Origin of the sequence: Solitalea agri, from assembly GCF_023914155.1 — a bacterium.
Classification (GTDB): Bacteria; Bacteroidota; Bacteroidia; order Sphingobacteriales; family Sphingobacteriaceae; genus Solitalea; species Solitalea agri.
Genome location: NZ_JAMWYS010000035.1, coordinates 1 through 57,671 on the forward strand (window position 1 = coordinate 1; position 57,671 = coordinate 57,671).

Sequence of the window (57,671 nt, forward strand, 5' to 3'; positions counted from 1 at the left end):
ACGCGAACTGAATGATGGCTGTCAATCATTTCCTCTAGTGAAGGAGGAAAAAGCAGGGTCTGGTTGGGAGTGTACTCCTTAAATGTTACTTTTGATGTGGACACACTACAAGATACTATATCTTGTGATTTAGAGGGCTTTCTGGCCCTCTTTTTCTTTCAACAAATCCTGCTTTAACTTGTTGATAACCCCTGAAAATAGAAAGAGGCCGTCCTTTTGAGACAGCCTCTTTTTTTATTACCCTGCTCTGTAATTTCTATAATATGTCCCCCTTTATAAATGGTCGTCCAAATTTTTGATGGGTTTTGGCAAGTATTGCTGAGGATCTACTTGTTTTCAAATTTAATTCCAATATAATATTCTGTTTTTTATACAATTATTGACCTCTTTTCAGGCCAATCTAGGGCCAAAAAAATGTAACGAAACTGTTTCAATTGATTTTTTTGTGTAACAAAAATCGAGACAAATGACCTTTCTCATGTTTTTTATGAGCTCAAATTTTATTCGGTAAATAGATCTTTTATAGCCATTTGCGGTTGTTTTTGTCTTGGTATCGCCATGTTCCGAAATTATATTCTGAATGAATTTGATTTAATAAATGTAACAAATCTGTTATATGGCGTTTGATATCCTTTAATGTAATGCATAGTTTAGGGGCCATAAAATTTAGTTATATGAAGAAAAGGTTACTCTATTTCATTGCTGTATTTCTCTTTGTTGCGGGTACGGTAGTGGCTCAGAATCGAACCATTACAGGTACGGTTACTGACAAATCAGACGGGGGCCCCATCCCCGGAGTAAGCATCCTTGTAAAAGGAAGCTCAATTGGTGCACAAACAAGCGTTGATGGTAAGTACTCAATTGCTGCGCCGGCAAATGCAACTTTAGTTTTCAAATTTGTAGGTTACACTACAAAAGAGGTTACTGTAGGTTCTGCATCAACGATTAACATTGCAATGGATCAAGATTCAAAGCAATTAGGTGAGGTAGTAGTTACCGCATTGGGTATTTCTCGTGAGAAAAAAGCCTTAGGTTATTCAACCACAGCTATCAGCAAAGAGGAACTTACAAAAGCTTCTCCGGTAAGTATGATGGATGGATTACAAGGTAAAGTTGCTGGTGCAGAGATTTCATCTCAATCTGGTGCTCCAGGTGCTTCATCAAAAGTTGTACTTCGTGGTTATGCTTCTGTAAGTGGTAACAACCAACCTTTGTATGTTGTTGATGGTGTTCCAATTAACAACACTGCATCTTCTAGTGCATTAGGCGTTGCTGCTGGTGGTTCTACCAGTACTTCTGTGTCTCGTACTACAGATTTTGGTAACGGTGCAAACGATATCAACCCTAATGATATTGAGTCAATGTCAATTTTGAAAGGTGCTGCTGCAACTTCATTGTACGGTTCTCGTGCAGCGTCTGGTGTTATCATCATTACTACCAAAAGTGGTAAAGCTGGTAAAACTAAAGTTGATTTTAACTCTTCTTCAACTTTTTCGAGTGTTTTATTTACTCCTACCTTACAGTCTCTTTACGGACAAGGTTGGGACGGATCTTATGATAGCCAGGAAAATGGTTCATGGGGTCCTAAATTAGATGGTGTTAATCGTGTTTGGGGTAATACTGTAGGAGGCCAACGCTTATCTAAACCTTATGTTGCTAACACAAATCGTTTCAATGACTTCTACACTACAGGTAATGAGTTTAATAACTCTATTGCTATTAGCGGTGGTACAGAGAAAAACACTTTCTACTTGTCATACGGAAACGTTTCTAGTGATGGTATTATTCCTACAGATGTTGACTCTTACAATCGTAATACTTTTGCGTTAAGAGGTTCAACAACGCTAGGTGGCTTAAAAGCTAGCGCTTCATTAAACTACGTAACCCGTGGTGCCAAGGCTGTAAGTACTGGTCAAGGAACTAACACTGGTGCTACTTTATTCCAAGAGTTAATTCAAACTCCTGTTGATATTAATATCAACACCATTAAAGATTATAATAACGTTTATAACAACGTTGATAATTACTTTACTCCATATGCTCAGAACCCATACTTTACTATTAATGAGAATGGTAATGATTTCTCTTCTGAGCGTTTATTTGGTAATACTGGCTTAGATTACAAATTTGCTAACTGGATTTCAGCTAAATGGACAGTTGGTTTTGATGTTACCGATTCAAAGTTAAAAGACTGGCAAGCTGTTGCAGCTCCAAAAGTAGGTACACCAAATGCTAGTAAAAAACCTTTTGTTGGCGGTGTTCAAGAGAACAGTGATTTCCGTAAAGAGTTCAACAGTGACTTTATGGTAAATCTTGATCAAAAAATAAATAGCGATTTCGCTATTAACGGATTAGTTGGCTTTAACGTTAACCAACGTGAAGCACGAATCGTTAATACCCGTGTTGAAGGTTTAATTCTTGATGGATTTTATGATCTTTCAAACTCGGCAAACGCTCCAGCTTCATCTGCGTCATATTCAAAACGCCGTTTAGTTGGTCTTTTAGCTCAGGCTAACTTGTCATTTAAAGATTATTTATATTTAACTGTAAATGCTCGTAACGACTGGTCTTCTACCTTACCTAAAGATAAAAACTCATTCTTTTATCCAGGAGCCAACTTAGGCTTTGTTGTAACTGATGCATTCAAGAGCCTTCAAGGATCTACTTTGTCATTCGCAAAACTTCGTGCAAGTATTGGTAAAACTGGTAATGATGCTAGCCCATACTCAATTGCTAACTACTTAACTGCAGGTAGTGCTGCATTAGGCTTTGGTCAGTTGAACTTCCCTCTAAATGGTGTTGGCTCGTTTGAGGTTAGCAACCAAATTGGTAACCCTACTTTACGTCCAGAGTTAACAACAGAATATGAGTTAGGTACTGACTTGCGCTTTTTCAATAACCGTGTAGGAATTGACTTAGCGTACTATAACAAAACTACTAAAGATCAAATCTTAGCAGTTCCTGTTTCTGCAGGTAGCGGTTACACATCTAGAATTACCAACTTTGGTAAAATTGAAAACAAAGGTGTTGAGTTAGCATTAAACTTAACTCCAATTAAAGGTGACCATTTCACTTGGGACGCAACTTATACCTATTCTAAATTAAATAACAAAGTATTAGAATTACCGAATGGTTTGAAAGAGGTAGTATTGAATACTGCTTATGGCGTTGACATGGTTGCAACTGTGGGCCAGCCTCTAGGTGTGATCAAAGGTCATGCTGCTAAAACCAATGCTAAAGGTCAAGTAATTGTAAATCCAAGCAATGGTCTTCCAATTGTTGCTCAAGATAAAGTTGCATACGGTAATATCAATCGTAAGTTCTCAATGGGCTTAGTGAATAGATTCACTTATGATAACTGGGCACTTGGATGTTCATTTGACTTCCGTAAAGGTGGTTTAATGTATTCATACACTTCACGTTTGAATGACTTTGTTGGTAATTCAGTTCGTAGTACTTTAAATGATCGTCGTCCATTCTTAGTACCAAACTCAGTTAATGAAGTTATTGGTACAGATGGTAAAGTTACTGGCTATGTTGAGAACACAACAGCTATTAACATGGCAAACATTGGTGACTATTTTAACCAAACCAATAATAACAGTGCATCAAGATCACAAGTAATCGATAAATCATTTATCAAAATGCGTGATCTTACTTTGAGCTACCAATTCCCTAAATCATTAGTTGGTGCTCTGAAAGCTGATAATGCTTCAATTTCATTGTATGGCCGCAACTTATTTGTTTGGGTACCTAAAGAGAATTCATTTATTGATCCGGAGGTTTCAACCTTTAGCAATGATTTGGCTGGTGAGTTTGGTGAATTTGGTGGTGGACCAAGCGTTCGTTCGTACGGTGTATCATTAAAAGTTGGTTTTTAATTAGGATAAACATGAAGAAGAAATTTTTATATAAATCAACCTTAGTATTGTCAGTAGCAGCTTTGCTTACTACAACAGCTTGTCAGGATTTTTTGGATGTAAATAAAGATCCAAGTAATCCGGAAGTTGGACAAGGTCAGCCTGTATCAGTGTTCCCCGCTGCTGTTGCTTCAACTGCAGGTACTGCAGGTGCACAGTATGCAATTTTAGGTGGTATTTGGAGCCAATACTGGACCCAAAGTGCTACTGCAAACCAGTTTAAAGACATTGATGCTTATAACTTAACTGCGTCAAGCTTGAATAACACTTTTGATGAAGTTTATTCAGGTGCTTTGAATGACTATCAGTTTGTGATTAAAAAATCAGAAGCTAGTGGTGACTGGTTTTATTTTCTAGCTGGAACAGTAATGAAAGCCTATACTTTACAAATAATGGCCGATCTTTATGACAAGGTTCCATATTCTGAGGCTTTCCAAGGTTTAGATAATTTAACACCTAAGTATGATGATGGGGATAAAGTATATGCGGGTTTAATTGCTGAGCTTGATAATGCTTTGTCAAAAGACTTCACTGCTGCAACCAATTCAACTCCAGGTACACGTGATATCGTATTTGGCGGTAAAGTGGATAGCTGGAAACGTTTTGCAAATACATTAAAACTTAAAATGTATTTACGCATGATCAATGCTAAGCCAACTGAAGCTTTAGCGGGTATCCAAAAATTATATACTGATAATGTTGGATTCTTAACTACTGATGCGGCAATGGGTGCAGGTAATTTCCAGGATGCTCCTGATAAATCTAACCCATTGTACGAGTACAATAACCGTCGCTTAAATACCACAACTAATTTACGTGCTAGTACCACGTTTATGTCATGGTTGAAAGCTAATAACGACCCACGTATTGCATCTGTTTATAAATTCGGAACTGGTGCGACAACTTACAGTTCATTAGATCAGGGTGACTTTAACAACTTGCAAAGCACAGCTGTTAGAAATGCAATTTCAATTGCAAACACTACCCCATTAGCACCGGTTCATTTTATTTCAACTGCTGAATCTTACTTCTTACAAGCTGAAGCAATTGAGCGTTTAACTCCAGGTGCAGCAACTGCTAAAGCTGCTTATGACGCAGGTGTTAAAGCTGCATTCGCACAATACTCATTGGATGGATCAAGCTTTATTGCCGCAGGCGGTAAATATGAATATCCGGTTGCTGGAAGCTTTGAACAAAAATTAGAAGCAATCATTACTCAAAAATGGGCTTCAATGGCTGGCTCACATGCTTTAGAAGCATACTTTGAGAAAAACCGTACTGGCTATCCAAAAACAAGTACTGTTTATTCAAATAACGTAGCTTACATTCCAGGACAATTCGTATATCCAAAAGAAGGGGTTACACAAGGTTTATTTGCTAAACGTTTGATCTTCTCTGACCGTGATCGTCAGCGTAATCCTAACGTTCCGGCAATGGTTTCACTTACGACCAAAGTGTGGTGGGATGTTAAATAATTTATAAGGAGAAAAGACATGTTGAAGAAATTTAAATCAATGATAACAATGGCATTGCTGCTTACTGCAGCAGTTGCCATCACTTCTTGTGAGAAAGTTGAATCAGACGATATTACGTACGTAGCTCCATCTGGTAAATTTGCTGGAGAATGGTTTGTAACTTTAAAGGATGGTGGTGTAAATGCCCTTACTGGAGTTAAACCTTACGCAAAACTTATAACTTTTAACGATGTAAATAAAGGTGATTCATTATGGGTACAAACTATTAACCTTAGTTATGTAAATCCTGCTGATAAAGCCACCTATACTACTAGCTTTGCTTCAAAAGCATTAAAAGTTAAATCACTTACTCAGCCAACAGCAATGAACTTCAGTGTTGAGGCAGGTAAGAACATTGTAAATGGTGCTACCAACAAAATTACTATTGTTAACGCTAAAGTTTTACCTGGTCAAGGTAAAGCATTTACCGGAACTGTAGTTGATAGTATCTATATGGAAGTTCAGTATTCTGATGTTCCAGGTAAAACGTTTATTCTTTCAGGTCATCAACGCAGTGGTTTCCCTGCTGATGAACCTAAGTACTAAGACTAACGAGAATAAATCATATTCTACAGAGAGAGCTGACCAAAAGGTCAGCTCTCTTGTTTTTAGAAGGATTTATTTAAAGAGTTAACACAGTTAGTCATCCAAATAATATGAATCTAACTTTAATGATAACCCATTTCTTAAATAGAGTTTATATTATCACTTTGATATCGGAAGTGCGGTTCAATTATTTTCAAAGTCAGGTTTTAGTTTAACTGTGTTTGTGAAAAGGAGGATGTATTCCATAAAAAAACCTTTCGACGATCTGTCGAAAGGTTTTTATTTTAAGACCTTTTTTAAGAGGTTTAATGAGCTTACATCATTCCGCCCATGCCACCCATGCCTGGAGCGCCTCCGTGAGCGTGTCCAGCATCTTCTGAAGGCTCATCTGCTAATACACATTCGGTGGTTAACAACATAGAAGCGATCGAAGCTGCATTTTCCAAAGCAACACGAGCAACTTTAGTAGGATCGATTACGCCTGCAGCGATTAAGTTCTCGTAACGGTTTTCACGAGCGTTATAACCGAAATCAGCACTTCCTTCTTTTACTTTCTGAACTACGATAGAACCTTCAATACCTGCGTTTTCACAGATTTGACGTAAAGGCTCTTCGATAGCACGTTTAATGATAGCGATACCGGTAGTTTCATCGTCGTTATGACCTTTTAACTCCTCTAATGCTGAGATAGCGCGGATGAAAGCAACACCACCACCTGCAACGATACCTTCTTCCACAGCAGCACGTGTAGCGTGTAATGCATCGTCAACGCGGTCTTTTTTCTCTTTCATTTCAACCTCAGTAGCTGCACCTACGTAAAGAACTGCAACACCACCAGCTAATTTAGCTAAGCGTTCTTGTAATTTTTCTTTATCGTAATCAGATGTGGTTGACTCGATTTGAGCTTTAATTTGATTAACGCGAGCTAAGATGTCTTCTTTTTTACCAGCACCATTAATTACAGTGGTATTGTCTTTGTCGATAACTACTTTCTCAGCCTGACCTAAGTAAGTTAAATCAGCGTTCTCTAATTTGTAACCACGCTCTTCAGAAATAACAGTACCCCCAGTTAAGATAGCGATGTCTTCTAACATTGCTTTACGACGATCGCCAAAGCCTGGAGCTTTCACCGCAGCCACTTTTAAACGGCCTTGGATTTTGTTTACAACTAATGTAGCTAATGCTTCACCTTCTAAGTCTTCAGCAATAATTAACAAAGGACGACCTGTTTGCACTTGTTTTTCTAAAACAGGAAGTAATTCTTTCATTGAAGAGATCTTCTTGTCGTAGATTAAAATGTAAGGGTTTTCTAATTCCGCTTCCATTTTATCGGCATTGGTAACAAAGTATGGTGAAAGGTAACCACGGTCGAACTGCATACCTTCAACTACTTCAACAGTAGTATCAGTACCTTTAGCTTCTTCAACAGTGATAACACCTTCTTTTTTCACTTTATCCATTGCTTCAGCGATCAATGAACCGATAACTTCGTCATTGTTTGCTGAAATAGCAGCTACTTGTTTGATCTTATTGTTATCATCGCCAACTGACTGGGATTGTTGTTTTAAGTTAGCAACAACAGCAGTAACAGCTTTGTCAATACCACGTTTTAAATCCATTGGATTTGCACCTGCTGCAACGTTTTTAACACCCGCAGTAACGATAGCCTGAGCTAAAACAGTAGCAGTAGTAGTTCCGTCACCGGCAATATCAGCAGTTTTAGAAGCAACTTCTTTTACCATTTGAGCGCCCATGTTTTCCAAAGAATCTTTTAATTCGATTTCTTTAGCAACAGAAACACCGTCTTTAGTGATTGATGGAGCACCAAATTTCTTATCGATAATTACATTACGACCCTTAGGACCTAAAGTTACTTTAACTGCATTTGCTAAAATGTCAACACCGCGCTTTAGAGCGTCGCGTGCTTCAACGTTGTATTTTACTTGTTTTGCCATTTTTTAATTTTTAAAATGTAATGATTAGAGAATGATTTAATTGATTTGAGTATTGAGAGGAGGGACATGAGATAAAAATCTCTTGTCGCAAATCTCATATCTCAGATCTCAATTTAGATAACCGCGTAAATATCAGATTCGCGCATAATTAAATACTCTTTACCTTCAACAGTAATTTCAGTACCAGCGTATTTACCATACAGAACGGTATCGCCAACTTTAACAGTCATTGGCTCATCTTTTTTACCAGCACCAACTGCTACAATTGTACCTTGTTGAGGTTTTTCTTTAGCAGTATCAGGGATAATGATACCACCAGCGGTAGTCGTTTCTGCAGGAGCAGCTTCTACTACTACTCTGTCTGCGATAGGTTTAATATTTAATGCCATAGTTCTATGATAATTTTTTTAATTGAAATACGTCCACAATACACAGAGATTGTGCCAAATAAGAAAGGGTGTACAATGAACGGATATTTGACAGTTTACCTGTCAACTAGTGTTGGTTTATAATTAAATGGAGTGAAATTTTGGCAGACTCCTAAGGTTTTACAAAAAGGAGTAGTGCTTTAGCTGGTTCTTTTTTCTTTAATAGCGTGCTAAAGTTATAACTCTTTACCGTTAACCTTATTATCACCGTTGATCTTCATTTTAATGGTTTGCCCCATAGCGCTCATGGTGCCGCCAATATCAGTTTTAACAGTGTAGTCCAATGCAACACCGGTTTTTATGTCGATAACCATGTTTCCATTATTTTGCCCTGCCAGATTGGTTTGAAGTGTTAACCCCATAATTTCAGCCGGCCCTTTAGCGGTAATTGCGCTGGTAATTGAAACATAGGCTTTATTGTCTTTTACCTCATTAAGCGTATAGGTTGATTTAATACTCATTGGCAATATGCTTTTAACAGCACTTTCTATCAGCCATGATTCCCCAACTTTAACCGGCTTATCCGGATAAATCTTTAAGGAAGCTTCCATTGTCGATTTTAAGGCCTCATTTCCAAACTGCTTACTTAACGCTTCTTTAACTTTAACAATTGCTGACGAATCAGAAGAAGTCTTTCTAGCCATCTGGTCAATCATTTTTTCGGCCCCAGTTACTGACTTTACTTCTCCTTTTGGTGAAACTACCATACTAAATCCGCTTCCTTTCAATGTACTTAGCGGATTGTTTCCGGTTCCGTCATCCTTTGCCGAATCAAATTCGGTTGATGCTCCCATTGCCTCGGTTAAAGAGTAGACTTTGTCATAAACAACGTTGATATTTTTATCCGGCACAATTCCTTTGGTAACCTCAAAGCTGTAAGTAATATTCAGCAGTTGTTTCATATCTATTTGCTGACCCATTATTTCTTGATTAATGTTTTGGTCAACATTCATTTCATAGCTGTACTTTTTGCCAGCTGTAAAGTTCTGTTTCAAGGTAATGGCTTTCTGGGCGAATGAATTTGTAACTGCAATTGCACCAATAAGTAATAAGGCGCATCTTCTTTTCATCATGATCTATGTTGTTGTTTTTTGTGAGAAATGTTCGTTTGAACAAGCTATTAGTTAAAAATCTGTTGTGCCTTTTATTTTAATTCAGAGTTTTCAATAGTTGTTAATCCGAGTGTAGTCGAAGGCTTTTGCTAACGCTTCGACTTCGCTCTGCTAGACAATTTGGAAATTAAATCGCGTGAGACGTTAGTTGTTAATAGCTGATATATAATAATTACCATTTGATTCAATGAACCAAATAGCTCCACTGCCCATCATAGCACCTTGTTGATTTCGGAATATCTGATCGAGATGCTGATCGGCAATAGCCTTCTTTAATAAGCCGTCAAAAAGCGTTGAATAATTTTTTTTGAAATCGTCGACATTTTTTATTCTTCCAAGCGGATATTTAACATGGGCTGAAATACTATCAACCTGATCATTCTTTACCCATTCTTTAAATGAAATAATAAAACGCTTGAATTTTACTGGATCAGAAAATCCTGCAGCGCCCCATGAAGTAGGAATACTGCCATCTTCAAACAGTGTATCCTGGGCTGCAATTTCCTTGGCGTAGGGTGTTTCTGATACAGCAGTATCAACTTCTTTTAATGTGTTAAGTGAATCCGTTTCTGCTTGCTTGTTTTTAGGACCCGATTGGCATGCAGCTATTATAAGCAATAATAAAAGGCCGTATTTTTTCATGATATATCAGTTTGCTGAGCGTGTTGCAATTTACAGTTAAAACCTATTCCAGTTAAAATAAAATGCTCATTAGCATATCAGCTAATGAGCATTTTATAAATCAAATTCTTGAAGAGATTATGGTTTTGTCTTCTCGATTTTCTCACTAAAAGGTAAATACATAGGCAGGGCGGCGGACCCATACCACTGGAATAATTCATAATCAAGAACGCCCGATGAAACAGCAGGGTCAGTATTTAGCAGTGGTTTAGCTTCTTCAATCGTCTTAATATTCAATATAAAAATGCCTCGGTAAGTTTTATCATTCTTCTTTAAAGGACCTGCAACAACGAGGTCGCCTTTCTTTGCTAATCGGCCAATATTATTAAAGTGACCACGGAAAATACTATCAAGTTTCTTCTTGTCCTCAATTTTTGTAGGTCCGGTTTTCAATATCACCAACACATAAGGTTTCATTCCGTAATCATCGGCGCCTAATGAATCGGCTAAAGCTTTGTTGTAGCTTGGGTTTACATTTTGGGCTCTGGATATGGTTGCAATGCTTATTATAGCAAATAGTATTAACGCTTTTTTCATGATACAATATACTTAACTACATCGAGGTCACTAATTTTTTGGAGGTTCCTTTAATCCCTGTCCCTCAAGCGACATACCTGTAAATGTGCCTTGCCAATGAATAAACTGCCATCTACTGTCCCGATAAATCCAACCCTGAGTGTACAATGCTTCCGCCACTTGCTGGCCATTAAAGTAAAATTTAGCTTTTCCGGTTCTTAAGGCTATTTCGCCAAAAATACGTTGGCTCTGTTCCGATAATTCTACCGATGATCCTTTAAAACGGGGAACAAATTGTATAGCATCTTCCAGATTCATTGCTACACCATTTGCGTTTATGGTGAAATAATCAGCGCCACAGATCTTTCGAAATGCAGATGAATCGCCGTTTGCTGTTGCCGCAAACATGGCCTTTTCCGCTCCGTCTAAGCTTTTAATTATAGATGATGAAAGTTTTTGGGCATTTGCCTGCATGGTTACTAATGCAAGCAAAAAGAAAATAAGCTTTTTCATAGTCTGATGAGATAGTTTTTTAATTTGGAATAATTTACAATTAAATAGCTATAAATCAGATGTATGTAAATAAAAAATCCTGCCATTGGTTGAGGTGGCAGGATCAGGTTTCAAAAATAAATTAGTAAAAAAATCTATGCTATTACTACAGATTCGGCAATATAATTGGCAACTATATCACCCACGGCTGTAGTACTTAATGGTTTTTCTGAATTAATATCGACGGTTGATAAACCTTTGTCAATACTGCTTTGAACAGCTTCTCTGATCAGATTGGCTTCATCAAATAGTTTGAAGTAATCTAACATCATAGCGGCAGATAAGATTGTTGCGGCAGGGTTGGCAATATTTTTACCAGCGGCTTGTGGATAAGAGCCATGACAAGGTTCAAACATGGCTGTTTTAGCACCAATAGAAGCCGACGCCAATAAACCTAAAGAGCCAGTAATTACACTTGCTTCGTCAGATATGATATCACCAAACATATTTTCAGTTAAAATAACATCAAACTGTGTTGGGTTAACAATCATTTGCATGGCGGCGTTATCAACAAATAAGAAGTCAACTTCTACATCCGGATATTTCGGCGCCATTTTCTTAACAACATCTCTCCATAAACGCGATGTTTCCAATACGTTAGCCTTGTCAACCAAGGTTAACTTTTTACGACGCGGTTGAGCTGCTTCGAAGGCTAATTTTGAAATGCGTTCGATTTCTTCTACTGAATATTCACAGTTGTCGTAGGCAATTGAACCATCACCTTTACGACCTTTTTCACCAAAGTAGATTCCGCCGGTAAGTTCTCTGTAAACAACTAAATCAGCGCCTCTAACGCGGTCTTCTTTTAATGGTGATTTTGCAATCAATGATTCGTAGGTGGTAACCGGGCGGATGTTACAGAATAAGCCCATTTCTTTACGAATCTTTAACAAGCCCTGCTCCGGACGAACTTTTGCGTTAGGGTCGTTATCATATTTCGGATCTCCGATAGCACCGAATAGAATTGCGTCCGACTCAAGACAAACTTGTAAGGTTTCGTCGGGCATTGGGTTGCCGGTTTTATCAATAGCAATGGCTCCGGCCAATGCGTTTGTATATTCAAATTGATGATTAAACTTTTGAGCTACTGCATCAAGCACTTTTATTGCCTGAGAAATTACTTCCGGACCAATTCCATCGCCTGAAAGAACGGCTATTTTCTGTTTCATAAACCCCTTAGATCCTCTAGAGAGGACATTGTATTGTTGTGAGATAATATTTAAGTAGTTAAAATCATACCCCCTTTTGCGGGGTAGGAGGTTAAACCCCGAAGGGCGGCCAGGGCTTCCCCCCAGCCTTATCAATTAACCTTATGATGATACTTGTTAAAATTTAACGGCTTGTTGCTCGTAGGATTCAATTTTATCCTTCAAGCTCAACAGAAAATCAATATCGTCGAAGCCGTTAATTAGGCACATTTTTTTGTACCCATCAATTGCGAAACTTTCTGACTTACCTGTTTCAACTAACGTTATTGTTTGTGATGGTAAATCAATTTTTAGTTCGGTAGCTGGGTTAGCTATTACAGCAGCTAAAATCTCCTGCAAAAACTCTTCAGAAACCTGAACTGGCAATAAAAAGTTGTTTAGAGCATTGCCTTTAAAAATATCGGCAAAGAAGCTTGACACAACTACTTTGAAGCCGAAGTCATGGATCGACCAGGCAGCGTGCTCGCGACTTGATCCGCATCCGAAGTTCCTTCCGGCTACTAATATTTTTCCACTATAACGATTGTCATTTAATATGAAATCAGCTTTAGGATTTCCTTGCGCATCAAATCGCCAATCGCGGAATAAGTTATCTCCAAACCCTTCACGGCTGGTTGCTTTAAGGAAACGTGCCGGGATAATTTGGTCGGTATCTATATTTTCAATCGGCAATGGAACCGCCGTTGCTGTTAATTCTTTAAATTCCTTTTTCATCTCTCCTCCAATTAATTCAAGTAAGGTTTAACGTCTGCAATTTTGCCTTCTAATGCAGCCACTGCTGCTACAAGTGGACTCGCCAAGAATGTACGTGCGCCAGGTCCTTGTCGACCTTCGAAATTGCGGTTTGAAGTAGAAACGCAGTATTCACCAGCAGGAATTTTATCATCATTCATAGCTAAGCAAGCTGAACAGCCAGGCTCGCGTAATTGAAAACCTGCCTCCTCGAAAATCCGATCTAATCCTTCGGCTTTAGCCTGAGCCTCTACTTGTTTAGAACCAGGAACAATAAACGCGTGAACATTGTCGGCTTTTTTGTGGCCTTTAACCACCTGAGCAGCCAAGCGTAAATCTTCGATGCGTGAGTTGGTACAGCTACCAATAAATACATAATTGATCTGTTTGCCAATCATGCTTTCTCCGGCTTCTAATCCCATATAGGCAAGCGCTTTGTTAAAGCTTTCCTGACCCGAAAAGGCATCTTCAGAAGGTACCGCATCCGTAACCTTAATACCCATTCCCGGATTTGTTCCGTAGGTGATCATCGGTTCAATATCTTCAGCGCTATATGAATACTCGGCATCAAAAACAGCGTCAGCATCTGTTGCTAATGATTTCCAATAAGCTGCAGCTTTTTTAAATGCTTCGCCCTTAGGAGCAAATTCACGACCGCGAACGTACTCAACGGTAATGTCGTCAGGAGCGATCATGCCTCCGCGAGCACCCATTTCAATACTCATGTTGCAAACCGTCATACGACCTTCCATACTCATCTCACGGAATACATTACCTGCAAATTCAACAAAATAGCCGGTGCCTCCGTTTGCACTCAGCTTAGCAATAATATAAAGCACTACGTCTTTTGGCAACACTCCTGCTTTTAGTTGGCCATTTACGTTAATGCGCATTTTCTTTGGCTTTTGCTGCAATAAACACTGGCTCGCCATTACCATTGCAACCTGGCTGGTTCCAATACCAAAGGCTATAGAACCAAAAGCACCATGTGTTGAGGTGTGACTATCACCACAAACGATGGTCATGCCTGGTTGGGTTATACCTAATTCAGGGCCGATCACGTGAACGATACCTTGATATTGATGGCCTAAACCATAAAGCTCAACCCCGAATTTTGCACAGTTCTCGGTAAGTTTATTTACCTGAAAACGCGATAAATCATCTTTAATTGGCAGGTGCTGATCAATTGTTGGAACGTTATGATCGGCGGTTGCTACGATTTTATTAGCACGAAACAACTTAATTCCGCGTTCTTCTAACTCCGCAAAAGCTTGCGGGCTTGTTACTTCGTGTATTAAATGCTTGTCGATATAAAGTATTTCGATGCCTCCTTCGGCGGTTGTTACCACGTGTGCATCCCATACTTTGTCAAATAAGGTCTTTCCCATTTTTACTTCCCCGCATCCCCCTAAAAGAGGGCTCCGAATTTAATCGGTTATTTTTATAATTTGTTGGTTATAATTAATTGACTGAATTAAGCTGAAAGTTCAATCTTAACGTCTTTCATCATTTCATGAATATCCTCGTCGTAAACTTCTTTTTTACGGTCAGCAACAGCTAAGAAACGTTCATAAACCTCATCAAGAGCATCTTTGGTTAATTGATAGCCAATTTTGTGAGCACGGTAGGCTAAAGCGGCCCGTCCACTACGAGCTGTTAGGACAATTAATGATTGATCAACCCCAACATCCGATGGATCCATGATCTCATAGGTTTCGCGGTTTTTGATCACACCATCCTGATGAATACCTGATGAATGTGCAAACGCATTTGAACCCACGATGGCTTTGTTTGGCTGAACAAACATTTGCATTTTCTCCGAAACCAATTGGCTAATTGGATAAAGCATTTTAGCTTCTACACCTGTAATCAGATTCAAATACGGATGCTGACGCATGATCATCACCACTTCTTCTAATGAAGTATTTCCGGCACGTTCACCGATACCGTTAATGGTACATTCAATTTGTCCGGCACCATGAATTACACCTTCAATAGAGTTGGCAGTTGCCAAACCCAAGTCGTTGTGACAATGAGTTGATAAGATAGCTTTGTCAATGCCTTTAACATTTTCCTTCAGGTACTTAATTTTTGCACCATATTCATGTGGAAGACAATATCCGGTAGTGTCAGGAATGTTTAATACGGTTGCTCCTGCTGCCACAACCGCTTCACAAACACGTGCTAAATATTCATTGTCCGTACGCCCAGCATCTTCAGCATAAAACTCCACATCCTCAACAAAACGCTTAGCATATTTAACGGCAGCGACTGCACGTTCAATAATTTCATCGCGGTTTGAATTAAACTTATGTAAGATGTGAGAATCTGAGGTACCTATACCGGTATGAATGCGAGGACGTTTGGCGTATTTGAGAGCTTCAGCTGCAGTTTCAATATCTTTAACAACGGCACGCGATAAACCACAGACAATAGGCTCGGTCACGGCTTTAGAGATCTCCATAACGGATTTAAAATCTCCAGGACTAGAGATAGGAAAACCGGCTTCGATCACATCCACACCAAGCTTTTCTAAATTACGTGCAATTTCAATTTTTTCGGGTGTATTTAATTTACAGCCCGGCACTTGTTCACCATCACGTAAGGTTGTGTCGAATATCTGAATCTTTCTTGTTGACATTATTAGATTTGTATTTGGAATTTCTAAAGTATTCACTAAGATTAGCTTTGGGAAACCATTAACGACTATGTTGTACTACTTTCAATTTTGGTCTAAATTTTATAACACACAGAATATCAGATAGTTAAAGGAGGTTTATATACAATGGCTAATGGAAAGAACGAGCCTGTATTTGAGTTAATAAAGTCCATGTCGAAATCAGAGAAGCGTAATTTTAAGTTATTCGCTACTCGTTTGCAAGGTAACCAGGATGCAAAGTTCATAGCTTTATTTGATGCAATTGACGGGATGGATGATTACGATGAGGAAAAGATTTTAAAAAAAGCGCCTGTAAAGAAGGTGCAGCTTTCTAATATGAAAGCGCATTTATACAAGCAGATTCTTATTAGTTTGCGTTTAATGAATGTGCAACATTACCCTGATTTGCAATTACGCGAACAGGTTGATTTTGCAAAGATTTTATACAACAAGGGGCTGTACCGCCAAAGTCTTAAAATTTTGGATAAAGCTAAACAGATGGCGGTGCAGCTTATGCAAAATACCATTGCCCTTGAAATTGTGGAATTTGAGAAAATGATCGAATCACAATACATTACCAGAAGTATCTCGAATAGGGCTGATATTTTAACTAATGAAGCAATCGGTCTGAATACCAGTATTCAAACGGCTAATGAGTTTTCGAATCTTGCCCTTCAGCTTTATGGCTTGTACTTAAAGGTTGGGTATGCCCGCAACAGTAAGGATGTGGCCTATGTTGAAACGTTTTTTGAACATAACCTGCCAAAATATGATGCAACTAAGCTGGGTTTCTCTGAAAAGATGTATTTGTACCAATCATATGTATGGTACTATTCAATTATTCAGGACTTTGTTTCATGTTATCGTTATGCTCAACGTTGGGCTGATTTATTTAACGAGCATCCGCAGATGAAACAAAGCATGATTAGCTTTTATATTAAAGCATATAATTATTTGCTCGAATCATTATTCTATCTGCGTTATTACTCTAAATTTTGGGAGGTGTTAACTACACTTCAAAAGGATATAGAGAATAATAAGGAGTTTTTTGATGACAATGCCGATATGTTGGCGCAATCATGCATTTTGGCACATAAGGTAAACCTGCACTTCATGGAAGGAAGCTTTACCAAAGGTTTGGCAATTATTCCAGAGCTTAAGTCATTCCTTGCTCATCATAATGATCGGATAGATGAGCATCATGTTTTGGTATTCTACTATAAGATCGCTTGTTTGTATTTTGGAAGTGGCGATAATAAGAATGCAATCGTATATCTGAATAAGATTATAAGTACGCGTGATTCTGATGTTCGCTCAGATATTCAATGTTTTGCCCGAATTCTTAACCTGATTGCTAATTACGAGGCTGGGAATGATGCAAATCTGGAGTATCAGATTAAGTCAGTTTATCGATTCCTGGTTAAAATGGATGATTTGCATAAGGTGCAGATAGAAATCATTAATTTCCTTAAGAACCTAGGAAACATTTACGCCAACGACATTAAACGAGAGTTTAAACGTTTACACGACCGATTGATCCAGTACGAAAATCACCCATATGAGAAGCGTCCTTTCTTGTATCTCGATATTATTTCGTGGCTAGAGAGCAAGATCAATAATAAACCTGTACAACAAATTATTCAGGATAAGTTTTTAACCTTGAACAGGTAAATGTTGTTGTTTTCTGCTTCAGTTTAAAAGCACAAAAAAAGAGTCCCGATTTTTCGGGACTCTTTTTTTAATTTAGGAAATTGACTAGTCGGATGTAATGTTAGCACCCATCATGTAGTTGTATTGTTCAACTCGTTCCCATTTATTAATTCCATAACGTCTCCATGAGCGGCTAACAGCTCCCGGAACATCTTCCAGTTTTTCGTATCCAATGGCCGGAGCAGCGTAGTGCATTACCGTTATTTTATTACCATCATACGTTGTTTCGGTACTGGTTACATCTGTTGAGTAATATTGTAAAGGAAGAATCTCAAGTACCACAAAAAAACCATCATAAGGAACCTCTACGTTATACTGTGAAATATCAACAGATAGCCATTCATTGTTTTTCTGCGCACGTGCAATAATTGCATCCTGAATCAACTCCGGTCCTGGAAAGTCGCGCATGTCAGCTTTTCCATATAAACGAACACGGAAAGGTGCATCAATTACACCGTTTTCACATTCACGAATGAAGAAGCGAACTGAACGGATAATACCTGTGGTGTTGTTGTTATTAGGAATATAAAAAGCGTGCTGAAGCTCTGGGAATGGGCAATATTTACCAAAGCTCGATTTCTTTTCGCTGCCCAGGTAAATTTTCTGTGCTTTTTTTGCGTTTACCACAATGTCGTCAAGCTGTAAGTAGGCCGATTTAAGCTTAACAGTGGTAAACGGAGTTTTAAGCATTTCTTTAATACTTATTGTTTTGGCTTTATAACCTAAGGAGGTTATCACCAAGCTGTCTACCTTGTTCTTCTCCGGAATACTGAGAGTAAACTCACCATTTTTATTTGCTGAATAAATCAGCTTTGTGTTAGAAATGGTTAAAGTTGCATTAGGTACTGGGTATGCCTCTGGTACATCTTCTACTACTTTACCTTTTAAAGTAATGTTTTGGGCATTAACAACTGTACAGGAAATCAATAGACATAAACAGATAATATGTAAACATCTCTTCATAATTAATTGGTTTTTTGGTTATATGAATAAATCGGTTGTATTCTTTTTCAGCAAAATTAGTTTTCCTGCAGCTTTTCCTCTTTACGTCTTTTACGACGCTCTTCGCGCTCTTGTTTCCTAATTTCTGCTTTACTTTTTTCTGGCACTATCGGTTCTTGCGTTACCGATTGACCAGGTTCATTTTTTATAGTGGAATTTTCCGGAATAACAGGTTCCGGATTATCTTCAATTATTTGTTGAGGGGTAAATTCATCGTTGCCAAATGTTGTATCAACGGAGGTTGTATCAGTGATTACATACTTGCTTGCCGGTCCTCTTAACACAACATTATACATCGATAGGCGGTCCTCTTCTGTAATCATTCCCCGTTTTAACATTAACCCACTGATCAAATTAAAATAATAGCCGCTAATACGTTGTTTCAATGCTCCGTTAGGGTAAAACTGATACCTGTAACGTTTGGGACTTGGAATGATACTGGCCAAAAACATCGATTCACCTAAATTTAATTCCGATGGATGTTTGGCAAAATAAAACCTTGATGCCTCTCCAATGCCGTAAACATTCGGCGCCCATTCAATGATGTTCAAATAAACTTCAAACATTCGCTCTTTGCTGGTTAAACGGTTGTTTTCTATCAGCCAAACGATCAACATCTCTTCAAACTTGCGGGCCATCGTTTTTTGACGACTTAAATAAACGTTTTTAACCAATTGCATTGAAATGGTGCTACCACCTCTCTTAAAGCTTTTTGCTTTATAATTTGTCGCAATTGACTTACGAATCGCCTCCTCAAAGAACCCCTTATGCGTAAAGAAAGCATAATCTTCGGCGGTCAATATAGCATTTTTTAGATAATTGCAAATCTGATTATATGGAGTAAAATTTGGATTAGTAGGACCAACGGTAATGTTACGCATCGGTTTGCCATACTCATAGGGGGTATAAACAAATGGACCATTGATTTTCTGAAGGTTTACCAGTCCGAATTTTAATATCTTAAAATCCCTTTTGTCCAGTCGCGAATCAAAGCGACAAGCATCCGGATTTTTATCTTCCAGATAGAAATCGAGCCCATATTTTAATTTGCCGGCAACCTGAATTCCCTCTAATGATTCAAACATACCTTGAGGGAAAGCGTCAAAAAAGTCCTGAGCCTCAATCCAGTCAGTGCCAACTTTAAGTTCATAAACTTTAGAGGGCTTTAGCGTGTATTTTATGAAAGGATGAACTTCTAACTTACGCAAATGAACGGTCGAAGCACTGTCGAGTTGGAGGAAGTTTTTGCCAACAATAACCGTTGCATCTATTGATCCATTATCAACAATAACATCCTTTGAGGCAATCTTTGGATGATTAACCAACAAGTTTCTAACCCCCCAGGCGCCTTTTATTTTTAGCTCATCACCGTGGTAGCTGGTGCCATCCATGCGTGTTGAAATTGTATCAAAACTAACCTTCAGGCCGTATTTGCGCTCCAAGAACGGGAACTCTACTTTCTTTCCTTCGGCATAAAACTTGACATTAAGTTCTTTATCACCACCATCAACCATACCCGAACAATGCCAGGTAGCTTCCCCTTTGTTTAAAATAAAGGTGGAACGAAGCTCTTGGTCATCAATTAAGATTTCTTTTGCCAACAGGCTGGTGGTCCTCAAGCTATCTGTTTCGGTATAAGAAGTTTCGAAATTTTTCAGTTCAAGATTATCCGGAATTTTATAGAGGGCTTTATTGATGAGCTTGTTAGCTAGTTTTGCCAGATCGAGCTCGGCTTTTTCGGTAGTATCTCGCTTACGGTCTTTAAGCAGAAAATCGAAATTTTTAACACCATGACGGTTAACAAAAGTAAGTTTGCCATCCAGCAATTGCATTTCTGCAATTTTCAAATCGCCAAAAATCAATGGTAAAATCTTAACCTGCACCTCAAAACTTCGGATGTTCAAAAGAGTATCTTTCTGTAAGGGAACCACGGTTATTTTATCAAAACGAACCGTGCTTAAACCCGTAAACCGCGCTTTTTCAATTTTAATATCGAGTTGGTTTTGATTACGCTGAGAGCTTATGATTTTAGCAAGTGTACTATTAAGAATCTGTTCTCTTTTAGAGAATAATACACCACCGGCAATGCCAACTATTACCAAAATAATGGTGAAGATCCACCAGTACTTTTTCAGAAATCGTTTCAAAATCTAAAAGAATTTTTTATTCCAACAATCAACCATCTCGTAGTCGTTCATCGGGCTGCTAAAATAGCTGTACTCTAACAATGCATTAATTGTTTTTTGGCCTAGTACCTGAATAAGCAATTCGGGACGCATACCAGCCCGCAAAGATAGTGCAGCATACGTATATCTGGCGGTGTCGGTTGTAATTAATTCGTATTTAGGTTTCTGCTTTTCAATGATCTTATCGCCTTTATGGATACTCACTTTAATGGGTGTATCAATATTAGCCATTTTGCCTAATGTTTTAAGATGCTTGTTGGCGTATACATTTTGTACCAAAGGGAAACAATATCCTTTTTCGGGCATATATTTCTTCAGAATAAACCGGGCGTAGTTATTCATCGGAATACGGGTTTTTATATAAGTATACTGATTGATGATTAGCAATTTTCCTTCTGCAACATCGTCGACTTTAAGTTTAATAATGTCAGAATACTTTAAACCGGTTACACAGCCAAACATGAAAATATCTCGAATAATAGCCAGCTCTTTATTTAAACTTAGGTTTAGGGTATATAATCGTTCTACTTCAGCATCAGTTAAAGAAAGTTTAGGCGTTTCAATGGTCTTTGTGCCAAATGATTCAAACTCCGCAGTATGCATCAGTTTTTTATCAGATGCGGTGTGCAAAAAAGCCTTGAGCGCCTTTATCTTTTTACTAACAGTATTATTGGTATTGTTCAGCGTTTTTTCTAAAAAATTGGTAAACTGAACATAAAATTCGGAGTTAAGGTTATGAAAACTGATCAGGTAATCATCCGCATCTTCAAATAGTTTAAGATCCTTTATCAAGGTTTCATAAACAAAGACAGTGCTTTCTTTTTTGGTTTTCTTCGATTCTTCAATGAAAAGAGCCAACTCGGCAAAAAACTCACTCCCGCATTTAAACAGATCCTTGTAAAAGGCATCCTTAATTTCCTGCACATCGGCCTCTTTCCGTTCCTTTAAAATTTGCTGTGTTGCATTTAAAAGCTGAATCCGCTGTTTGGCCAGCGTGTTATTCCATCGGTCGGTATTGCCATTAAGTTCAATCACCTCCTGCTTTTTTGCATCCCAATTTTCTTCATGAACTTTTAAGCCGGTAAAATGCTTAAAACGCTTTCCTCGGTGTTGAAAAATCATGTAAATGGGTAAAAGCCCATTACTGTCCTTCATGTCCGGCCTTATACAAAGATTGACGGTTGCCATTATTTTTCTTTATATTAATAGTGCTATATAACTAAACAAAAACCTAATTATCCTGTTTTTTTAATTAATTTTGATCAATAATTCTTAACATATTAACACTAAATGATAACTACGGAACAAGTTTTAGCAGCGTTGAGTAACGTTGAAGAGCCTGATCTTAAAAAAGATATAGTAACTCTGAAAATGGTTGAAGATGTGAAAGTGGATGGAAAAAAAATCAGCTTCTCCGTAATTCTTACTACTCCGGCTTGTCCATTAAAAGACCTGATCAGAAATGCATGTGTAAACGCAGTAAAGCATTTCGTAGATAAGGAGGCTGAAGTGGAGATAAATATGACTTCGAGAGTGACTTCAAAAAGCACGAATGCCTTTAGTAATATAAAAAATATCATTGCCGTAGCCTCGGGTAAAGGAGGAGTGGGTAAATCAACAGTGGCGGTGAACCTGGCTATTTCATTAGCTAAAAAAGGAGCAAAAGTTGGGTTGATCGATGGTGATATTTATGGTCCATCCATTCCGATTATGTTTCAATTGGAAGGAGCAAAACCATACATGGTCCAGGTAAACGGGCAGAGTAAGATACAACCAATTGAGAAATATGGTATTAAATTGCTTTCGATAGGATTTTTTACGGACCCTAACCAAGCAATTCCATGGAGAGGACCAATGGTTTCTTCAGCCATTAAACAATTATTTAACGATGCCGATTGGGGTGAATTAGATTATTTATTGGTAGATACTCCTCCGGGAACAGGCGATGTTCATATTACCTTGGCACAAGGATTTCCGCTGGCGGGTGTGGTAATTGTTACTACTCCACAAAATGTTGCATTGGCTGATGCCAAGAAAGGAGCGGGGATGTTTAGAATGGAAGGTGTAAAAGTACCTATTTTAGGGGTAGTAGAGAACATGTCATATTTTACTCCTGTCGAACTTCCAGAAAATAAATATTATATATTCGGAAAAGGTGGAGGAAATACACTAGCAACACAATTCGAAGTACCGCTTTTGGGCGAAATTCCATTGGTGATGGCAGTTAGTGAGGGTGGTGATAGTGGCGAACCAATATCTTTACAAAATGAGAATGTAGTTAGTTTGGCATTTGCCGATATCGCTGAAAAAGTAGCGCAGCAAGTGGCTATACAAAACGCGTTGGCTAACAAAGAGTTAGTTGTTTAATAATTTTCCTATCTTTGTAAACAGACTGAAAAATAGATTTTAGCATGAGTAACGCAGAATTACTGTCAAAAGTTGAAAGCGCATTAAACCAGATTCGTCCTTATTTGGAGGCTGATGGGGGCAATGTTGAAGTGTTAGAGGTTACCGACGAGAGTGTACTTAGGTTAAAGCTACTTGGCTCTTGTGGTTCTTGCCCTATGAGCATTATGACTTTAAAAGCAGGAATTGAGCAAGCAGTAAAACGTGAAGTTCCAGAGATTGCTGCTGTTGAGGCTGTAAACTTAACCGACATTGATGACCCTAACGCGGTAATGCCTGAGCGCTTACAGAGTTAATTAGACTTTATCATACTTAAAAGCCTCTTGCAGTTGTGTAAGAGGCTTTTGTGTTTATTGTTGATTTTTCTCCCCAGTTTAAATGGTTAAATTGATGATATTCAGTAGATTTGAATTGAATCAACGCTTTCACCATGAAAAAACAATACCTACTCGCGCTCTTTTCCTTAATTGCTAACCTTAGTTTTGCGCAAACAGAGTTAAGCAAAGGGGCTGCTGTTTTATTCGGTAAGATTAAATCAGTGCTTACTGTGGCAGAAAAAAATCAGGTGTATGAGCTTTGTAAGCTGACTTTAAGTAATGATGGTAAAGGATTTCTGATTGACACCTATCCGGTTGATGTGTCGGTTTATCCAACTGATTTAAATAAAGATAATAAAGAAGATGTATTTGTTATTTTTAGTAGTACTTCACTTTTTGGCAATACCGGACAAAGCTTCAACTTGTTTTTAAAATCATCATTGGCGGGTTATAAAGCCGATCCTAATATGTCTGGTGGAATACCAGTCCTGCTTCCTTCCTATAATCAGGGGTATCCCGATATTGTAATTGGTGGTCCTGGTTTTAAGTTTCCACTGTATCGTTGGAATGGTAAGCAGTATGATTTATTAAAAACCATCTCCGACGATGAATTGCAAAAGCTGAAAACCACTGATGTAGAATCGGCAAGTAAAACCTATCAGCAGGGCCTTCCATAGCATTGCGAATTATTCCACGTTCTTAAAAATACGATCCCACCGTACCCCATCAAGAAGACTTCCCCGGTCATTACTCGACCAATAAATAAAAAGCGGTTTGCCAACTATATGATTTTCGGGTACAAATCCCCAGCTTCTTGAGTCGAGTGAATTATGACGGTTATCTCCCATCATAAAATAGTAGTTCATCCTAAATGTGTAAGAATCTGCCTTTTTACCATTTATATAGATATTTCCATTTTCGACTTTCAACTGATTTTCTTCATAATCTGAAATAATGTTTTTATAAACCGGTAGGTTTGCTAAGGTAAGTTTTACAGTTGTTCCTATCGAAGGGATAGTTAAAGGGCCATAATTGTCAATATTCCACTTGGTGTTTAAAGGTTGAAAAATATCATCTTCTCTTTTGTTTTCCGGTTGAAGTTGTTCTGTAATTGATTTTACTATCGGATTTTGTTTAAGCTGTTTGACCTGTGCTTTTGATAGAAACATGTAATACTGATTTTCGGCCACTATCAGCATATCATTATTAGCATTAGGGTCGGAACTAAACTCTCGAACCCCCAGTTCCTTTAAGAAATCATTGTTAAACATAGATCCATCAGTAGTAACTAAATAGCTCGACTGATCGTGCTCATGGAAGGGAGCTTGCTTGCCATTGATATAAAGTGTTCCCTGTTTTACCTCCAAAACATCATTCGGTATTGCTACACATCGTTTTACGTAATGTTCCTTCATGTCCACAGGACGAATATTACCTTTCGAATCTTTATCTACAGGCCAGTTAAATACTACAATTTCGCCACGATCTAAAGTTTCGGTGCCGGGTAAACGGTAATACCCAAGCTTAATCAATTCGCTGTAGGCATTATTGTTGGTAAATGGAAGAGTGTTATGCACCAAAGGCATTGCAATGGGAGTCATTGGGAGCCGCGGGCCAAAATTTAGTTTACTCACATACAAATGATCTCCAATCATGATATTTTTCTCCATGGAACCCGTAGGAACTGCAAAAAGTTGCATGAAAAAGGTGTGGACAATTCCTGCCATGACCAATGCAAATACAAAGGCGCCTAGCCATTCTTTCAGAATTGATTTTTTGGTTTCACTGCTTTGTTGCGCTTGGTAAATAACCTTGCAAAAAGTTTCATAGACCTTGTGTTTTCATAAATAACTTTATTTCATTGAGTTTATTGTACATACAAATTGATGTGAGCAGGCCAACATCGTATTTTAGCTTCAGATGATTACCTTTGAATACCATGAGAGAAATCTTAGATACTAAGCGTAAAGCTCTTAAAATAAATTTGAATGAGGCCATTTATGGCACATTTGCTGAAATTGGTGCTGGCCAGGAGGTGGCCCGCAACTTTTTTACTGCCGGTGCCGCATCAGGAACCGTGGCTAAAAGTATGTCGGCCTATGATATGGCTTTTAGTGACGCTATTTATGGTGCAGAAGATTCTGGGAGATATGTTTCACAATCGCGATTAGAAAAAATGCTTGATCATGAATATGATCTATTGCAGGAACGTTTAACAACCGAAAAATACCGTAAGCGTACTTTCTTTGCATTTGCCAATACTGTTACCACTCTTAATTATGCAAAAACCAACGAGGCTCATGGCTGGATAGGGCTTCGTTTTCAATTAGCGCCCAAAGGAGAAGCTAATGAAATATTGTTCCATATAAGGCTGCTTGACAGCGACGCCAGCTTACAGCAACGTGTTTTGGGTATGATTGGAGTTAATCTGGTGTATGCTGCCTATTATTACAGTAACGATCCCAAGGCAATGATTGAATCATTGGCAGATAACTTATCTGTTGGTTCAGTTGAAATAGACATGATAAGTGTTAAGGGCCCCGACTTTAAGCATTTCAATAACATTTTGCTGAATATGTTCCTGATCGCAAAAGGGTATTCGGCAGCAGCTATTTTTAGTCAAGATGGAGAAGTTTATCAGGCTAAGGATCTGCTTTATAAAAAAGATGTGATTCTTTACAGAAGACGCTACAATCAGAAAGCCCCTATTGATAAAGAAAAGCTTACCTCGGCAATCGAATACATCAAGAAAAACGAAAATATTAAGGACGAGAACCTAGTGGTACTAACGGAAATCACATTAAATGATACCATTAATGATGTGGAAGGAACTGTTAATCTCGATGAATTTGTAAAACGTGCTGAAGAATTAATAGCTCGTAAAAGAACGGTAATCATTTCCAATTTTAGCCGTCATAATTTGCTAGCCCAATATATAGCACGTTGCAAAGCCCGTAAGGTTACCATGCTGTTAAATATCGCGAACCTGGTAAACATCTTTGATGCATCCAATTTTGGGGAAGGTTATAGTGGTCAGCTGTTGAGTTATATCGGTAATTTATTCCGAAAGAATATTCAGGTTTATGCGTTTCCGCATTATTTAGAAAAAGAGCAGAAAATGATCACAACGGTAAATATGCCGACTTCACCCGAAGCCAAACCGTTGTTCGATTTTCTTATAGCCAACAGGTATATTATTGATGTGGTTGTTTAAATTATAAACGAAAGAAGCCTGAAAATTTACTTTCAGGCTTCTTATTAGCTGTGCTTTTGTATTAGATATTCCTCACGCCGCTTTCTGCACCACTCTTGAAAATGTTGGCACGATAACCGATCTTTTCAAAGTAATACTTGTCTAACCCTTCGGCAAACTCATCATATTTGGAAGCTTTTACTATTGCAATAGCGCAACCTCCGAAACCCGCTCCTGTCATCCGTGCTCCTAAAACATTAGGGTTTTTCTTGCAGTAGTCCACAACTGTATCCAGTTCAACACCAGTAACTTCATAAAGGTTTTTCAGAGAATCGTGTGATGCAAACATCAGTTGCCCAAAAGTCGACAGATCATCGGCCGCAAGTGCCTTAATTGATTGCTGAACACGTTCATTTTCGCTTACCACATGCTTAGCCCTTTTGGCAATGGTAAAGTTCTTGATCAGATCGAGGTGCGCTTCTAGTTCGACCGAGTTAATATCGCACAGGTGTTGAATCTTAAGTTCCTTTTGCAATTCGGCTAAAGCTGTACGGCATTCCGTAAAACGCTCATTATATTTTGAGTCGGCTAGTTTTCTTGGTTTATTAGTATTAACAATGGCCAAAACATAATCACCGAGTTTAAAAGGTACTGCGGTATATTCAACTGTATCACAATCTAGCTCCAGGGCTTTGTCTTTTTCACCAAATGCCACAGCAAACTGATCCATAATGCCACAGTTTACACCAATGAACTCATTTTCGGCACGCTTGGCAACCTTAACTATATCAAGTTTATCAATTCCAAGACTAAAAATCTGGTCGATTGCGTAAGCCGTTAATACTTCAATTGATGCGGAAGAAGATAGTCCGGAGCCTGTTGGCAGGTTACCATAGAATAAAAAGTCTAAGCCTTGCAATTTATGCTTCTCCGAAAGGTAGTTGATCACCCCTAATGGGTAATTAAACCAGTCTTTTCCTGTTTTTGTGTAAGTATTTGCTAAAATAATATCAGCTTTTTCTTCAAAATTTAAACTACGAAATCTGAACAACCCTTCATTATTCTTAGAAACCAATAAATGTGTTCCTAATGAAATGGCGCAGGGCAACACTTTTCCTCCATTATAATCAATATGCTCTCCAATAAGATTTACTCGTCCGGGACAGAAAAAATGGTATTCAGGTGTGTTTCCGTAAACTTTTTCGAATTCAAGTGTGAGATTATTTTTCATTTCTGATTAATTAGTTAGTTTAGGTTGCGAATCTAAAGTAGAAAAATTTTTCAAAATAAGGTATCATGCAAATTATACGTGAGGACTGTGGAGTTACCGTGAAAGGGCAACAGCTGGAATGCATAACACTTAAGAATGACCACGAAACGACATTAAAAATAACCAACTACGGAGGCATTATAATGTCTCTGATTTTTTTTGATAACGATCAGCAACCTATCGACATTGTGTTGGGCTTTGAAAAGGTCAGTGATTATTTTGCTAAAGAATATTTAGAAAATGACTACCCGTATTTTGGGGCGGTAATCGGTCGTTATGCCAATCGAATTAAAAACGGAAGATTTACGCTCGAAGGAGTGGATTATCAATTGGCGCAAACCTTAGGCAATGACTGCCTTCATGGAGGGGTTGAAGGTTTTGATAAAAAAGTATGGGAGGTACTTAGCGTTACTGAACAACCGATTCCGTCGGTAACTTTGCGTTATGTTAGTCCTGATGGAGAGGAGAATTTCCCTGGGAATCTTACTGTTTTACAAACATTTTCATTGACCAATGAAAATGAGGTGATAATTGAATTTGAATCAACCACCGACAAAACTACGGTGGTAAATCTTACACATCACGAATATTTTAACCTGAACGGAGGCTCTGGAACAATAGGGGATTATTTACTTAGCCTAAATTCATCTGCCTATCTGGAGCAGGACGATAGTATGGTTACGAACGGAAATTTAGTGAATGTTGAAGGTACCGCACATGATTTTAGAGTTGCGAAAACAATAAATCATAACTGGGATGAGCAACTTGGCTATGATCAGACTTTTGTAATTGATAAAGAAGCCGGTGAATTGGGCTTGGCAGCTAAAGCGCAATCAAATAAAACAGGAATTGAACTTGAAATTTTGACCACTGAACCTATCGTTCATCTTTATACAGCCGCATTTGTTCCGCAAACGAGAGGTAAACAAGGTCAAATGTATGGTCCTTTTTCGGCATTTTGCCTCGAAACCCAGGTTCACCCAAATGCACTAAATATTCCTTCGTTTCCAAACACTGTTTTAAAGCCGGGGGAAAAACAATACAGTAAAACAATTTATAAATTGAGAATCGTGGAATAAGTGGGTTGGAGTTTTGGCATATTTGGTAGTTATTGTTTAAATACAACTTATTGATATTAGGGATGTCTTATTTTCCCTAACTAGTTCAATCATTTCTGCCTCACATCTTAACTCTTTTTTGCAAGAGCGCTATTTGTATTAAAAGGCTTACTTGTTAAAAGCTGATTATGTAATCGGTAGTTGATGAGAGAGTCGATGTTCATTAGCTTAATTTTTTTAATACCCGATTAATATGATCTTTCAAATGTTGATTGAGCGATTGCGGCGATACGACCGTAGCCCGATCGGCAAAGGTGGAAAACCAACGGGTAAATATCTCCAATTGCGAAGTCAGAAAACTCATTTCTATCGAATCGTCATGTTCAACCTCATTTAAAAAACCATAGTAATATTTTACATCGGTTAAGTACCTGGCGGTTTGTTTATCAACAGTAATGATTACTTTTTCCAGATTCTCTTCACGGGTAAACTGTTCAAAATAAGCTTTTAATGTAGGATGGGAGGCATTAAACAACTCATCGGTGATTGTTATTTTCAGCATTCTGTCGGCTCTAAAATCGCGGTAATCATTTCGTAAACGACAATAGGCAATGGTATGCCAGTAGCCACTTGAATAAAATATACCCACAGGTTCGATCTTCCGGCTGGTTTTTTCAGTGGTGGCAAATGCACGATATTCCAATTGAATTACTTTCTTATCCGCAATGCTTTTCAAAAGGGTTTGCAAAGTATTGCCAAGAGAAGAGGCATGAAAAGGAGAGTGTTTGCGAAGTACTTCAATATGCTCTTCCATGTTTTCGAGTAGATCTTTTTCAGTAGATTTTAATACTGAACGAATCTTGAACATGGCCGATTTATAAATAGTGTCGGTAGAACTATCTGTAAATTTTTCAATCAGCTTTTCTGCTGTTAAGAAAGCAGTGGCTTCTTCCTTGGTGAACATTACCGGAGGTAAACGGTAACCATCAACAATGCTATAACCCACACCAGCTTCACCAATTATTGGAACGCCGGCTTCTTCCAATGTTTTTATATCGCGATAAACGGTCCGCAAACTAATACCAAACCGGTCGGCAATTTCTTGGGCCTTTACAATTTTTCGTGACTGAAGTTGAATGAGTATGGCAGAAATACGGTCGATTCGGTTCATAAAGCTAATTTATAAAGAAGCTTTGCTTTCAGGTTGATAAATGATTTCCGATTCTGTTTTTTTGATGTATTCCGAAGGCGTTATTCCTTGCGACTTTTTAAATGCCATATTAAAAGTGGCTTTTGAATTAAAGCCACAATTCAGGGCAATTCCCAATATAGAGAACTGATTGTTGGCTTTCAATTCAATTTGTTTTTTGAATTCATCAATTCGATATTCATTTATTAACTCAAAAAAATTCTTTCCAAACTCGGCATTAATCGTTTGTGAAAGTTGGTGGCGTTTTACAAACAGCGTTTCACATAAATCATTAATTGTCAAGTTCGAATTCAGATAAGGCTGTTGCTCTTTCATATAATGGATTAACGTTTCAGCAAGCAGCTTCTGGTCTGATTCTTCAAACCCGCTTTTTTGGTATTTTACTGTAGTTTCTGAAGCCTGAGCGAACGGTATTTCAGGTGTTGTACTCACTGTTTCGAGTTCCCTGAGTTCTTCGGTAGTTAATAAGGTTGGGTCTTGCAATAATCTAAACCCGATCCAGTATATTAAAGCTACTGCCAATAAAAAATGATAGGGATAGATCTCTGGAACATGCTTAACCTCATATTTTTTCAGGTAAAAAGTTGAAATAGATATGAAAATGATGCTTAGCATCGCCACAAGGAACTGCTTCAGCCATTGTAAATTCACCCTTCCCGGATCAGAATAAAAACCAATAAGCGCTCGCTTGTTCCTGTAAAATATAACCAATGCAATTAGTAGAAAGCTTACATGCATTAAATTGGTAAACTGGTTGATGAACCCAAAATCATCTTGCAGAACGCCTGATACATTCGACAGGTAAGCCATCTTTTCTGCTGCTGATTTTAAGTAATAGGGCAGCAGTACACATAAGTAAATCAAAAATGGTAGTAACAGCAACAAGTGTTTTTTGCTAAACCTGAAGTTTATACTCACAATACTTTGCGTAATAACAATGATCATGGGCCCATATAAAACAGGCAGTAACCAGGTTAATTTGCTTAAATGGGGGGCTTTTAAAAAGTTATTATCGAGTTCAATAACAATTAAAGAAAGATGGACCACTACTAGCAGGATGAAAAACGCCAGCAAGCGGTTGGGTAAATGATTGGTTTCTTTTTTTAGTAGCAGAATAATAAGAATTAAGCCCTGGATGATACCGGCAATTAAAACACCTGCGGCTAGTACGTTCATAGATCCTAAAATACAAGAAAAAAGGTATTAACTTGTCGGTAAAGACGACAACACCGGCTTAAACAACCAATTTTGATGAAAATTTACGAACATGAAGTGGATACGATTAATCTTTCTGATACAATTGGGTTGGGTTAGTATCAGCAATGCACAAACTGCCGACACCAGTTTAGGCACCTCGACTTTGCGCGAAGAATTGAAAATGATAATGACTACCCTAAAGGAAACACATCCGGGGATGAATGTGTTTGGCCAGCAAAAGGAATTCGTTAGTAACTATCACAAGGTCGACTCTCTGCTAGCATTAAAAGATCAAATCAGCAATATTCAATATTACCGTTTGGTGAACGAATGGTTGGTTAATCTTCAGGATGGCCATTTTAAGTTTCTTCCTCAGCATAAGAATTATCCATTCTATTTTAATGATACAAATGTTCTTCCCTTAATTGTAAGATTTGATGACAAGGGGCAGCTAATTGTTGCCAATATGGAGAATGCCCGGTACCGGGGGATGATCCTCTCGTGTATTAATGGACAAAAAGCCGAACATTTTATTCCACAGCTTTTAAAAAATATGATTGTTGACGGAAGAAGTGAAGCGGGAGCCTATAGTCAGCTGGAACAATATTTTAGCGCCTGGTATGCCGATTATATCGATAACCCCAATAGTTTTACTGTTGAGCTGACTGATGCGGAAAGCGGTGCTGTTCACTCGGTAAACCTTATAGGAATTAACTATGATAAATGGAAAGAACTGGATAAAAAGGTTGGTTTTTTATCTGCTCAACAGGCTTACACAATTATTCATGATTCAATAGCCATTTTGCGTATCCCAGGGTTTACTACTGATAAAAAAGAGATGAGAAAGTTCTTTGAATCAGCATTCACTGATTTTAAAGAATTGAAAATTAAGCATCTTTTAATTGATGTTCGCGGAAATGAGGGTGGCTATGATCGTTTAGGTAAGGACCTGTATAGCTACATTGCACTAGCCGACTTTGAATACTATAAACACATTGAAATCGTATTCAAAAAGTCATCGAAGTTTACATATAAGCAGCATATGTGGGTGCCAAAGTACTTATCGCTTTTAAAAATGTTTATAAAACCAAATGATAAGGGTACATACTATTTCACTAAGCATAATAATTTCGGTACCCACAAGCCACAAAAGAATGCTTTTAAAGGCAATATTTGGTTTTTGCAGGATGGACTAAGTTTTTCGGCAACCACCGAAATGCTTAGCAGGGCTAAAGCTGATAAGCGAGGACAATTTGCAGGAACCGAAACCGGAGGAAGTTATAAATATGATTGCAGCGGAACATTTGTGTTTCTTAACCTGCCTACCAGTAAATTCACGATTGGCATACCCATAGGCGAGTATCAAATGGCTGTGCCCGATGATAATCCGAGGGGCAGGGGAATAATGCCTGACTTGAAAGTTCTACCAACTGTAAATGATATTACTGAAAACAAGGATGTAGTGCTCGAAAAGGTCTTAAAGCAAATAGAAAGCAAAAGTTTAAAAGTTGTTGACAGCAGATAGCTTTGTAGGCTTTTTAGATTATTATCAGCAAATAAAAGCCAGCGGTCCGTATCGCTGGCTTAAGAGGGGGCTATAACCTAATATAGCCGGAAAACTAAACTATGTTGTATTGATTGAGCAAACCTGCATTACTTAAATGAAGATATGGTGAAGAATTAGTGTATAAATGAAACGGGAAATAACTAATTGCTAAGTCGGATAACTGTAGCCACGATTTCATAAAACAGTTTTTTGTTGTTAAATTATAGGTTAAACAACTATCCAATAATCACCATGAAAAGGGGCCTATTCGTTTTAATTCTTTTCGTTGTATCAGTTACAAAAGTGTTTTCACAAATAGAATACAACCGCTTTAGCGTTGAGGGGCTTGGCGGAATTACAATGGCATTTACTGATGCATCAAATAATAATATCAGTTATATGTTTGGCGGGGCATTTCATTATAACACTTCACCATTTAGCTTCTTTTCGTTAGATATACAATCTGGGCAATTAAAAGGGGGATTAGAGGGAAACAAGAGGCAGTTCGCCAACAGTTATTCATCCTATTCGGCGACATATAATTTGGGCTTAGGCGATTTATTAAATATTAGCGCCAATACGCTGCACCGCAAAACGAACGACCTCTATTTTGGTGCAGGGGTAACATTAATAAAAAATAATGTTAAGGAAGTAGTGCCTTTTGAATACAGTACCAGCGATGGTACCTTTACCGAAGGTGTAAATTTTAAGGGCACCGAATTTGTGTTTCCGCTTCAAGTGGGACTTAATGTTAAGTATCGTACAAAAACCGAGAAAACACCTTTTGCAGTCAATCTTCATTATCAATTTAATTTATCATTCAGTGATTCGCTCGATGGCTATGAAGGGTCTCCGGGTAATAAGAAAAATGATTTGTACAGTACCATTTGGTTGGGCGTAAAATATTTCTTTGGTCCTACATCTATTTACTATCGCACACCACGATAGGGTTTCGTAAAATTTAACCTTTTGAAAATCTTCAAGTAAAAAGCCAAATGTATTTTGGTTTTTGTGCTTGGTAAAAACTCTGTGTAGTTTTACCTGCTTTGTGTCATTCGCTTAAATACACAAACCCGTCACTTATGACTAATCAAACCAACCCACAACAACTTGTTTTTACATTAAATCGCCATCCCCAATTTGGGTTTTTAGTGGAACCATATTTGGTTCAACTCGATGCGGATGGTGGTTATGGCTATAGTTATCGTGGGATCGCCTCTAAAAATTTGTCGCAGTTTTTTTCGGAAGCGGATCAACAGGATAAGGAACTTGCTCTGTTATCAGAGACTATGAATCCTATGGAAGTGTTTAAAAAGTTTAAGGATAAAGACGCCAAAAACCTGCAGCAGTTCATTACAAAATACTATGAGGTAGGCAAAACCAATAAGTTGCTCGATCCTGTTAGAACGCACGTTCGCCAGCATCTCGACCGTTTACGCTTAAAGTTTTTAGAGTTGGCCAAGCACAAAGCAGTTTGTTTGTTTACTAAAGAGGGTCCCCCCATGTGGCCCAAGCTAAGCTTTTCAGGTAATAAAGCGGAAATTAACTATTCGTTTAAACGCAATGACGAAGGGCTTTCATATTCTTTAAATGTTACTAGTTGTCAAAAAACGCTTGATTTAAGTTTAGCGCAAACGTATCTGTTCAGCCTTGAACCAACGGTTTTGCTGCATCAAAATACATTCTATTATTTCGATGAAAATGTTGATGGTAGAAAGCTTCAGCCCTTTTTAAGTAAATCATCTATTTCAATTCCTAAGGAAAAGGAGCAAGAATATTTTGAACAGTTTGTAATGAAGGTGATCAGTGCGGGCGATATAGCAGCTGAAGGGTTTGATGTGGTCCATTCCTCAATGGTTCCGGAAGTTCTGCTGCAGTTAACCGAAGAAACAAATCAGGTTCAGCAAAACTTATTTGAACAAAGTTCTGCTGTTATCTTAGATTCTAAAATGGTATTTGAACTTTACTTTAATTATGAGCGTTTTCAGTTTAGAGCTGGTTTAGGTGGAAATACTGTGAAACTGGATTACAATGAAACCCTGCCGGTATTTTATAAGGTAAAGCGTAATGAGTCATTTGAAAAGGAACTGATTAGTTGGTTTGCCAAGCGAGGACTAACATTAGGCGCTCAAAAGCTGGCACTTTCAAAAGATAAAGCATTTGATTGGATCGATAAGTATAATGCTGAATTGCTCGAACGAAACATTCGTTTGCAACAACCTCAGAACATGAAGGCTGGTGCTAAAAAGTATTTTCTGGGCGAATCGGTTATCAATTTATCAATTAATGAGAGCCGTGATTGGTTTGAGGTAAAAGCCCTGGTTCGTTTTGGTGAATACGAGATAGCATTTAGAAAAATATATAACCTGATTGTAAGTGGTAAAACGGAGTTCGCATTACCAAATGGTGAAATCGCTGTTATCCCCGAAAAATGGATTGAGCATTATTCAGGTTTAATGAACTTTATGCAGGAAGATGAGCAGGAGCGGATTATTCTTCAGAAACATCATTATGCATTAGTAAAAGAGATGCAGCATAATGAATTGCTTCAGGCTGATTTAAATGAGCGTTTGGAGAAATTGCTCGATCTTACTCAAATTGATGACTACCCAATGCCGCAACAGTTTAAAGGCGAGCTGCGACCTTATCAAAAGGCAGGTTATAATTGGATGCGATTCTTAAATGAGTATGGTTTGGGAGGATGTTTGGCTGATGATATGGGCTTGGGGAAAACGGTTCAAACTTTGGCTTTGTTGCAAAGCGTAAAGGAAAATTCAGACCAGCATGTGTCGTTATTGGTATTGCCAAAATCATTGATTTATAACTGGCATTTGGAGGCTTATAAGTTTGCCCCTGAGCTTAAGATTTTATTGCATGCTGGTAACGAACGCTCCAAAACCAACAAGCGTTTTGCTTCTTATGACCTTGTGATCACCTCTTATCCGATACTTTTAAGAGACATTGAGCTGTTCGAGTCGTTTTACTTTAATTACATTGTTTTAGATGAGGCTCAAGCCATCAAAAATCCTTCATCGGCAGTAACAAAAGCTGTAAGTTCTTTAAAATCAAAACATAAGCTGGTATTAAGCGGTACGCCAGTGGAGAACTCAACGATGGATTTATGGTCCCAGATGAACTTTATAAACCCTGGTTTGCTGGGTTCGCAGACTTTTTTCAAGCAAAATTTCCTTCAGGCAATTGAGAAACGTGGTGATGAACAAAAAGCGCGGAAGCTACAAGGCATGATCAGTCCGTTTATTCTACGCCGATTGAAAACGCAGGTGGCTACTGAACTTCCGGAGAAAACGATCAACATACATTATGTGGAGATGAGCGAAGAGCAGCAAAATGCCTACGAAAAAATTAAAGCTGATTGCCGGAAAATGGTGTTTGACAGCATTGATGAAGTGGGCTTCGACAAATCGAAATTTATGCTGTTAAAGGGGTTGATGAAATTGAGACAAATGGCCAATCATCCGCTTTTGGCTGATGCCGGCTATGAAGGCGATTCGGGTAAGTTGGAAGAAGTAAAAGAAATGCTGTTGAATGTAACCAGTGAAGGTAACAAAGTGCTGGTGTTTAGTTCTTTTGTTCAGCATTTGCAACTGGTCAAAGAATTCTTGGTAAAGGAAAAAATTGCGTTTTCCTATCTCGATGGCCAAACAAACGACCGTCAATACCAGGTCGACCGTTTCCAAAACGATGATTCTGTAAAGGTGTTCCTTATCTCATTAAAAGCCGGAGGAACCGGTTTGAACCTTACAAAAGCGGGTTATGTATTCTTGCTTGATCCTTGGTGGAACCCTGCTGCAGAAGCGCAGGCAATTGACCGCGCTCACCGTATCGGTCAGAAAAATCAGGTGATGGTTTATAAGTTCATCACCCGCGATACAGTAGAGGAAAAGATTTTGGATTTGCAGCAAAGCAAAACCCAGCTTTCAGATTCATTGATAGTGGCTGAAGATCAATTTATAAAACAATTGGACGCAACCATTGTAAAGGATTTATTGTTGTAGTTTTTAAACCCGATTAGTGTGAATGATCAAGTCTTTTTTTAAAATCTCCAGCCTGATTATAGTACTAGGCATGACCGCTTGTAGCAGTCCTCGGCTCGATTTGACTGGGATGCCAACTTGGGGTCAGCTTAAAGCCAATACGGAGTTTAAGTTTGATTGCAAATCCAAAATTGAAAACAGCCATTTAACGGAAATATCAGGAGTGGTGAACGGATATGCTAATCCCGGGTTTTTATACGTTCAGGAAGACAGTTTTAGTCCGAATAGGGTTTACATTCTTGATACTATCGGCCATTATTATGGCTCTTTAAATATTAGGGGTTGTCGTAATTTCGATTGGGAAGATCTGGCCATTGGTCCGGGGCCGGAAAATGGCAAAAACTATATTTATATTGGTGATATTGGGGATAACCTTAAAGTGAGAAATACAATATTTGTGTTTCGATTTGAAGAACCAGATTTGACAAAGGTTGATTTCCCTGTTCAGATGCAGATAAAAAAAGCGGCAAGATTTCGACTGAAATATCCGAAAGGCCGGTTTAATGCCGAAACCATTCTATTAGACCCTATTTCCAAAGATATTTTTGTGATCACTAAAGGTGAGCAGGCTGGAGTTTTTAAGGCCGAATATCCTCAAAGTACCAAAAGGGCCGCTAAACTAAAATACATGGGAGCTTTACCAATTCAAATGGCAGCCGGAGGCAGTATTTCAGCCAATGGAACCGAGATCGCTATTAAGAACTATACCCATATTTATTATTGGAAACGACAGTTGAATGAACCGATTGATCAGGCATTAAAACGAACTCCTGAACTACTTCCATATATGGTAGAGCCTCAGGGCGAAGCCATAAGTTTTACTAAAGATGGTCGTGGCTACTATACAATAAGCGAGGTGCAAAAAAATTCGGGTTTAGGCCCGATGCTATATTTTTATAAAAGGAAATGATCCTTTAATCTTCTTCAAAAATCTCGATCACGCGGCCAATCTGCCCGTCTTCTAATCGCACTTTAATTCCTCGATGGTGAAATGGCGCCTTTGTTAACAGGTCCTTAACAAAGCCTCGGGTTCTTTCTCCACTCCGCTGGTCCTTCTTTAAAATAATGTCTACTTCCAATCCCGGATAAATATCGCTTCTGGTTTTGCCGTCCATTTTTAAATCAATTTAAGGTCAAAGATAGCTATTCTGTCTTAAGCGCAAGCTTTCAATGATTTCAAATTAAAATTTATCTGGTCTTATGGATTTTAAATGCAGCCTGCATCTTAATAGAAAATCGATTCACTATGAAAGCACGTATCAATCTTCTTCTGCTGGTTTTGTTAGTTGTTATGAATGCCTGCAGCCAGCCAAAAGTAATTCAGGGTCGGATAAAGGCCGCTGATACAGGAGCGCCGTTAAAAAATGCGGAGATCGTTTTAAAAGGAACTACGATCAAGTCGCACAGTAATTCTAGGGGCGTTTTCAATATCCATTTAACTGATTCGAACAATGTGCTGATCATTTCTGCTAAAGGATATGAGTCTAAAGAAATAAAACTCAACGACTCCGATCCTTTCCAGGTAATGTTGGTTCCCAAAGGGCAAGTGATGTACGATGTTAATATGCCGGTTAAGGAAGAAAAACTCCTGGAAGAAGATAAAACAATGATACGGGCATCGGAGGATATAGTAGTGCCACAAATGAATGAATCATTTGCTATGGCTCCGGCAGCATCTTTTAATACCGAAGATTATTCGGCTTTAAAAGAAAACGGATTTAAGCAAGTGTCAAAAGCACCGCTTTCAACTTTCTCAACTGATGTTGATCGGGCCTCTTATACAAATGTTCGTCGTTTTATAAACATGGGGCAAATGCCACCTATTGATGCTGTTAGAGTCGAAGAAATGATTAATTATTTCGATTATGATTATGCTCAGCCCACCGGTAATGAGCCGGTTGTTATACATACCGAAGTAGCCGTTTGTCCTTGGAATAACCTCCATAAACTGGCCCGCATAGGCGTTCAGGCAAAACGCTTGGAGACTAAAAATCTGCCTGCATCTAACATTGTATTTCTGATTGATGTTTCTGGATCGATGGAAGATCCGAATAAACTTCCATTGGTGAAATCAGCTTTCAAACTTTTAACGGATCAGCTTCGTGCAAATGACAAAGTAGCCATAGTGGTGTATGCAGGAGCTGCTGGGGTTGTACTGCCTTCTACAAAGGGCGACGAGAAAACGACTATAAAAGATGCACTCAATCAATTGGAAGCAGGCGGTTCAACAGCGGGAGGAGAAGGTATTGAACTCGCTTATAAAATCGCTACCCAAAACTTTATAACCAATGGTAACAACCGAGTAATTATAGCTACCGACGGCGATTTTAATGTAGGGGCATCAAGCGATGGTGAGTTGCAGCGATTAATTGAAGAGAAAAGAAAAAGCGGAGTGTTCCTTTCGGTTTTAGGCTTTGGAATGGGTAACTATAAAGACAATAAACTTGAACTTTTAGCTGATAAGGGAAATGGTAACTATGCCTATATCGATAATTTTTCTGAAGCCAAACGGGTGTTTGTAAATGAGTTTGGCGGGACCTTGTTTACACTGGCTAAGGATGTAAAGCTTCAGGTAGAATTTAATCCTGCTACTGTTCAATCCTATCGTTTGGTGGGTTATGAGAACAGGTTATTAAATGATGAAGATTTTAATGATGATAAAGTAGATGCCGGTGAAATAGGCAGCGGACAAACCGTTACTGCTCTATATGAAATTATTCCCGTTGCCATTAAGAGTCCGTTTCTACCTGCTTCCATTGATCCATTAAAATATCAAAACGAGCGTTCTTCTGGCCCGGTGAATACCAATGAATTGATGACGGTTAAATTGAGATATAAAGAATTTGTAGATAGTAGCAGTAAACTGATTAATGTAGTGGCAATTAACTCGAATGGAGCTATTGAAACAGCTAGTGTAAGTTTTCGTTTTGCAGTGGCTGTAGCAGAGTTTGGAATGTTGCTTCGCAATTCGGTTTATAAAAATCAATCAAATTATGAGCAAGTGGTCGCTCTTGCTTCAACCTCGCTTCAAAACGATCCTGAAGGATATAAACATGAGTTTGTAAAACTGGTTAAAACGGCAAAAGCCTTAAGTCAAGTCAGCGATAAAAATGTAGTTGGAAGCATTAGACCTTCCATAACCCCAATTATTAGATAATAACTGCAGCATGAAAATAAAAACTATGGTAAAACAGGTAGGCGCCCATCCACCTCCCTTTGGGGTGGTGTAACACTACCTATCTGCTTGTTTGCCGGGTCAAACAAAACGATGAGAATTTATAGAGCTTGTTCAAAACCCCGGGTTAAACGCCCGGGGTTTGGTGTTCTATTATTTCCAGCCTCCGCCCAATGAACGATAAAGCTCAACAATAAGGCTTAATCGTTGGCGCTGAATGTCAGCAAGATTTAATTCTCCTTGTAAAGCAGATCCCTGTGCTATTAACACCTCCAGGTAATTGGCCATCCCACTATTGAACAAAAGCTTGGAGTTTTTTATGGCTAGCTTTAATGTTTCCACCCGTGTTTTCTCAAGGGTTTCCTGTTCCTTGATTTTGTCAATTCCAACCAAGGCATCTGAAACTTCTCCAACAGCAAACAATACTGATCGCCTAAAGTCCAGTGCCGACTGATCTCGTTCTATTTTAGAAATTTCATATTGTGTTCGTAATTGTTTTCTTAAAAAGATAGGCTGAGTGAGTCCTCCCGCTGCAGTAGCAAACAATGAACCTGGGATATTGAACCAATTGCTGGCCTGAAAAGTATTTAATCCACCCGAAGCTGAAATAGTTAAGGATGGATACATTTCAGCCTTGGTTACTCCTACACGGGCATTTGCTGCAACCAATGCTAATTCACTCGATTTAACATCAGGGCGGTTACTTAGTAAGTTAGCTGGTACGCCCGAATTATACTGATCAGGTAAATCAATTAAGAAAATGCTTTGTCTGCGTTGAATCACTTTTGGCATTTCACCAGTTAATATGCTAAGTGCATTCTCTTGTACAGCAATACTTTCTTCGAGTTGAGGAATTAGTAAGGCGGAGTTTAAGCGTTGTGCTTCGGTTTGCTGAATGGCAAGAGATGTTACTTGTCCGGCATCGTATTGTAAACGAACGATAGTAAGTGTACTGTCATTTAAAGCAACGTTGTTTTTAGCAATTCGAAGTTGTTCATCAAACATAAGCAAATTAAAATAGCCTTGAGCAACGCTGGCAACTACCTGCGTTTGAACAGCCTTTGCCGCTTCTTCAGTTTGCAGGTAATTAGCTAAGGCAGCTTCTTTTTGGGATCGAATTTTTCCCCAGATATCGGCTTCCCACGAAAGGTTCAATGCAGCCTGATAATCTTTTACATATTTAGAACCTAAGAACTGCCCGGCACTTATTCCACTTAAACTGTTATCCGAAGGACGATTTATAGATGCTCCAATTTGAGCCGATAGTTCAGGAATATTACCAAGCTTTGCTTGACTTAAAATCCGTTGAGCGCTTTCAATATTTTTAATAGCTATTTGAAGACTGATATTATTATGTATGGCGCTGTCAATCAATGTGATCAGCTCCTGATCTTTAAATAATGATCGCCACTCTAACGAACCAATTGATGAGGCTGTATCTGCTACGGCTGTTGTATGCTCCCTGAATTGTTCGGGCATGTGTTGCTCAGGACGGGCGTATTTCTCACTAATTCTGCAGGAATTTATCACTACTGCAAAGGCGGTGAGCAACACACAGAGCTGAACTTTATATTTAAAGTTTGTCATAGTTGTTTGATTAAAATTTAACGTAATGCCGGTTCTTCTTTTTCTTCGTCATCAAACTTATTGATGTAGGCCTTCCCGGTAATTTTTTCCTGAATAAACTGGAATACAATAAACAATACCGGAATGATGAATAAACCTAATACAACGCCTGCTAGCATACCACCAGCGGCACTAATACTTATGGAATGATTACCAATGGCCGATGGTCCGGTAGCGCGCATCAATGGAATTAAGCCCACCACAAAAGCTATGGAAGTCATAATAATTGGACGTAAGCGTAGCTGTGCAGCCTCAATGGCCGAACCCATTAAGCTCATACCCGCCCTGCGTCGCTGAATAGCATATTCCACAATTAGGATCGCGTTTTTTGCTAGCAAACCGATGAGCATGATAAGTCCCACTTGTACGTAAATATTATTTTGGATACCTGTTAAGTTGATGGCCACAAATACACCAAGCATACCGGTAGGGATAGAAAGAATTACAGCAAGAGGTACGATATAGCTTTCGTACTGGGCACAGAGTAAGAAATAAACAAATAATACGCACAGTGAAAAAATAAGCACCGATTGCCCTCCAGAGTTTTTTTCTTCTTTACTCATACCGGTCCATTCAAAAGAGTAACCTCTCGGAAGCTTTCGGGACGCAACTTCTTCAACTCTGTTTAATGCATCTCCGGTACTAAAGCCTGGTTTTGGCATTATGTTAACCGTAATGGAGTTGAACATGTTGTAGCGATCCAATGATTCTGGCCCGTAAACACGTTTTAGTTTAGCAATCGTATTCAGGGGAACCATTTCGTCTTTGTCATTCTTAACGAACGCATTTGTTAATGATCCTTCAGTTTGACGATACGGAGCATCAGCCTGCATCATTACCCGGTAATATTTCCCAAAACGATTAAAATCTGAAGCCATCATACCTCCATAGAAAGCCTGCATCACTGCCATCAGGTCTTTTACATTTACACCCAGTTGTTTTGCTTTTACCTGGTCAACTTCTAATTCAAATTGAGGATAATCATTTTTAAAAGTAGTATATGCAACAGCGATCTCTTTTTGCTGCATCAGCTCCATATTAAACGCAAAAGCTGTTTGAGAAAATTTATTCAAATCGCCCCCGGTTCTATCTTGCAGCACCATTTCCAATCCATCAACATTCCCGAAACCGGGTACTGTTGGAAAAGTAAATACAAAGCAAGAAGCTTCCTTAATTTGGGAAAGTTGCTGGTTCATGAGTCCAACAATTCCGTTTATATCACTTACCTCTCCACGGTCTTTCATGTCCCGAAGATTGGCAAAGGCCATTCCGAACGAAGGGCTTGCGGAGTTGCTTAATAAGTTAAATCCACTTATCGCAATCACATCACTAACCGCAGGGATGGCTCTCAAAACGCTATCGGCTTTTTTCAAAACTTCATTGGTTCGTTCCAGAGATGAGCCGGCAGGCAGGGCAATCGCTACTGCCGCAAAACCGTTGTCTTCATTCGGAATAAATCCTTTTGGAGTGGAGATCATAAACCAGATAGTGGCGATTGTAATTATAGCAAGTCCGCCTAGGGAGATCCATTTATGACGAATCAGGAACTGCAAACTCTTAACATATTTAGTCGTCATGGCGCCAAACCCGGCATTAAAAGCCGAGAAAAACCTACCTGAAAAGTTCTGTTTATGTTGAACACCATTGCCATCAGCATGTACATTCTTTAGAAATAAAGCTGATAGGGCAGGACTAAGCGTTAAGGCATTTACTGCGGAAATAAGAATTGCAATAGCCAGTGTAAAAGCAAACTGTCGGTAGAAAACGCCTGTTGGTCCGGTGAAGAATCCAACGGGTAAAAACACCGCCGACATAACCAGGGTAATGGAAACGATGGCGCCTGAGATCTCACTCATGGCAGCAAAAGTGGCTTTTCGTGCGGGCCAATGGGTTTGTTCCATTTTTACGTGTACTGCCTCCACTACAACTATGGCATCATCCACCACAATACCTATCGCAAGTACGAGGGCAAAAAGGGTAAGAAGGTTGATCGAAAATCCGAAAAGCAGCATGAAAAAGAATGTTCCAATAATAGCTACGGGAACAGCAATGGCGGGAATCAGCGTTGATCTGAAATCTTGCAAAAACAAGAACACCACTAAAAATACAAGGATGAAAGCTTCAATCAATGTGCTTTTTACTTGTGAAATCGACTCATCTAATTGTTCCTTCGTGCTGTAAATGGTATCGTAATGAACTCCTTTCGGAAATGCTTTGGCAGCCTTTGCAATCAATTCATTGATTTGCGTTTGAACTTCATTCGCGTTTGATCCGGCAGTTTGAAAAATTGCCACCATCGTGCTTTGGCGACCATTATTAAGTGTATTACCCGAATAACTGCTTGATCCAAATTCTACTCTAGCAACATCTTTTAAGCGCAATATTGATCCATCATTATTTGATCGAATAACGATGTTCTCATAGTCGAGCGGCTGGCTTAACTTTCCTTTGTACTTGATAACGTATTCAAAAGATTCTTTGCTGCCTTCACCAAATTTACCAGGTGCCGCCTCCAAATTTTGATCCTGAATGGCATCTAAAACTTCCTTAGGAGATAGTTTATATGAGGCTAACTGTTGTGGATTCAGCCAGATACGCATTGAATAATCCTTATTTCCAAAAATGATGGCCTGACCTACACCCGGAACACGTTTAATTTCGGGGATGATATTGATCTTGCCATAGTTTTGTAAAAAGGTTTCGTCATAAAGTTTATCGTTATCAGAATATAAACTGATAAGCATAATGAAACTATTCAATTGTTTTACAGTTGTAATTCCCGATTGAACTACCTCAACAGGCAACTGATTGGTTACCCCGGAAACACGATTTTGTACGTTTACGGCAGCCTCATCCGCATTAGTTCCAAGTTTAAAAAACACGCTGACAGAAACCGATCCATCATTACTGGCGGTCGACTTAATGTAAGTCATATTTTCAACGCCGTTGATCGCTTCTTCGAGCGGGATTACTACTGAACGCAATACAGTTTCGGCATTGGCGCCCGGGTAACTAGCTGTTACCTGCACACTTGGTGGGGCTATATCAGGAAACTGAGTAATAGGTAAGGTATATAAACCGATGGCGCCGAGCATCACTAATATCACCGATATCACTGTTGCCAGAACGGGCCGTTCTATGAATTTCTTTAACATGTAACTAAATTTTAAGCGACAAAAGAGCGGTTAATGCAACTGTGTAACTATTTCATCGAAAGCTGAACTTTCAAGGTGCTATCAGCATTCATTGGTTTGGGAACGATCTTCATTCCGTCTTGCAAATTGCCAATTCCGGTAAACACAACTTTATCGCCTTGTTTAATTCCCGAAGTAACAACGTAGGTTGTGCCGCTCTTCCCGGAAACAGTGATAGGGGTTGCTTTCACCTTGTTGCTGTCAGCCAGCAAGTAAACAAAGATCTTATCCTGCATTTCAACGGTCGATTCCTGGGGAACTACTAATGCCTCATTTACCGTTTGAACAAGTCTTATTTTTCCCGTATTGCCGGAGCGAAGAATACCTCCACTATTTGGGAATGTTGCTCTTAAACTGATCGATCCGGTGGCTTTATCGAACTGGCCTTCACCCATCTGAACTTTCCCTTTTTGTGGATATTCACTGCCATCGGCTAAAATCAGGGTTACACCCGGTACATTACGCAGTTTTTCTTCCAATGTATTTCCTTGGTAACGCTCTTTGAAACGCATGAAATCAGCTTCGCCAACAGAAAAATAACCATAGATCTCACTCACATCAGTTAAAACAGTTAATGGCTCGGTGGTGGTTTTGCCAACTAAGCTTCCTACACGTTGAGTAAGTCTACCGATATAACCACTTACCGGCGCGGTAATGGTTGAGTAACCAACATTTATTTGCGCCGAGGCCACCATTGCTTTTGCCGACTCCACATTGGCTTTGGCTGTTTGATAGCTGGCCTTGGCTGTTTTGAGCTGAACTTCGGAAACCACCTTGTTCTGAACAAGTGGAGTAAGCTTGTCGATTTCTAATTGCGCATTAGAAAGATTAGCCTCAGCTGAATGTAAAGCGGCAGTTGCTGTGTTCACCTGTTCCCGGTAAACCCGGTCATCAATCTTAAATAAAGGCTGGCCTGCTTTTACAAATTGCCCTTCATCCACGTATACTTTTTGGAGATATCCATCTACCTGTGGTCTTACCTCTACATTTACTTTACCTTGGAGTGAAGTGGTAAACTCGGTAAAAGTAGTAGCGGTAGTAGGAGTTATAGTTAGCACTGGTAATTGCTGTGGCGGCATTTCTTGCTGCTGATCTTGTTGCCCGGAAGATTTACAGCTAAAAAGCAAAATCCCTCCAAGTAAAACCATTGAAGAGAGAAGGACTGCTTTTGATATTTTTATATCCATAAGTTATACGTAGTTTATAGTTTATATATAGTTAGAATGAGATGTTTTGATATATGATTGTTGTCGAGTATTAACAAGAGTTCATAGAAAAAGTTTACTTTCTTTAGTGTATGCTTTTTTGAAGTTACAAAAAGCCTACAATAGCAATAGGCTTTTCAAAAATTATGGGCGAAAAGGAATAAAAAAGTTACTTAATTAGATATTAAGGCAATTGCGAAATTAATAATAGGTGATTTATTGGTAGGTTAAATGAGAAAACCGGAAATCAAGACTGTTTTGTATCAATCTCAACTTCCGGTTTTCAGTTTTAAGTAAAAAGAGTCTTATCCGAACATATTTCCAAAGAAACCTCCTAGGCCTCCGGAAGCCATCTTCAGCATATTTTTATCAATACCTATAAATGCAGCAAAACCATCCAGATCAGCTGAGTTGCCTGATTCTTTAAATTTCTCTACGATCTTTTCAACTGCAAAAGGAATAGTAAAGTCGGTGATTTTTTGAGCTTGAGCACCATCCATGCCCATTCGAGAGGTAAAACTTTCTACAAGGCCTGTTGAAAGAGTGCCCATAATTGGGTTGCTGGCATCGGCTGCGACATTGCCGGTTAATAGTTCAATTACTTCATTTAATTTGCCACCGAAAACTTGTTTTTTAATGGTGTCAACTAACGATCCGCTTACACATTTTAATGTAGGTTCAACCTGAGCAGCGTCCAAACCCAATACGGATTGAGCTTTCTCAGCAAATTCACCTTTTATCGCATTTACAATTGGTTCAAACATCTTTGTATGATTAATATTTTAAGGGCTGAAAGTATAAATTTTTCAGAAATAAACTATGCATGCATTGAGCTAAAAACTTGCACCCCATCTTTGAAAGTTCATGTCTGTTGGATTTAAAACCAACCGCTTTTTTTTCTTCTTGTTGAAGTTGAAAGTCCTAAAACACCTAACAAGCCGCGAGTGACTTCCTTAATAATTGTTTGGCCTGCTCGGCTGTTTATCGCTTCCTCAATCATACTTGGCTCTTCAGCTGCTTTTTTCTGCTCTTTGGCTTCTTGATTAGCCTGCTCCGCCGCTTGCTGCTGATTTCTAGCTTGTTCCAGTTTTTTTGTTAAAATTTCAAAAGCGCTTTCACGATCAAGGGATTCATTATATTCCCTTGCCAAACTAGATTTATCTACTAAGGCATCCATTTCAATTGGCGACAAAATGTCCATTCTTGATTGAGGAGGAGCAATAAGTGTATGTGCCAGCGGGGTTGGAATACCTTTTTCGTTTAGAACGGTTACAAGCGCTTCGCCGATACCCATTTGGGTTAAAATGTCTTCAGTCTTGTAGAACTCTGTTTCCGGATAGTTCTCGGCAGTAAGTTTAATGGCTTTACGATCAACCGCTGTAAAAGCACGCAAAGCATGTTGAATTTTCATCCCTAATTGTCCAAGTATTTCGTTAGGGACATCGGTAGGGTTTTGGGTGACGAAAAATAGTCCTACACCTTTCGAGCGAATGAGTTTAACCATGGTGGTTATCTGGTCAAGCAAGGCTTTGCTCGCTTGATCAAAAATCAAATGCGCCTCATCAATAAAGATGATAAGTTCTGGCATGTCGGCATCGCCTCGTTCAGGGAATTTCTCATAAATTTCAGCAAGTAAGCACAGCATAAAAGTTGAGAACAAGCGGGGTTTGCTTTGCAGATCAACCAGACGAATGATGTTTACGTATCCTCGTCCGTTATCATCTTTGCGTAAAAGATCTTCTACATCAAACGATTTCTCTCCAAAGAATTTGTCAGCGCCTTGTTCTTCTAAAGCAATTAACTGACGCAAGATTGTACCGACAGAAGCAGGGCTTACCGCACCATAAGTGGCTTCAATTTCTTCTTTTCCTTCGGCTGTTACATATTGAAGCACTTTACGAAGATCCTTAATATCTAGCAGTGGAAGGCTTTTGTCATCAGCATATTTGAAAACCAAGGATAATACACCAGACTGGGTATCATTTAAGTCGAGAATACGTGACAACAAAACAGGGCCAAATTCAGAGATGGTTGCGCGAAGCTTAACACCTTTTTCGTCTGAAATTGACATTAATTCGGTTGAGGCACCTTGTGGTTTCCATTCAATTCCAATTTTTTGTGATCGCTCAGTTGCTTTAGGATTGGCCTCTCCCGGTTGACTAATTCCGCTTAAGTCGCCTTTTATGTCCATTGCCAAAATAGAAACACCTTTGTCGGTCAGTTTCTCACAAATAACCTGAAGAGTTTTTGTTTTGCCCGTACCCGTTGCCCCGGCAATTAGTCCATGACGATTAAAGGTTTTCAATGGAGCCTTTACCTGGTTGTTTTCCAGTATTTCTCCATCTAAAATAGAAGTTCCTAAAATAATGCTGTCGCCGGAAAAGGTATATCCGGTGCTAATAACTTCGCGAAATTTTTCTTTATTATCCATCAGGAAAACGTATTATTAACTGGTTGTTTAAATTGTTAAGCAGTTAAATTTACATGAATTTATGTGACAAAAAAACCTACTTATCTTGATGAATAGAATTAAAATAATATCCACTTTGCTATTAGTTGGAGTGGCCCAGCTGGGCTTTTCTCAACAAGTAGCTATTCAGATTTTTAAACCGGATACCTCAACAAGTATCAGGGCGATAGCGGTGCCTAACGATTCAACAGTTTGGTTTGGCGGAAGCAAAGGCAAATATGGTTTCACAAATGATAATGATAATAGTTGGACAGTTGTTCAAAAAGATAATGACTTAAGGAATACCGAATTCAGGAGTATTGCAGCCTTACCTTCAGGAGCTGTTTTTATGGCGAATATTGGGTCGCCCGGGTACATACTTCAATTAAATGATGATGGGTTTAGCTGGCAGCAACGGTATAAAAATGAAACCAAAGATCAGTTCTTCGACGCTTTAGTTTTCGTGTCGAATGAAGTTGGTTATGCTTTGGGCGATCCACAGAGTGGATGTGTTCAATTATTGAAAACCAACAATGCCGGTAAAAACTGGAATCCGGTAAATTGTAGTGATTTGCCAGCTCTTGAAAGTGGCGAAGCATTTTTTGCATCTTCGAATACTTCAATGGATGCTATAGGTAAATATATTTGGATTGCAACAGGAGGCCCTAAAGCTCGTGTGATTTATTCTGATAATAGCGGAGCTTCATGGACGCTGTTTAAAACTCCAATTCAACAAGGTTTAAAAATGACCGGGATCTTTTCACTTGATATGTATAATGAGAAGATCGGCGTTGTTGCCGGAGGCGATTACGACAATAAAGCTGAAACAAAAAACACCATTGCTTTTACCAAAGACGGAGGACGTACTTGGCAAGTAAAATCCAATCAGCTGCCTTTTGTTTCATGTGTTCAATTTATTCCAGGGTCAAAAGGCAAAAGACTATTAGCAGCTTGTTTGCCTGGTGTTTATTATTCAAATAATGCCGGACTTACCTGGATGAAAATAAGTGATGAAAGTTTTTATACTTTCAGAATAGCCCCATCAGGCAGAACTGCTTGGTTTGCAGGAGTGAAAGGGGTGATAGGCAAAATGAATTTATCAGAAATAGGGGCAAACAACTAAGTTAAAATTTTCCTTTTTTCAGAGGGTCGAGAAGGTACTCTAATCCATTGAGTTTAATTTCATAGATGGTATGCAGAAGCATTCCGAGTTTGCCTGTTGGAAAGCCTTTTGAATGGTACCAAACCAAGTAAGGCTCCGGTAAATTACATATTAAAACACCTTTGTATTTGCCATAGGGCATTTTTAGGGTGGTGAGTTCTTTAAGTATTTCGGCGTTCAAACTAACTGATGATATTTATTGCGAAGATAAAAGGATAAGCCGCATATCAACAAACAAAACCTTTATAAAACAAGAACGGCCCGATATGATTCGGGCCGTCCTGCATCAAAGTATATCGAACTAATTATTTCAATGTAAAGGATGATGAGCCAAGTTTTGAACCTTCAGTAAATAAGTTTACTGTGTATGTTCCTGGAGCCCAGCCTTCGCTGCTTAACCACTCAATAGCGTAGTTAGGGTTGTTTTTAGCATAAACCATAGTAGTTGAAGTAGTATACTCCACTTTCTCTCCTCCAATTACTAAATCTTTAGGGGTATCAGCTGCTGAAGCAGAGGTAAGGGTTTTACCGCTAGGGTCAACAATTTGCATGAACACCATGTATGGTCCTTCTTGAGCTAACTCATTTGGAGCTACCGCAAAGTCAGCGACCAATTTGTCAATGTTTTTAGCTTTAACATAGTCAACAAACTTTCCGCTGTTTTTGCGTTTGAAAGTTTTTGTGGTAACGGATGAAGCTTTTAACATTGAAGCCAATGTTACTTTATTGCTTAATTCTGAATTTTGTGATGTTAAATCTTGATTCTTTTTATTCGACTCTTCAACAGTTGTTTTCAATGTGCTATTTTCTGCTGTCAATTGCTCTTTCTCTTGCTTAAGAGTCTCAATTTCAGCTAAATACTGGTTGATGGTTTCTTTTAAAGTAGCAATCTCTTTTTTAGTTTTTGAGAGTTGAGCTGCCGAAAGTTTTCCGTTGCGTAAGGCCACTTCCAGTTCTTCAATTTTAGCGCTCATCTCTTTTTCTTTCGACTCTAAATCAGTAGTTAAAGTTTGATTAGAAGCTTTAACAGTATTAAGTTCAGTTTTTAGCTTTTCAAGTTCTAACTGAAGCGAAAGTTTTTCGTCTGTAATGGTAATGAGTTTAGCTTCTTTCTCATTTTTATTTAAGAAAAGGTAAGCGTTTGCTCCGAGTAGCAGAACAATAATTCCTGCAAGAATGTAAATCCAATTTTTAGATTTTGATTCGTCTGTGGTCATGGTATCTTCCATTGTTAATTGCGTTTAGTGGTTTCCTCTATCTTTATATGTTAACTATTTCTCTTTTCTTACTGTACATTACTCGTTTAGTTAAAAACTCGCAATGATTTTATATACTTTTGCGACCTAACAATATTTTAACCGAATTAAGGTTAAGGTGTAGTGTTGAGTCTAAGTAACGGATACAAGTTTAATGCCATTGCATTATATGCATTTATACTTAGGTTTGGAAGCAATGTTACAGAAATTTGGGTAATAATTTCTACGCATTGAGAAGAAGAAGGTTTTACTATTAGGTAAAACAAACCTTAAAATTTGTATGAAGAAGAGATTTGGGCAGTTTTTGTCATTAATAATTACATTAGGTTATATATTTCCTGTTCATGCGCAACAAAACTATCCTCCCAAAAGGGAGGTGAGAGGCGTTTGGATTGCTACGGTAGCTAATATTGATTGGCCAAGTAGCACGCATTTAAGTGCGACCGAACAGAAAGACGAATTCAAGTATATCTTAGACCATCATCAACGAACAGGAATTAACACTGTTTATGGTCAGGTAAGACCCAATGCCGATGCTTTTTATGCCAAAGGAAGAGAGCCTTGGTCCTATTGGCTTACCGGCCAGCAAGGGCGTCCACCTTATCCGGAGTATGATCCATTAGATTTTATGATCGAAGAGTGCCATAAAAGAGGAATGGAGTTTCATGCTTGGTTCAATCCGTATCGTGCCACACATAAAGGTGCAAAGGGAGCGGTTGCATCTACTCATATTACTAAAAGAAAACCTGAATGGTTTTTTAACTATGGAGGTCAGCTGCTTTTTAATCCGGGGATACCTGAAGTACGCGAATACATTGTATCGGTAATTATGGATGTGGTAAGAAATTACGATGTCGACGGAATTCACTTTGATGATTATTTCTATCCTTATCCAGAGCCTGGTCAATACATTCCGGATTGGGCAACCTTTAAAAAATATCCGAATGGCTTTACCACCATTGAAGACTGGAGACGCAACAACGTCGATCTTTTGGTTAAAATGGTGCATGATAGTGTGTCGGCAGCGAAACCAAAGGTGAAATTTGGTATTAGTCCGTTTGGAATCTGGAAAAATAGTTACCAGGATCCGGATGGCTCCGATACTCGTGGAGGATCTTCGTACTATAATCAATATGCTGATACCCGTAAATGGCTAGAGGAAGGCTGGGTAGATTATATGTTGCCGCAGGTTTACTTTAATACCGGTCATCCGAAAGCCGATTTTGAAACATTGACCGACTGGTGGGCAAATAATTCTTTTGGCCGTCATATCTATATTGGAATGGGAGCTTATCGGATTGGCAGTGATCCGTCATGGAGAAACCCAAATCATATGCCGGGGCAAATTAAATTTACCAGGTCCTATCCCGAAATCACTGGGCAAGTTTATTTCAGTTCTAAATCATTAACCCGAAATATTCAAGGATTTACCGATACGCTTCGAAACAACTATTATCGCTATAAAGCTTTGCCTCCAACTATGCCATGGATTGATAGCATACCACCAAATGCACCTGGTCATATTACCGCAGAGCAAACAAATCCAGGCGTGGTAAAACTTAGCTGGACAGAACCTGAAAAAGCCAGTGATGGTGATAATGCCAGGGCATATGTTGTTTATCGCATAGCGCAAAATGAGGTATTTGATATTAATGACCCAAGGAATATTATTGCAGTGGTATATAATGAACTGTCATTTGTTGATACGGAAGCGAAAACCAAACAAACCTATACATACATCGTGTCTAGTCTTGATAGGATGCAAAATGAGAGCACGGATCATTGTTTAATATCGATCCCGGTTAATTAAGCAGGTTTCCAATAATATTTTCGCGTTCAAACTCGGTTATTAAACGCTGCTGAATAGGGTTACGTTTAATAATCGGGTTGTTGAACCAAAATACCGGGTCATAAGGTAGGTTCTTTATATTTTCGTAATCATTTACTTCTGCCGACATATCTTCAACACTTAATTCTGGGTCGTACTCATAAACATAGAAAAAGCTATCTGTAACCAAGTTTATTTTCCGCTTCTTGTAAATGGTAAACAGCGAAACCCGCGTTTTTATATAATCAACCGTTACAAAATTCTCTGCTAACTTTTTAAATCTGATCTCATAGTCTAAACGGGTTTTATCAATCGTCTCCACATTTTGGCGCTCCCAACCGCTTGGTTTTATTAATTGATTGTCTTTATCGATATAAGTGCCTTGAACTTTTAAGATGTCAAAGGTATTCTCATCAATAAAGATATGACCATAAGTGCTGTCATGTTTATTTTTGGCGCTCCTAAATAAGAGTTCTGTAATGCGTTGACCAGACATAGGGTCTTCATATTGATTAGCTAATTCATAAAAGATGCGTTGTTTATTTTGATGCCTGATGGGTTGTTCTACTTCAAGCCCTGGCGTAGCATCAGCATAGATCTTTAAAAAGCGGGTTAAAACTGACTGATTATAGATATAAACACGATTTCCGGTATCCACATCCTTTATTCCATATCGAGCTTGTGTTAAGTCCCAGCCTTTGATTCCGTTATTATTGCTACAAACGTCATAAAACGATTCAAGCACTTCAGTACAAATAGAATCATTGTTGTTAAACTGACGGTAAAAAGCATGTCCGGTTAACTGATTCTTCCTTGATTTTAGTGCTTTATTACGAGCCTGTTCTACAAGTTTGGTCACATAATCTTCATATTTTACCTGTACTTCTTTTAGATGAATAATGGTTGGTTTTAATGAGATGGATAGAAAAGTTGTATCGGGTATCGGTACCATTTTACTTTCATAGCCAAGGCACGAAACTTTTATTAAGGCGGGTAAACTGTCAAGGTGTAATTCGAAATATCCATGATCATTACTCAAAGTACCCCGGCTTTTGTCAAAAAGCTCAATGCTGGTGTACGTTACAGGTGATTTGCTGGTTTCGTTAAACGTATAGCCCTGAATTATAACCTGTGCTTGTAAAAGGTTAAATTCTAGCACTAATACAAAAAGAAAGCATACGAACCGATTCATAACTATATAGAATGTTAATAAAATATACTTATAAATCGGGAAAAATAAAACTAAAAAAGGCTGATAATATTCTAATTATCAGCCTTTTTTAGTTTTATTTTGATAAGGTGATTAAACCTTGATAATAATCTTTTTGCGTTGCATAAACATCATTATTCCGGTAAATAATAAAACCCAAATTAATGCATGAATTAGGGAGGCATTATTAGGAGAGAAATACGGTACAACAAATTCATTATAAAGATGAGGTACAATGTTTTCAGAGGAGCCTTTGGCGTCAGTTACTTTTATTAGTCCAAGTGTTTTAACAAAAAACGCCGAAAGGAAAAAAGCAGTAATAGCATTTATACCAAAGGCAACAAAGGGTTTGGTAAAGCGCTTATAACCGTTTACATCAATTAACCAATAGCAGCAGGCAAAAACAATTGAGCCTAATCCAGCGGTGTAAAGCACAAATGAGCTGGTCCATAAGGATTTATTAATCGGAAAAGCAAAGTTCCAGATTAAACCGGCTATTGCAGCACCAAATCCAGCTACAAATAACCATGCTACCTTTTTCCCATTGTCATTTTCTTTTTTCATCCACATGCCACATAAAATACCTAATAAGCCGGTTGCAACAGCAGGCATGGTGCTCAGCACACCTTCCGGATCCCAGGTTTTCGATTGTTTCCAAGTATGATCAGTGGTTAAGACCAATCGGTCAAGCCATGCTGCAAGATTCGTTTCAGGTTCCATATTCGCATATCCAACACCCGGAACAGGTACGAAGTTCATTAACACATAGTATAGAACTAGTAAACCACCAGCTGTTATTGCAATGGTTTTGGGTTTCGCCTTTAAGAATATGATCGCAGAAATAAAGAAAACGATACCAATACGCTGTAATACACCTAAGATGCGAACGGTTGAGATATCGAATTTTGGATATAAGGCCAGGAATAAACCAAGACCGAATAACTTCAATGCTCTTATCGTAATGGTCTTCATCGCTTTACTTTGATCTTCCAGTTCTTTCTGACTTGATAAAGCATAGGCAATTGAGATACCTACAATGAATAAGAAAAATGGAAAGATTAAATCGGTGGGAGTACAACCATTCCAATGAGCGTGCTCTAACGGAGAATAAATGTGAGACCAGCTTCCCGGATTATTAACCAGGATCATAGCCGCAACGGTAATTCCCCTAAAAAAATCTAATGATAAAAGTCGCGGTTTGGCGACACCTGCGTTTACTGTCATTGGTTGCTTTGGTTTGTGTTTTTTTTGCTGAAGTTCAGACTGCTATTTAAGAAAATTTAAGATAAAAACAAAAATGCCGGCATTATACCGGCACTTTTGTTTATTCAACCAATCTATCAATTATTAATAGTGCCATCTAACGAAGGCCTCCATTGCAGCGTAATCAGCTAATCCAAGCTGGTTATAAAGTTGTGCGGTGCCACTATTGCGCTCTTCGGCACGTTGCCAAAATTCGCGGGCATCTTGCCCTTGAAATACAACACCGTCTTTTTGCGACTGATGTTTCCAAATTCCAAGACGTTTTATAAGTATTTGTTCGGGACTCATTGGAACAGCCATTTCAATTTCGTGAATATCCCACTCTGCCCAAGCTCCGCGGTATAGCCATAACCAACAATCTCCAATCCAATCTGCATTTGAAGGGTCATCTTTAAGACGTTTCAATGCTTCAAAAATCACATCTAAACAAACTTTATGCGTTCCATGTGGATCGGCAAGGTCTCCTGCTGCAAAGATCTGATGAGGCTTGATTTCCTTAATCAAATCCATTGTTATCTGAATATCCTTATCAGTTGGCGGGTTTTTCTGAACCGCTCCTGTTTCGTAAAAAGGAAGATTCATAAAATGAGCGTTTTGGTCAGGAATACCTACAAATCGACAGGTTGCTTTTGCCTCTCCCACACGCATCATGCCTTTAATCTGACGCAATTCGTTTGTGTCTATTTGGCTTGCTTTCTTCTTTTTTAAGAATGAAGAAATTTCATTAAAGACTTTACATGCATTCTCGTTGTCGAAGCCGAATTTCGAATTGAAGTTTACTACGAATTCAGTAAAACGAAGAGCTTCATCATCAGCAACGGCAATGTTTCCGGATGTTTGATAGCCTACGTGTACATCGTGTCCCTGATCATGCAAGCGTTGAAAAGTACCTCCCATTGAGATAATATCATCATCAGGATGTGGAGAAAAGATAATTACACGTTTACTTGACGGTTGAGCTCGTTCTGGACGAGTGGCGTCGTCGGCATTTGGCTTGCCTCCGGGCCATCCGGTAATGGTATGCTGTAATTTGTTAAATACATCAATATTCAGGTCGTGCGCATGGCCGTATTTCGACAGCAAGTCACCCATACCATTATCGTTATAATCTTTATTTGTAAGTTTTAAAATCGACTTGCCTAAGGTTAATGCCAGGTGACAAACCGCTTTCTTGGTCATGGCGTTATCCCATACAACAGAATCCACCGCCCAAGGTGTTTTAATCTTTGTTAGTTCGCTTGAACAAGGTTCATCGATAACAAACATTGTATTTGAGTGCAACTGCAGGTAGGAAGCAGGCACCTGATCAGTAATAGGTCCTTCAACAGCAGCAGCTACAATTTTTGATTTACCTTCACCCAAGCCCATCAGCACAATACGTTCGGCTTTCATAATGGTTGAAACTCCAGCAGTAATTGCTTTACGTGGAACTTTTTGAATTCCCTGGAACTCACCTGCCGCTGCAGCACGGGTAACATGATCCAACGTGATCAATCGGGTTTTAGAGTTTTGTAATGATCCAGGTTCGTTAAAACCGATGTGGCCATTTCCTCCAATTCCCAATAATTGAAAATCAATGCCACCAAGATCCTCTATTTTTTGCTCGTATTCGGCACAAAAAGCAGCAATATCTTCTTGGGGTAAGGTGCCGTTTGGAATATTATAATTCCCTTTTGGTATATCTACATGATTGAACAACTGCTCTTCCATAAAGCGTACATAGCTATGAATAGAGTCAGGCTGCATCGGATAATATTCATCTAAATTGAATGAGTAGACATTTGAAAAGCTTAGTCCTTCTTCTTTGTGTAATCGGATTAACTCTTTATAAACTTTAATAGGAGTTGAACCTGTTGCAAGGCCCAAAACTACATGCTTTCCATCTTCCTGACGTTGGCGAATTAAATCTGAAATCTCTTTAGCAACGGCAATTGATGCAAGTGAGGCATTGCTGTAAATTTTTGTAGGAATTCGCTCGAAGCGCGCTCTTCCTTGTTTTTCTAAACTGTAGCCCATATTTAAGTTTCGTTAAAAAAAGTAGCCTAAGTATAATTTTTTGGCAAACTCTGGATTCTTTCTTTGCGTCGGCATCAAAAATAGTATTTTAATTTTATTTTTTTGTCGACTATGGTTAAAAAAAATATTTATTAAATCAGTGGGGTTATTATAAAAATGATAATTGGTTGGTCTGTTTTAAGCTCGGAATATTAAATAATGAAATTTACTACTTTTAAGGCCTATTTTTCTTATACATGAAACAACAAATTGCCCGCTTAAATGCTATTTCTAATAAAAGTGAACGTTTAATAGTTGGCCTTATGTCAGGTACA

45 protein-coding genes (1 of these 45 running past the window's edge) are annotated in these 57,671 nt (G+C 38.6%); 17 read left to right on the forward strand and 28 right to left on the reverse strand.

What is annotated here, in order from left to right; genetic code table 11:
• Positions 1-674: 674 nt before the first annotated feature.
• Genes NF867_RS10350 through NF867_RS10360 form a run of 3 tightly spaced genes read left to right on the forward strand, consistent with a single transcriptional unit; the run spans position 675 to position 5,980 of the window.
• Complete coding sequence (locus NF867_RS10350; protein WP_252587780.1) at positions 675-3,881, forward strand: SusC/RagA family TonB-linked outer membrane protein; 3,207 nt, start codon at positions 675-677, stop codon at positions 3,879-3,881.
• Positions 3,882-3,892: 11 nt separating this feature from the next.
• A complete protein-coding gene (locus tag NF867_RS10355; RefSeq protein WP_252587781.1) occupies positions 3,893-5,395 on the forward strand; it encodes a SusD/RagB family nutrient-binding outer membrane lipoprotein in 1,503 nt (500 codons plus the stop codon).
• Positions 5,396-5,413: 18 nt separating this feature from the next.
• A complete protein-coding gene (locus tag NF867_RS10360; RefSeq protein WP_252587782.1) occupies positions 5,414-5,980 on the forward strand; it encodes a lipid-binding protein in 567 nt (188 codons plus the stop codon).
• 314 nt (positions 5,981-6,294) lie between these two features.
• On the opposite strand, the gene groL is transcribed toward NF867_RS10360, so the two are convergent.
• From groL to NF867_RS10410, 10 genes are all read right to left on the reverse strand, one after another.
• Positions 6,295-7,935, reverse strand: a complete 1,641-nt coding sequence (gene groL / locus NF867_RS10365; RefSeq protein WP_252587783.1) for a chaperonin GroEL — start codon at positions 7,933-7,935, stop codon at positions 6,295-6,297.
• A 113-nt stretch (positions 7,936-8,048) separates the two neighbouring features.
• Positions 8,049-8,324 carry a co-chaperone GroES gene (locus NF867_RS10370; protein WP_103788661.1) on the reverse strand — a complete coding sequence of 92 codons (276 nt, stop codon included), beginning with the start codon at positions 8,322-8,324 and terminating at the stop codon, positions 8,049-8,051.
• Between the two features lie 215 nt (positions 8,325-8,539).
• Complete coding sequence (locus NF867_RS10375; RefSeq protein ID WP_252587784.1) at positions 8,540-9,436, reverse strand: DUF6263 family protein; 897 nt, start codon at positions 9,434-9,436, stop codon at positions 8,540-8,542.
• Positions 9,437-9,619: 183 nt separating this feature from the next.
• The gene (locus tag NF867_RS10380) at positions 9,620-10,117 is read right to left on the reverse strand and encodes a hypothetical protein (protein WP_252587786.1); all 498 of its coding nucleotides are present in this window, start codon (positions 10,115-10,117) and stop codon (positions 9,620-9,622) included.
• Positions 10,118-10,234: 117 nt separating this feature from the next.
• Positions 10,235-10,693, reverse strand: coding sequence for a YciI family protein (locus tag NF867_RS10385; RefSeq protein WP_252587788.1), 459 nt, complete (start codon positions 10,691-10,693; stop codon positions 10,235-10,237).
• A gap of 30 nt (positions 10,694-10,723) precedes the next feature.
• Entirely contained in the window at positions 10,724-11,185 is a 462-nt protein-coding gene (locus tag NF867_RS10390; RefSeq protein WP_252587790.1) for a nuclear transport factor 2 family protein, read from the reverse strand.
• Between the two features lie 134 nt (positions 11,186-11,319).
• The gene (gene leuB / locus NF867_RS10395) at positions 11,320-12,393 is read right to left on the reverse strand and encodes a 3-isopropylmalate dehydrogenase (protein WP_252587791.1); all 1,074 of its coding nucleotides are present in this window, start codon (positions 12,391-12,393) and stop codon (positions 11,320-11,322) included.
• Between the two features lie 156 nt (positions 12,394-12,549).
• Positions 12,550-13,146, reverse strand: coding sequence for a 3-isopropylmalate dehydratase small subunit (gene leuD, locus NF867_RS10400; RefSeq protein ID WP_252587793.1), 597 nt, complete (start codon positions 13,144-13,146; stop codon positions 12,550-12,552).
• Between the two features lie 11 nt (positions 13,147-13,157).
• Positions 13,158-14,552, reverse strand: a complete 1,395-nt coding sequence (gene leuC / locus NF867_RS10405; RefSeq protein ID WP_252587797.1) for a 3-isopropylmalate dehydratase large subunit — start codon at positions 14,550-14,552, stop codon at positions 13,158-13,160.
• A gap of 86 nt (positions 14,553-14,638) precedes the next feature.
• On the reverse strand, positions 14,639-15,805 hold the full coding sequence (locus tag NF867_RS10410; RefSeq protein ID WP_252587798.1) for a 2-isopropylmalate synthase: 1,167 nt from the start codon (positions 15,803-15,805) through the stop codon (positions 14,639-14,641).
• A gap of 189 nt (positions 15,806-15,994) precedes the next feature.
• Here NF867_RS10410 and NF867_RS10415 point away from each other — a divergent pair, with 189 nt between their 5' ends.
• Complete coding sequence (locus tag NF867_RS10415) at positions 15,995-17,494, forward strand: hypothetical protein (protein WP_252587800.1); 1,500 nt, start codon at positions 15,995-15,997, stop codon at positions 17,492-17,494.
• Between the two features lie 84 nt (positions 17,495-17,578).
• Here NF867_RS10415 and NF867_RS10420 read toward each other — a convergent pair whose 3' ends face one another.
• The 3 genes from NF867_RS10420 to NF867_RS10430 are packed head-to-tail and all read right to left on the reverse strand — an operon-like array spanning position 17,579 to position 21,909.
• On the reverse strand, positions 17,579-18,496 hold the full coding sequence (locus tag NF867_RS10420) for a carboxypeptidase-like regulatory domain-containing protein (protein WP_252587801.1): 918 nt from the start codon (positions 18,494-18,496) through the stop codon (positions 17,579-17,581).
• Positions 18,497-18,552: 56 nt separating this feature from the next.
• The gene (locus NF867_RS10425; protein WP_252587803.1) at positions 18,553-20,682 is read right to left on the reverse strand and encodes a biosynthetic peptidoglycan transglycosylase; all 2,130 of its coding nucleotides are present in this window, start codon (positions 20,680-20,682) and stop codon (positions 18,553-18,555) included.
• Between the two features lie 3 nt (positions 20,683-20,685).
• Positions 20,686-21,909 carry a phage integrase SAM-like domain-containing protein gene (locus NF867_RS10430; RefSeq protein ID WP_341870043.1) on the reverse strand — a complete coding sequence of 408 codons (1,224 nt, stop codon included), beginning with the start codon at positions 21,907-21,909 and terminating at the stop codon, positions 20,686-20,688.
• Between the two features lie 102 nt (positions 21,910-22,011).
• Here NF867_RS10430 and NF867_RS10435 point away from each other — a divergent pair, with 102 nt between their 5' ends.
• From NF867_RS10435 to NF867_RS10445, 3 genes are all read left to right on the forward strand, one after another.
• Positions 22,012-23,088, forward strand: coding sequence for an Mrp/NBP35 family ATP-binding protein (locus NF867_RS10435; protein WP_252587805.1), 1,077 nt, complete (start codon positions 22,012-22,014; stop codon positions 23,086-23,088).
• Positions 23,089-23,132: 44 nt separating this feature from the next.
• Positions 23,133-23,423, forward strand: coding sequence for a NifU family protein (locus tag NF867_RS10440; protein ID WP_252587806.1), 291 nt, complete (start codon positions 23,133-23,135; stop codon positions 23,421-23,423).
• 134 nt (positions 23,424-23,557) lie between these two features.
• Positions 23,558-24,121 carry a hypothetical protein gene (locus tag NF867_RS10445; protein ID WP_252587807.1) on the forward strand — a complete coding sequence of 188 codons (564 nt, stop codon included), beginning with the start codon at positions 23,558-23,560 and terminating at the stop codon, positions 24,119-24,121.
• A gap of 9 nt (positions 24,122-24,130) precedes the next feature.
• Here NF867_RS10445 and lepB read toward each other — a convergent pair whose 3' ends face one another.
• Positions 24,131-25,252: a signal peptidase I gene (gene lepB, locus NF867_RS10450; RefSeq protein ID WP_341870044.1), complete on the reverse strand. Its 1,122-nt coding sequence runs from the start codon at positions 25,250-25,252 to the stop codon at positions 24,131-24,133.
• A 131-nt stretch (positions 25,253-25,383) separates the two neighbouring features.
• Here lepB and NF867_RS10455 point away from each other — a divergent pair, with 131 nt between their 5' ends.
• A complete protein-coding gene (locus NF867_RS10455) occupies positions 25,384-26,658 on the forward strand; it encodes a nicotinamide mononucleotide adenylyltransferase (protein ID WP_252587810.1) in 1,275 nt (424 codons plus the stop codon).
• A 61-nt stretch (positions 26,659-26,719) separates the two neighbouring features.
• Here the strand turns inward: NF867_RS10455 and NF867_RS10460 are convergent, their stop codons facing one another.
• Positions 26,720-27,868: a galactokinase gene (locus NF867_RS10460; protein ID WP_252587811.1), complete on the reverse strand. Its 1,149-nt coding sequence runs from the start codon at positions 27,866-27,868 to the stop codon at positions 26,720-26,722.
• Between the two features lie 65 nt (positions 27,869-27,933).
• On the opposite strand from NF867_RS10460, the gene NF867_RS10465 reads away from it, so the two are divergent.
• Complete coding sequence (locus NF867_RS10465) at positions 27,934-28,986, forward strand: aldose epimerase family protein (RefSeq protein WP_252587812.1); 1,053 nt, start codon at positions 27,934-27,936, stop codon at positions 28,984-28,986.
• Positions 28,987-29,188: 202 nt separating this feature from the next.
• Here NF867_RS10465 and NF867_RS10470 read toward each other — a convergent pair whose 3' ends face one another.
• Both NF867_RS10470 and NF867_RS10475 read right to left on the reverse strand, forming a co-directional pair.
• Positions 29,189-30,136 carry a helix-turn-helix transcriptional regulator gene (locus NF867_RS10470; protein ID WP_252587814.1) on the reverse strand — a complete coding sequence of 316 codons (948 nt, stop codon included), beginning with the start codon at positions 30,134-30,136 and terminating at the stop codon, positions 29,189-29,191.
• Between the two features lie 9 nt (positions 30,137-30,145).
• A complete protein-coding gene (locus NF867_RS10475) occupies positions 30,146-31,351 on the reverse strand; it encodes a helix-turn-helix domain-containing protein (protein WP_252587815.1) in 1,206 nt (401 codons plus the stop codon).
• 91 nt (positions 31,352-31,442) lie between these two features.
• Between NF867_RS10475 and NF867_RS10480 the strand changes: the two genes are divergently transcribed.
• The 4 genes from NF867_RS10480 (at position 31,443) to NF867_RS10495 (ending at position 37,883) form a co-directional block, all read left to right on the forward strand.
• A complete protein-coding gene (locus tag NF867_RS10480; protein ID WP_252587816.1) occupies positions 31,443-32,897 on the forward strand; it encodes a S41 family peptidase in 1,455 nt (484 codons plus the stop codon).
• 273 nt (positions 32,898-33,170) lie between these two features.
• Positions 33,171-33,866, forward strand: a complete 696-nt coding sequence (locus NF867_RS10485; RefSeq protein WP_252587817.1) for a hypothetical protein — start codon at positions 33,171-33,173, stop codon at positions 33,864-33,866.
• 134 nt (positions 33,867-34,000) lie between these two features.
• The gene (locus NF867_RS10490) at positions 34,001-36,934 is read left to right on the forward strand and encodes a DEAD/DEAH box helicase (protein ID WP_252587819.1); all 2,934 of its coding nucleotides are present in this window, start codon (positions 34,001-34,003) and stop codon (positions 36,932-36,934) included.
• Between the two features lie 22 nt (positions 36,935-36,956).
• Positions 36,957-37,883, forward strand: coding sequence for a hypothetical protein (locus tag NF867_RS10495; protein WP_252587820.1), 927 nt, complete (start codon positions 36,957-36,959; stop codon positions 37,881-37,883).
• Positions 37,884-37,887: 4 nt separating this feature from the next.
• Here NF867_RS10495 and NF867_RS10500 read toward each other — a convergent pair whose 3' ends face one another.
• Entirely contained in the window at positions 37,888-38,088 is a 201-nt protein-coding gene (locus NF867_RS10500; protein ID WP_103788634.1) for a YwbE family protein, read from the reverse strand.
• A gap of 131 nt (positions 38,089-38,219) precedes the next feature.
• Between NF867_RS10500 and NF867_RS10505 the strand changes: the two genes are divergently transcribed.
• Positions 38,220-40,130 (forward strand): YfbK domain-containing protein, encoded by a 1,911-nt coding sequence (locus tag NF867_RS10505; RefSeq protein ID WP_252587821.1) that lies wholly within the window; start codon positions 38,220-38,222, stop codon positions 40,128-40,130.
• A 171-nt stretch (positions 40,131-40,301) separates the two neighbouring features.
• On the opposite strand, the gene NF867_RS10510 is transcribed toward NF867_RS10505, so the two are convergent.
• The 5 genes from NF867_RS10510 to NF867_RS10530 form a co-directional block, all read right to left on the reverse strand.
• Complete coding sequence (locus tag NF867_RS10510) at positions 40,302-41,735, reverse strand: efflux transporter outer membrane subunit (protein WP_252587822.1); 1,434 nt, start codon at positions 41,733-41,735, stop codon at positions 40,302-40,304.
• A gap of 17 nt (positions 41,736-41,752) precedes the next feature.
• Positions 41,753-44,929: an efflux RND transporter permease subunit gene (locus NF867_RS10515; protein WP_252587824.1), complete on the reverse strand. Its 3,177-nt coding sequence runs from the start codon at positions 44,927-44,929 to the stop codon at positions 41,753-41,755.
• 47 nt (positions 44,930-44,976) lie between these two features.
• On the reverse strand, positions 44,977-46,155 hold the full coding sequence (locus NF867_RS10520; RefSeq protein WP_252587826.1) for an efflux RND transporter periplasmic adaptor subunit: 1,179 nt from the start codon (positions 46,153-46,155) through the stop codon (positions 44,977-44,979).
• Between the two features lie 323 nt (positions 46,156-46,478).
• Positions 46,479-46,937: a hypothetical protein gene (locus tag NF867_RS10525; RefSeq protein ID WP_252587827.1), complete on the reverse strand. Its 459-nt coding sequence runs from the start codon at positions 46,935-46,937 to the stop codon at positions 46,479-46,481.
• A gap of 113 nt (positions 46,938-47,050) precedes the next feature.
• Positions 47,051-48,604: a helicase HerA-like domain-containing protein gene (locus NF867_RS10530; protein WP_252587828.1), complete on the reverse strand. Its 1,554-nt coding sequence runs from the start codon at positions 48,602-48,604 to the stop codon at positions 47,051-47,053.
• A gap of 88 nt (positions 48,605-48,692) precedes the next feature.
• Between NF867_RS10530 and NF867_RS10535 the strand changes: the two genes are divergently transcribed.
• The gene (locus tag NF867_RS10535) at positions 48,693-49,745 is read left to right on the forward strand and encodes a WD40/YVTN/BNR-like repeat-containing protein (RefSeq protein WP_252587829.1); all 1,053 of its coding nucleotides are present in this window, start codon (positions 48,693-48,695) and stop codon (positions 49,743-49,745) included.
• 1 nt (position 49,746) lies between these two features.
• Here the strand turns inward: NF867_RS10535 and NF867_RS10540 are convergent, their stop codons facing one another.
• Positions 49,747-49,965, reverse strand: a complete 219-nt coding sequence (locus NF867_RS10540) for a DUF3820 family protein (protein WP_252587830.1) — start codon at positions 49,963-49,965, stop codon at positions 49,747-49,749.
• A gap of 124 nt (positions 49,966-50,089) precedes the next feature.
• Entirely contained in the window at positions 50,090-51,013 is a 924-nt protein-coding gene (locus NF867_RS10545; RefSeq protein ID WP_252587832.1) for a hypothetical protein, read from the reverse strand.
• Positions 51,014-51,320: 307 nt separating this feature from the next.
• On the opposite strand from NF867_RS10545, the gene NF867_RS10550 reads away from it, so the two are divergent.
• Positions 51,321-52,850, forward strand: a complete 1,530-nt coding sequence (locus tag NF867_RS10550; RefSeq protein ID WP_252587833.1) for a glycoside hydrolase family 10-like protein — start codon at positions 51,321-51,323, stop codon at positions 52,848-52,850.
• Here NF867_RS10550 and NF867_RS10555 read toward each other — a convergent pair.
• The 3 genes from NF867_RS10555 to nagB all read right to left on the reverse strand — a co-directional run bounded on the left by NF867_RS10555 (position 52,843) and on the right by nagB (position 57,357).
• On the reverse strand, positions 52,843-54,060 hold the full coding sequence (locus tag NF867_RS10555; protein WP_252587834.1) for a carboxypeptidase-like regulatory domain-containing protein: 1,218 nt from the start codon (positions 54,058-54,060) through the stop codon (positions 52,843-52,845). The genes NF867_RS10550 and NF867_RS10555 overlap by 8 nt on opposite strands.
• Before the next feature lie 111 nt (positions 54,061-54,171).
• Positions 54,172-55,302: an acyltransferase family protein gene (locus NF867_RS10560; protein ID WP_252587835.1), complete on the reverse strand. Its 1,131-nt coding sequence runs from the start codon at positions 55,300-55,302 to the stop codon at positions 54,172-54,174.
• Positions 55,303-55,425: 123 nt separating this feature from the next.
• A complete protein-coding gene (gene nagB, locus NF867_RS10565; protein ID WP_252587836.1) occupies positions 55,426-57,357 on the reverse strand; it encodes a glucosamine-6-phosphate deaminase in 1,932 nt (643 codons plus the stop codon).
• 236 nt (positions 57,358-57,593) lie between these two features.
• Between nagB and NF867_RS10570 the strand changes: the two genes are divergently transcribed.
• Positions 57,594-57,671, forward strand: the 5' end (the start) of a protein-coding gene (locus NF867_RS10570) for an anhydro-N-acetylmuramic acid kinase (RefSeq protein WP_252587837.1). 1,125 nt of this gene lie beyond the right edge of the window; only the first 78 of its 1,203 coding nucleotides appear in the window; the start codon lies at positions 57,594-57,596; the stop codon falls past the right edge of the window.

Coding starts and splice junctions, on each gene's coding strand:
- NF867_RS10350 (WP_252587780.1), top strand. CDS start 675: ATGAAGAAAAGGTTACTCTATTTCATTGCTGTATTTCTCTTTGTTGCG.
- NF867_RS10355 (WP_252587781.1), top strand. CDS start 3,893: ATGAAGAAGAAATTTTTATATAAATCAACCTTAGTATTGTCAGTAGCA.
- NF867_RS10360 (WP_252587782.1), top strand. CDS start 5,414: ATGTTGAAGAAATTTAAATCAATGATAACAATGGCATTGCTGCTTACT.
- groL (WP_252587783.1), bottom strand. CDS start 7,935: ATGGCAAAACAAGTAAAATACAACGTTGAAGCACGCGACGCTCTAAAG.
- NF867_RS10370 (WP_103788661.1), bottom strand. CDS start 8,324: ATGGCATTAAATATTAAACCTATCGCAGACAGAGTAGTAGTAGAAGCT.
- NF867_RS10375 (WP_252587784.1), bottom strand. CDS start 9,436: ATGATGAAAAGAAGATGCGCCTTATTACTTATTGGTGCAATTGCAGTT.
- NF867_RS10380 (WP_252587786.1), bottom strand. CDS start 10,117: ATGAAAAAATACGGCCTTTTATTATTGCTTATAATAGCTGCATGCCAA.
- NF867_RS10385 (WP_252587788.1), bottom strand. CDS start 10,693: ATGAAAAAAGCGTTAATACTATTTGCTATAATAAGCATTGCAACCATA.
- NF867_RS10390 (WP_252587790.1), bottom strand. CDS start 11,185: ATGAAAAAGCTTATTTTCTTTTTGCTTGCATTAGTAACCATGCAGGCA.
- leuB (WP_252587791.1), bottom strand. CDS start 12,393: ATGAAACAGAAAATAGCCGTTCTTTCAGGCGATGGAATTGGTCCGGAA.
- leuD (WP_252587793.1), bottom strand. CDS start 13,146: ATGAAAAAGGAATTTAAAGAATTAACAGCAACGGCGGTTCCATTGCCG.
- leuC (WP_252587797.1), bottom strand. CDS start 14,552: ATGGGAAAGACCTTATTTGACAAAGTATGGGATGCACACGTGGTAACA.
- NF867_RS10410 (WP_252587798.1), bottom strand. CDS start 15,805: ATGTCAACAAGAAAGATTCAGATATTCGACACAACCTTACGTGATGGT.
- NF867_RS10415 (WP_252587800.1), top strand. CDS start 15,995: ATGTCGAAATCAGAGAAGCGTAATTTTAAGTTATTCGCTACTCGTTTG.
- NF867_RS10420 (WP_252587801.1), bottom strand. CDS start 18,496: ATGAAGAGATGTTTACATATTATCTGTTTATGTCTATTGATTTCCTGT.
- NF867_RS10430 (WP_341870043.1), bottom strand. CDS start 21,909: ATGGCAACCGTCAATCTTTGTATAAGGCCGGACATGAAGGACAGTAAT.
- NF867_RS10435 (WP_252587805.1), top strand. CDS start 22,012: ATGATAACTACGGAACAAGTTTTAGCAGCGTTGAGTAACGTTGAAGAG.
- NF867_RS10440 (WP_252587806.1), top strand. CDS start 23,133: ATGAGTAACGCAGAATTACTGTCAAAAGTTGAAAGCGCATTAAACCAG.
- NF867_RS10445 (WP_252587807.1), top strand. CDS start 23,558: ATGAAAAAACAATACCTACTCGCGCTCTTTTCCTTAATTGCTAACCTT.
- NF867_RS10455 (WP_252587810.1), top strand. CDS start 25,384: ATGAGAGAAATCTTAGATACTAAGCGTAAAGCTCTTAAAATAAATTTG.
- NF867_RS10460 (WP_252587811.1), bottom strand. CDS start 27,868: ATGAAAAATAATCTCACACTTGAATTCGAAAAAGTTTACGGAAACACA.
- NF867_RS10465 (WP_252587812.1), top strand. CDS start 27,934: ATGCAAATTATACGTGAGGACTGTGGAGTTACCGTGAAAGGGCAACAG.
- NF867_RS10470 (WP_252587814.1), bottom strand. CDS start 30,136: ATGAACCGAATCGACCGTATTTCTGCCATACTCATTCAACTTCAGTCA.
- NF867_RS10475 (WP_252587815.1), bottom strand. CDS start 31,351: ATGAACGTACTAGCCGCAGGTGTTTTAATTGCCGGTATCATCCAGGGC.
- NF867_RS10480 (WP_252587816.1), top strand. CDS start 31,443: ATGAAGTGGATACGATTAATCTTTCTGATACAATTGGGTTGGGTTAGT.
- NF867_RS10485 (WP_252587817.1), top strand. CDS start 33,171: ATGAAAAGGGGCCTATTCGTTTTAATTCTTTTCGTTGTATCAGTTACA.
- NF867_RS10490 (WP_252587819.1), top strand. CDS start 34,001: ATGACTAATCAAACCAACCCACAACAACTTGTTTTTACATTAAATCGC.
- NF867_RS10495 (WP_252587820.1), top strand. CDS start 36,957: ATGATCAAGTCTTTTTTTAAAATCTCCAGCCTGATTATAGTACTAGGC.
- NF867_RS10500 (WP_103788634.1), bottom strand. CDS start 38,088: ATGGACGGCAAAACCAGAAGCGATATTTATCCGGGATTGGAAGTAGAC.
- NF867_RS10505 (WP_252587821.1), top strand. CDS start 38,220: ATGAAAGCACGTATCAATCTTCTTCTGCTGGTTTTGTTAGTTGTTATG.
- NF867_RS10510 (WP_252587822.1), bottom strand. CDS start 41,735: ATGACAAACTTTAAATATAAAGTTCAGCTCTGTGTGTTGCTCACCGCC.
- NF867_RS10515 (WP_252587824.1), bottom strand. CDS start 44,929: ATGTTAAAGAAATTCATAGAACGGCCCGTTCTGGCAACAGTGATATCG.
- NF867_RS10520 (WP_252587826.1), bottom strand. CDS start 46,155: ATGGATATAAAAATATCAAAAGCAGTCCTTCTCTCTTCAATGGTTTTA.
- NF867_RS10525 (WP_252587827.1), bottom strand. CDS start 46,937: ATGTTTGAACCAATTGTAAATGCGATAAAAGGTGAATTTGCTGAGAAA.
- NF867_RS10530 (WP_252587828.1), bottom strand. CDS start 48,604: ATGGATAATAAAGAAAAATTTCGCGAAGTTATTAGCACCGGATATACC.
- NF867_RS10535 (WP_252587829.1), top strand. CDS start 48,693: ATGAATAGAATTAAAATAATATCCACTTTGCTATTAGTTGGAGTGGCC.
- NF867_RS10545 (WP_252587832.1), bottom strand. CDS start 51,013: ATGGAAGATACCATGACCACAGACGAATCAAAATCTAAAAATTGGATT.
- NF867_RS10550 (WP_252587833.1), top strand. CDS start 51,321: ATGAAGAAGAGATTTGGGCAGTTTTTGTCATTAATAATTACATTAGGT.
- NF867_RS10555 (WP_252587834.1), bottom strand. CDS start 54,060: ATGAATCGGTTCGTATGCTTTCTTTTTGTATTAGTGCTAGAATTTAAC.
- NF867_RS10560 (WP_252587835.1), bottom strand. CDS start 55,302: ATGACAGTAAACGCAGGTGTCGCCAAACCGCGACTTTTATCATTAGAT.
- nagB (WP_252587836.1), bottom strand. CDS start 57,357: ATGGGCTACAGTTTAGAAAAACAAGGAAGAGCGCGCTTCGAGCGAATT.